This window comes from Paraglaciecola sp. QJM3NY_14 (genome assembly GCF_056173245.1).
Genome location: NZ_CM149664.1, coordinates 4325359 through 4383029 on the forward strand (window position 1 = coordinate 4325359; position 57671 = coordinate 4383029).

Genomic DNA, 57671 nt, shown 5'->3' on the forward strand with positions numbered 1-57671 from the left:
ATGCCTTGATTTATTCATTTACGCTTATCTGCCCATCCATCCGCCATCAACTAATAACACAGCACCATTGACGTAGTTGGCAGCTTCTGATGCTAAGAATACAGCAGGCCCTTTAAAGTCATCAGGGTTTCCCCAACGGCCTTGAGGGATACGCGCCAAGATAGACGCTGCACGCTCAGGATCGTTGCGCAAGCCTTCGGTATTATCCGTATCGATGTAACCCGGCGCGATAGCATTCACATTCACCCCTTGCCCTGCCCATTCATTTGACAAGGCCATCACCAACTGCCCTATTGCGCCTTTACTGGCTGCATATCCGGGAACGGTAATCCCACCTTGAAACGTTAATAGTGATGCTGTGAAAATTATTTTTCCTGTGTGACGAGACACCATATCTTTACCAATTTCACGACTCAAAATAAACTGGGCATTCAAGTTTACATCAATGACTTTGTCCCAAAGTTCATCAGCATGTTCAACCGCTGGGGCTCGCAATATAGTGCCGGCGTTGTTAACTAAAATATCAATGCTAGGAAAGTCTGCTTTCACTGTTTCAATAAAAGCATACAAGGCTTTTCGGTCAGAGAAGTCACATTGATATCCCTTAAAATTACGCCCTAACGCATTCACGTCCTTTTCTATTTCGGAACCGCTAGATTCTAAACTAGCTGAAACCCCTACAATATCAGCGCCAGCTTCAGCCAGCCCTAGAGCAATGCCTTTGCCGATACCACGTTTGCAACCCGTCACGAGTGCAACTTTTCCGCTCAAACTAAATTTATCTAGCATCTAAATTTATTCCTTCTCACCATCGTCAGTTACTTAGCTTCGTAACGTGTTGTTTTAACTGTATTACCATCTTTATCTTTTAGAATTGAGAGCCACTTAGCCTTAGCTCGAACATCGTCATAGGCAATCTTGTTAATGTCGGAAAAAAGAAAAGTCTCAATGTGCTTATCAGACGTAATTTCAACACCGATACAGTTTTCCCCCTCCAATGAGCGAATGGAAATGTTCTGTGCATTTTCCCCTTGCAATGCATCCTTCGGTTGCAACACATTTAAGAAGTAGGCGTTTCTACTTTTTTCAGGGTTTTCAATTAGTAACGTTTTTAAACTAATGCGACGAATATCATCGGGACGTTGCGGCGTCATGATCTCTTCCACCAGAGTTTCGTCGACTTTGGTGACGCGAGCTTCAGGGAAAACAGTAAACACATTCAACGCGCCGCTACCGTTAACAATTTCGAATTGATTCTCGCTGACTTCCTTGGCGTACCGCTCAGAGTGCATTCGCCACGTATAGGTGTGGGGGAGCTGACTTTCTAATTCGTCCAAGAAGATAAAGTAGCCACATTCACTATTGATAATATGCCTAGCATTGCGTGTGAGTGCCATTTCTGGGTAATACATACGACTTGATTCACCAACAACGTAGGTATAACCATTGTCGTTAGAAAACGCTTCAACCTGTGCAACAGCATCTTCAGGGACATCTCGCCAAACGTTATGTATGCCTTTGCAGTTCAAGTCGAATAGTTCAGGATCACTTAAGTCACCCTCTTGCCAAATTTTCTCGCCTACACAACCCGTGCCATCAACAGTAATTAAGTTATGTACTTCAGCTTTAGAGGTTCGGTTGTAGCCTTCATCAATGGCCAATGAAGCACCGTTATGAATCAATATGAAGTGATTAAAATCAACATGGTAGTGGGTCAAACTGCGGGTTTTCCAACCATTCTTGTTATCCAGCTCCCAACTGAGTTTCCACTGTTTGTGGCCACCAGCAGGACTTGATTTAAAGGACAAATGAGTGGCATCGGTGTCCCAGCTTGAGCGCATGACGACAAGACCAAGGTCAGGAAAGTACTTAGACAATGGCAGACGTTCAGGGGACTTAGGCTCTATTTCAGGGTTGTACCAAATCAGTTCTAAGAAGGCTTCTGGTAAAATTCCAGGGAATATTTTGCTTTGGTAGGCTTCTCTAAATAAGAATTTAGTACGCACCATCTCCCCCAACCATTGCGCCTGCTCATTACCGTATTCAGATGCAATTTTATAATAAGCAGAAATGGAGTGAGAACTTCTTCGGTCGTGCACATCCGCAAAATTAATATTCTCCTCCCAATTAGGTGCAGACTGATAAATGCGATAGTCGAACGAGTTTTTTAAGAAGCCAGCTTCAAAGTAATTTGGCCCACCGTCTTGGCGAATATAATCCGCCGCAGAAAGAAAAAAGTTGATGGCATAGCGCCAATATCCAGTTCCTTCGTAATTTGAGCCATCTTCCGGTAGGTACTCAAATACTTTCTCAAAATTGTCTTTTATTTCTAAAATCCATTTTTCAGCACCTTGATAGTCGCTGCGAATGGCATAGGCTGTCGTCAACAAGCCAGAATAGTTAATCCAGTTATGATTTTGCCAGTAATTCGTCGACCAGCAATGGCCTAAATTGTCTTGCCCATAATCGAATATTTTATTGCCTTGCAGGATCAGTTTATCCAGAAACTTAGTGCGCTCCTCTTCCGATAAGTGCTCTTTCAGCCAATCATAAGATAATCCCAAACCGTATAGCATCCACGACGCACTGAGGTCCACATCCACTAAAAAACCGAAACCCCATACGTCATAATCGACTGCGGTAAAAATCCATCGTTTGGCTTCTTGTAAGTAATGATCCTGCTCGGTTAATAAGTACGCAAGACTTAAGTTAGCCGCCGCCATTCCCATATAGGTAATACTGGTATGAGGATGCTCTTTTGATAGCACCTCATCTTCATAAAGTCGGCATTGCTCTAGCAAGCGAGTTAGGTGCTCTTTTCGAGTTGTCTTTAGCTCCATTTTTAACACATCGAGCTGGTCGTTTATCAATAAATAAGGCATGGTAAATCCCTGTTTTAAAATGTGAAATGTAAATTAGTGCCCACTCACCTTAGAGCTTAAAGCTATTCATTCTTTATCTTGGGTCGGTGGAATCGATGAGGGCTCAGAAGCTTTGCCTGCCTGAAGCATCAAGACACTAATTGCCCCTATCGTCAGTGCCAGTACTAATATGGTCACCCGGCCTTGCAGAGGATTAGGAATGAGCAGCATCAATGCGATGAAACCTGTCACAGCTAAACCAAATCGGCCAATCAAAATCAATTGACTTAAGTCGTTCCCCTCGCCCACTTCCTTTGCGAAATTAATAGGCGTTTTCATGTTTGTGATGAACCTGTCGACCATTTTGCGATGGGTGGATGTTTTGGCTGGTGCGAATAACGTTGAGATAAGAAAACCAAATGTTCCCGTTCCCAGCACACCAAAAAACTGCTGCTGAAAACTCCATTCAAAGCTGTCACTGTATTGCTCAGTAAAACCGATATAACTCAGTGGCACCTCAAAATAAGCGAAGCTCGAAAATGCTAAAGCACACGTGATAGAAAGTAGTGCAGCCCACCACGGGGTTTGGCGAATGAACATGCCGAGTAATAGCGGAATGGTAATGGGCATTGAGAGCAGCGTACCGACCTGAAGCATAATATCGAATATTCCAGAGCCGTCTTGCTGAGCAAAATACAGCGCGAGCAAAACAATTAACACGCCCATAAACCAGGTCAAGATGCGTCCATAGTGCAGTAACTCTAATTCCGCTTTCGGCTTGAATCGCAACAAGCGCGACATTTTGGGGTAAATGTCTTTTATCAGAATGGCAACATTGGTATTTAGGCCGGTGTCCATTGAGCTCATCGTTGCCGAAAGAATAGCCACCACAATCAAACCAACCAAGCCCACAGGCAATAAACTGATACTCGCAACAGCGTAACTCGCCTCAGCCGGCTTGCTGATGTCAAACGCCATCACCAACTCAGGAAATAACAGACGAGCAGTAATAGGCGGTAAGAACCAAATAAAACTTCCGAGCAACATGAGTACCGTACACAGAAGTGCGGCTTTGCGGGCCTCTCGCCCATCTTTTACAGAGAAGTAACGAGGTGCCGCATTCATTGAATTGAAAACGATGAATTGCTTTGCCATCATGGCGCTTGCCCAGCCCCAAGTGTAGGCACCTCCAAACAGCGTGGTTGAGTTAACCATACTGTATTGCTCAGTCAGGCCTTGGGCTTCGATCTCTTGAAATAAATTATCGACCCCACCGAGTGCATCTAAGCAAAGCCACGCGACGATCAAGGTTAAAGGTACGAGAATTAATCCCTGCAGGAAATCAGTTGCCATTACAGCCCAGCGCCCGCCTGTTGCAGAATAAAGTAGAACAACAACACCGCACACGACGATCACGTAATTAATGTCGTAGCCAAACACTGCAGAACAGAAAATGCCTAAGCCATAAAGCGCCATGGCTGAATATAAAATACGCACAGGGACTTCATAGTAAGCATAAAAATCACGAGTGGTTTCACCAAAGCGACCAGCAATCGCTTCAGGGAACGTAGTCACTCTCATCTGACGTAACCAAGGGCCCATGAAAAGAAAATTAACGAAAAAACCAAGGGCATTACCGATAAAAATAAACATAGCGGAAAAACCTGACTCGTATGCGATACCAGCGGCTCCGGTAAAAGTCCATGCACTGAATGCACTCATAAACGCACTGCTGCCAACAAGCCACCAAGTGCCTTTACTGCCCCCTTTAAAATAGTCATCCGTGTTAGAAGAGAATCGTTTAAAAACAAAACCAACGACAATAATTAGCAATAAATATCCTACGATTACTAAGTATTCAATATTAGAAATATCCACTTCTCTACCTCATATGAAGTAGCAAATGTCATACAAACATGAGCCACTGTAGATAAATATAAATCGATTTAGTAAATCGATTTAGTTGATAAAATTATCATACTCTTGCAGAATGTCAATATCGTCTCAATTCGCGTTTTTATAGAAATATACATGGCAAAAATAAAGTTAATCGATGTCGCCAATCTAGCTGGAGTATCAAAAAGCACAGTGTCTCAGTATTTAAATGGGCGCTTTGACTACATGTCGGAAAAAACCAAGGAGCGTATTAAGTTAGCGGTGGAGGAGCTAAATTATGTGCCCAACCCTATTGCAAGAAGCCTTAAGCTGGATAAAACAAAAACCATCGGTGTGGTCGTTAGAGACATAACCGGTTTTTATACCAGTCGTACAATAAGAGGGATTGACGACTACTGTAAAACAAGTGATTACAACGTATTGATATACAACACAGATGTTGATCCCGAAGTTGAAGCAAGATCCTTAGAAGCGTTATACCAACTGCGCGTTGACGGCATCGTTATCGCATCTTCCGGTGAAAATACTGATTTAATCAACAAATACATTGCCAACGGCCTTCCTATTGTGAATTTTCAACTTGAGCACGATGGAAGCGAAAAAAGTATTATCATTTCTGATTATCGAAAAGCGGCGTTTGAAGCCACTGAGTATTTGATTAAATTAGGTCATCAGCGTATTTGCTTTGTTACCCAAGATTTTAGCAACGTAAAATCCAGAAGGGATCGCTACTTAGGCTATATAGATGCGCTAAGTCATTATCGACTCCCCATTGATGAGCGGCTAGTACAATATTGGCACCGTGACTCGGGATTTAAAAATTCTCCGAAAACCGTATTAAATACAGTTAACCCACCCACGGCTTTTTTTACTCAGCACTTGCCCATTACGACAGAGCTGTTAGCCATATTAAACGAGGCAAATATATCGATACCTGATGATGTTTCACTACTCGGGTTTGATGACATACCGATGGCGGAATTCTTCAAGGTACCTATTACGGTTATCACGCAAAATCCCTATGAAATTGGCAGAGAAGCCACAAAGTTACTACTTAATAATATTAATAGCGACGTGTTGAATGCCCAGAAAGTCATGCTCCCCTGCTCGTTGATTGAGCGCCTATCTTGTAAAAGAATCTAGGGGTTACTTTGCAATTAAAGCACGTTCATACACACTTAAATTTGCACATCTAAGATCAACATTCTCCAATTATTCGTTCTAACCAATTCATATTTATGAAGGCGGGTGGAGCAGTCTGGAAATCATCACAATCATGCGTGTACGTGAGGAAAACCATAGCTAACCTCCTATATTTAACGGAGATATACCAATATTTTATGTGACTAAATTGGAGATATGTCCAAAGAAAATTGGTTGACTATTTGGTATAACAATAATTTGACATCTAACCTACCAATCAGTTAGATTTGCAACAGTTAATATCATTACATTAACAATTGTTCAACGATTCGCGCTCATTACGATTTAACATACATTGATGATGTCAGTTCTAGATACAGCGTAATCAAAGATGAGCGAAAGAGCATCTGGCATTAGTTCAGATAAAGCATCAATGACGCCCTGCCATCCCTCATTAATTCAAATATGTGTACTGGTAAACAATCGGAGAAAATAGCGATGAAAAAAATGAAAATGACTGCCCTACTGTTAGTGGCAGCTGCACTCAATGCGCCTTTGGCATTGCAGGCGCAGGAGCATCCAAATCTGATTATGACCAAATCTGGTATTGAAAAAGTCAGACAGAACTTAGGCAATGTGCCTTTATTTGATGCCTCAGTACAAAGTGTAAAGAATGAAGTGGACGCTGAAATTGCGTTAGGCATAGACACCCCCATCCCAAAAGACTTTTCCGGTGGTTACACTCATCAAAGACACAAGCTCAACTTTCTAACGGCGCAGAAAGCCGGCGCGCTGTATCAAATATTGCAGGAAGATAAATACGCGAAATATATTCGTGACATGTTATTTCAATACGAAGCTATGTATAAAGATTTGCCTGTTCATCCACAAGAACGCTCTTACGCTCGCGGCAAGCTATTTTGGCAATGTCTGAATGACAGTAACTGGCTGGTGTATATGGCTCAAGCTTATGATGCCATTTACGATACCCTTTCTGCACAAGAGCGAGACAAACTCGAAAATAATCTTTTTCGCCCCTTCGCAGATTTCATCTCGATTGAGAATCCGCAATTTTACAACCGAGTACACAACCACAGCACGTGGGGAAACGCAGCAGTAGGTATGATCGCTCTTGTGATGGACGATGAAGAACTACTAGACAGAGCGCTATACGGCATCGAAGACGACGGCCTTGAGTTGGGTGGCCGTGATAATGACGGCGGCTTTATTAAAGTGGCTGGTCAGAAAGCCGGTTTCTTAGCGAATTTGGAGGACCCCTTTTCACCCGACGGTTATTATACCGAAGGCCCCTATTATCAGCGCTACGCCATGTATCCTTTCCTCATTTTCGGTTTAGCCATGAATCATGTTAAACCTGAAATGAAGGTGTTTTCCCACAAAGATAACGTTCTGCTTAAAGGTGTCGACGCATTGCTAAATTTAACCGACGCTGATGGCGAGTTCTTCCCGCTTAATGACGGCCAAAAAGGCATGTCTTACTACACTCCAGCTTTGGTAACAGCAGTTGATATTGCCTATCAATACGGTGAACAAAATCCGCAATTATTAAGTATTGCTGAAAAGCAAAACCAAGTACTGCTAGACCAGTCTGGTTTGGCCGTCGCCATGGGGATTCGAGATGGAAAAGCCCAACCGTTTGTGAAAAATTCTATTAACCTCAGTGACGGCCAAGAAGGTGATCAAGGAGGCGTGAGTGTATTACGCTATGGCAATGAAGAGCTTACCTTAGTATTCAAATATGCCGCACAAGGGCTTAGTCACGGTCATTATGACAAACTTTCGTTTTCCCTTTATGAAAGTGGCGATGAAGTGCTGCAAGATTATGGCCTAGCGCGCTTTGTTAACATAGGTCAGAAAGGTGGCGGTAACTATTTAAAAGAAAATAAAACCTGGGCTAAAACAACCATTGCTCACAACACCTTGTCAATAAACGAAAAAATGCATTTCAGTGGTAAATACGAAATTGCCAGTGAGCATCACTCTGATCTCTATTTTTATGATGATACAAAGGATGATGTACAAGTTGTTAGTGCAACAGAGAGTAACGCTTATCCAGGTACAAAGATGCACCGTACTATGGCCATTATTAAAAATAAGGGTTTCGAAAAGCCGTTTTTACTGGATATTATGAAGGTTAAATCTGATAGCAAAAACCAGTACGACCTACCATATTATTATATGGGTCAGGTATTGAGCGACAATTTTGAGTATGACTCGCCTACCTCCTTAAACCCATTAGGTGACCAAAATGGTTATCAACATCTGTATTTAGAGGGAAAAGGCAAACCGTCTTCAAACACCACGCAGTTTTCTTGGTTAGGTGATGGTAAATACTACACTTTGACCTCAGCCACAGAGGAGTCTGACGAGTTGTTACTGACTCGGTTAGGAGCGAATGATCCGGATTTCAATTTACGTAGAGATGCCGCATTCATGCTGCGCAGGAAAGACAGCGGCAATACCACTTTTGCTTCAGTTGTTGAACCCCATGGCAGCTATAGCCCGGTGTCTGAGTTGTCGGTTAATTCCGATAGCAGTATTGCCGAGCTGAGCGTGGTGCATGATGATGACGCATATACCGCTGTATCGATTGAAAGCCTTAAAGGCGTTAAAAGCGTATTTATTCTAGCGAACAAAGACGCCACGAAAAGCAAACAACACAAACTTAAGGTGAACGGTAAGGTATTCAGCTGGACTGGACCCTATTTCTATACAGGGTCTTAATTATATACCTGCGTCTGATGAGTTAGTTTTTGCTTTTTAACGAGTCAAAAAAAGGGTGATTACCACTAACAGGCAATCACCCTTTTTCTTTTATTGGCCAAGCACAGCGAATGTATTAATGATTAAGCAAGATTAGTCATCTCGGCATGCTTCCTCAGGAAACTCAAATTCAATAGTGGTATGGGAAAGCTTGTATTCGCTTAAGCACTCTGCCACTTCACACTTAATCGCCACGAGTTGCTCGGGCTGCAGTAATTGCTTCAACACCAGATGCGCAGTTAACACGTGCTGTTCACCGTCTAATGACCAAAAATGCAGATGGTGTATACCGTCAACAAACGCTATTTGTTGTAATCTTTGTTTAATTTGCAGTTGTACCTGTTCATCGGGTGCGCCTTGTAAAAATAGCCCAAGGGTCAGGTTAATGTTGCGCACCACGTTATACAAAATGAATAAGGTAAACGCGATAGAAAGTAACGGATCCAGAATGGGCAAATTAACAAACATCAACACCACTGACACTATCAGCACCGCTACCCAACCCATAACATCTTCAATTAAGTGCCAATTTAGCACGCGCTCATTCAGCGTATTTCCTGCACTTAATTTGTAAGCAGCAAACCCATTTACGCCAACGCCTAGTAAGGCAAGTAAAAACATTCCCTCAGTGTGGGGCATTTCTGGGGCAAACAAGCGCGGTATGCTTTCAATCAGTACCCATATCGACCCGCACACCAGTACCACGCCGTTAAGCATGGCAGCCAACAATGACAGTCGCTTAAAGCCGTAGGAAAATCGAGCTGTCGCTTGTTTATTGCCCGCGCGCTGTAAAAACCAAGCGGTGCCAATGGACAGACTATCGCCTAAATCATGTACGGCATCCGCCATGATCGCGGTACTGTTGGTTAACCAGCCGCCAATGAACTCAATAATAGTAAAGGTGACATTGAGCAAAAATGCCCAGCCAATACGATCTGATGAAGGGTCGAAGTGATAGTGTCCGTGATGAGAGTGTCCGTGATGAGAGTGACCTTGATGAGAGTGTCCATGGTGAGCATGCCCATGTTCTGGATGTCCTTGCTCAGTATGAGTATGCGCATGCTGTGATTCTTTTACTTGAGTCATGATCTGAGTGATGGATCCAATTTCTAACGTTGCGATATAACTATCACAAATCTCATTGTCTTTCATTTCCTCTAGCAAAGTATGCAAAGTGTAAATGTTTAGCTTTATTGCGCTAGCACGCTTGCATAAATTGAACTTGAGCGTGCAAACTCTGTCTTTTAAACAGCCTTTATCCATTGAGAATACGCCGCTTTATGAAACACTACTTTTCCTTAATACTTGCTCCTCTGGCATTATTTGGATGCGCCACATTGATACCGCTAGAAGATGGCTTAACGCCATTCAAGGGGCAGCCTGTTAATCAGCTTTTTAGCGTGATTGGTTTCCCTGATGATATAGAATTGATTGATAATAAAATCATTCATACCTTTCACATTGAACGTAATCACATTGGTTTAGTGACCGAGACAGAGCAAGCAAACGGTTTAGAAGGCCAAGATCCCCTTATTGCCAAAGACATGATGCAGCCTTCACAAGTCAATGTTGAGTGTGCGTTAACCGTCATCACAGATAAGAAAAAAATCATTGAGCAGTGGCATTATAAAGAAGCTTATGAAGGGTGCACGCTGTACCGCGAAAAGCTAGCAAATTTCGAAAGTCGATAAACACTCATATCAATTCCACTACATTTTCGCTGAGTGGCCAAATATTTAATTGAGTTGGTCTCAAACCCACATAAAAAAGCCCTCTTGGCATACTGATGCCAAGAGGGCTTTTCGTTGTTTGGGGTGACTCTATGTCATCCAAACACAGGCAGATTAATCATTAAACTGCCTAACGATACTGCTCAGTGTTTCTTTTGCATCACCGAATATCATGCGTGTATTGGGTTTAAAGAATAACGGGTTATCAATCCCTGCAAAGCCCGACGCCATTCCACGCTTAAGTACAAATACGTTCTTGGCTAAATCAGCATTAATAACTGGCATGCCATATATAGGGCTGCCTTTCATTTCACGAGCGGCAGGGTTAACCACGTCGTTCGCACCGATAACCATAGCCACATCGAAGTTTTCAATGCGCTTATTGATATCGTCCATCTCGAACAGATGCTCATAAGAAACGTCAGCTTCAGCAAGAAGCACGTTCATGTGCCCAGGCATACGCCCAGCAACAGGGTGAATAGCGTAAGCTACTTCACAATCGTTTTCTTCAAGCTGAATTTGCAACTCTTTCATTACGTGTTGTGCTTGTGCAACCGCCATACCGTAGCCAGGAATAACCACTACTGACTGCGCTGCTTCTAACACATAGAAGGCATCGTCAGCAGAAAGAGGTTTCACTTCGCCTTCGATAACCATGTCTGATTTATGCACGGCCATGAAACCTGAGAACAGTACGTTACTCAACGAACGATTCATTGCTTTACACATAATGTTGGTCAAAATTATACCGCTTGCCCCGACCAGTGAACCCGCAACAATTAGGATATTGTTTTGCAGTGCAAAACCGGCTGCACAAGCCGCTAAACCTGAATAACTGTTAAGCAATGAGATAACCACTGGCATATCGGCGCCACCGATAGGCAAAACAAGCATGATGCCAAATAGCAGGGACAACGCTAAAGCAACATACAAAACCTCTGCTGACGATAAGGCAAAATCGGGTTGTGCAACAAAAGCGTATCCCGTGGCAACTATCGCCAAAACGATAATCACGTTAACAATGGCTTGGCCGCTAAACGTTACCGCACGGCCCGTGATACGCTCACTCAACTTGGCCCAAGCAACGATACTACCTGAGAATGTCACGCCACCAATCAGCAAAGCTAAAAAGGTAACGATTAAAATAAAGGCGGTTAACCCAGCGCCACTTTGAATGGTCGCCCAAGCAACAAATACACTGGCTAAGCCGCCTACACCGTTTAACAAAGACACCATTTCAGGCATGTCTGTCATGGCCACTAGACGCGCGGCAAAGAACCCAACAACACCACCAGCAAGCATGGCGATGGCAATCCATTGAAAATTCACAATATTATTATCAAGTAAGGTCACGACTATTGCTAATAACATAGCGACAGCAGAAACAAGGTTGCCCTTACGCGCGCTTGATGGGTGACCAAGAAGTTTTAAGCCGAATATGAATAAGGCTGCAGAAATTACATAAGTGAAATTGATCACTAAATCTATATTTGATGTCATATCTTGTTCCACCTACTGCTTTTTCTTGAACATGGCTAACATTCTATCGGTGACTAAATACCCACCCACAACGTTAATCGTCGCCAAAAATACGGCGAACGCACCCAAGTACATGGCATATTCACCCAAGGTTTCATCTCCAGCTAAGGCCAGAGCACCCACCACTGTGATCCCAGAAATCGCATTCGCCCCTGACATCAAGGGTGTATGCAAAGTAGCAGGCACTTTTTGAATTAATTCGAAGCCGACGAAAATCGACAGCAATAAAATAAATAGCAAATAAATGGCTTCCATTACGCTACCCCGTCTTTTGTAGTTTGTTTTTGAGACGCATAAAAATCACTGATCATGGTATTCACCACTTTTCCTTGATAAGTGATAATACAACCTGATTGCACTTCATCTTCGATATCCAAAGCGAAGCGGTTATCGTCTTTCGACCAAAACTCGCTAATCAAGTTATATAAGTTAGCGGCATACATCTGAGTAGCGTGTTTTGCTACGCCATTCGCCCATGCGCCTGTGCCGATAACATTCACACCATGAATATCAACTGTTTCCCCTGACACGCTGCCTTGCACGTTACCGCCAGTCTCAGCAGCCATATCGACAATCACACTGCCAGGGCGCATAGAGGCTATTGTTTCTTGGTTAATCAGTACTGGAGGTTTGCGTCCGAACAGTTGTGCTGTGGTGATCACAATATCTGAATCAGAAATACATTTGGCTTGCTCACGTTGTTGAATTTGCATTTGCTCAGGTGTCAGTGCTTGGGCATAACCTTGTCCGGTTTCGCCTGTTTCCCCCAAATCAATGTCCAAAAACTTAGCGCCTAACGACCGTACTTGCTCGGCTACCACGGTACGAGTATCGAATGCAGTTACACTTGCCCCTAAGCGTTTCGCGGTGGCGATTGCTTGTAATCCAGCGACACCAGCACCAATAATAAATACCTTAGCTGGCTTTAATGTACCCGCGGGCGTCATCATCATGGGCAGTACAGTCGGTAACGTATTTACGGCTTGCATGACCATCACATAGCCCGCCAAACTGGCCTGGGAGCTTAGCGCATCCATCTTTTGACAACGGCTAATACGCGGGATCATTTCCATGCTGATACTGGTTACACCCTTTTGGCATAGCGTATCCACGAACGTGGGCTCATTGAAAGGGTCCAAATAGCTCACCACAAGCGCGTCTTGCTTTAACAACGAGACTTCGTCTGCACTGAGCTTATGTAAACTCAGAACAATGTCACCTTTGCTCAACAACTCTGCGCGGCTGGCAGCAACACTCGCTCCCGCCTCTACGTATTCATTATCAGTAACATTAATGTGCTGACCTAAGCCAGATTCAATCAGCACATCAGCACCCAGTAATTTGTATGCCTTTACGTTAACAGGTAAAAGCGCACAGCGTTTTTCACCTGCTTTCATTTCAGCCGGAAATGCAATAATAGGCATAGGCCCTCCAAGTTTTGTTACAATTTGACTCACAACAGTGCACAAACTATGCACTGCTCGAGTGCAAGTTAATAATTCAGTTTAGTTATATAGAATATGTAAAAATCGTTATAAAAACGTAGACTTACATTAATTGCAGTGATGAATGTCAACTATTATTGATTAAGACGCTCAATAAATTCTGACTCAGGCGTGATGGCGCCGGGATACTGAATAACGATTGCAGCAGCCTTAGATGCTAGGCTCACAGCATGCTCTATCTCTTTACCTGCTAATCTGGCTCCAAGATAAACACCGTTAAACGAGTCCCCCGCTGAGGTGGTGTCGACAACATGCTCTACAGGTGCGATGGGGAGGTGGATAAGATTGCTGCCCAACTGACAGTAAACGCTATTAGCACCATTTTTTATGACTAATTCGTGAATGTCATAAGGCTGGCAAAACTCTAGAATTTCACTGAGTTGCGTTAGGTCATACAACTGAGCGAAGTCATCAATCCCGGGTAAAAGAATATCTGTCAGCTGATAAGCGTAATGAAATTGCTGTTGCGCTTCTTCTGGCGAGGCCCACAGTCTTGGGCGGTAGTTAGGATCAAAAGCCAATTTGACCCCATTCTCTTTTAATTTTTTAAGCATTGCCCAAAATGCGGGACGGTCATCTGGGTGTATCACAGCCAATGAAATGCCTGAGAAAAAAACCAAATCACTGTCGAGCATAGAATTAACCATTTCACTGTCGACGAAGCGCATAAGTTGGCGAGCGGCTGAGTTCTCTCGCCAATAGAGGAATGAACGCTCGCCATGTTCGTCGGTTTGCACCATGTACACCCCAGGGTTTTGTTCACTTTTGCGTGACAAGTACTGGGTGTTTAGAGATGCCTTCTCACAGTGCTGGAGTAATTTATCACTGACCACATCTTGGCCAATTGCGCTCATGAAGCATACATTTTGCTCCGCAAAACCACGCTTCTGATAAACCGCAGTATTATATGCATCCCCTGCAAATGACTGATGCATAACACCATCTTTACCTTCGCGCAGTTCCAACATGCACTCGCCTATCAACACAACTTTTTGCATAACACACCCTGGGTATAAGTGATTAATGAAGCGCTATGAACTTCATTAATATTGGTTAAACGAGTTACTTTTGACTTTTTAATGGCTCTACTTTCGGGATCAATACCCAAATCGCCAGCATCGCAATTACAGCCAGTGAAGCTCCGATAACGAAGGCCGGGGTATAGTTGCCGTCTGCCGTTAAAATCGGCACTAATGCAGTTAACCCCAAAGCACCTAATTTTGCTGCCATACCTGAAAAGCCAGATAAGGTACCCACCGCTTTTTTACCATAAAGGTCACTGGGTAGCGTTTGCACGTTACCTATTGCAGTTTGGAAGCCAAACAAAATAACAGCCATGATAATAACCGCAGTCGTTGGGCCGCCTGGGTCAGCCATAGCTAATAAAGCGGGCAACATGATCAGGCAACCTAATGTAATGGTGAGCTTGCGGGTTTTGTCCACGTTCCAACCCGCTTTGATGCGATTTTGCGCCAACAAACCACCAAACCACGCGCCAATCATAGCCCCTACATAAGGTACCCAACCGTAAATACCAATCGCTTTTACATCCATTTGGTACACTTCGTTCAAGTAAATAGGGATCCAAAAAACAAATAACCACCAGATGGGATCAATCGCAGCAGAGGCAATAATCACGCCCCAGCTTTGTTTGCGCGACAGCAACTCCTTTGTAGTTGGGTTGTACTCGTCTTCTTCACTGGTGGTATCTGACTCTACTGTGCGCTGACCGCTTAAAATGTAGGCACGCTCTTCTTCCGTGATCCATGGATGTGATTTGGGCGGAGCCTTTACCAGAATAATCCAAGGAACAAGCCACAGTAAGCCCACCAAACCGATCACCACAAAGACCATCTGCCAATTGAAGAACACGGTCAGATAGGCAATAAGAGGGATAGCTATGATGCCGCCTATAGCGGCGCCTGAATTAAAAATACCTTGGGCAAGCGCACGTTCTTTACTGGGGAACCAATCAGCATTACTTTTAGCGGCGCCTGGCCAGTTCCCTGCTTCTGCAACCCCAAGAATGGCGCGAAAAATACTGAAACTTAGTACGCCCTGAGCGAAGGCATGAGCAGCAGTTGCCAAAGACCACACGCCAATAGACAAAACGAAGCCTAATCGAGTACCTACCCAATCGAATATTTTACCGAATATCGCTTGGCCAAAGGCATAAGATAAAATGAATACAATCGAAATATTTGCGTATATCTGTTTACGTTCTAAATCTGATTTATCTGGAAAGAGATCTTGCACGATATCTGGCCAAAGTACGCTTAATGCAGAACGATCTATGTAGTTAATCACGGTTGCTAAGGCAACCAGAGACACTACCCACCAACGCAAATTTTTCATTTTCATATTTTTATACTCTTGTTTGCCTAACGTTATTATTAGGCTAAAAAACACATTAGGGCACTATAGCGTTTTGTTTCCGCTGATAATTGTTGTTACACCGCTGAGTGGAAATAGGTCTTTGATAATGGGTTCTGATGTCCCTTCAAATACGTTATCGGTTATCCAAGTTTTCGGCTCACCAACGGTAAGTTCAAAGATTACAGGAGCTGTATTAATAAACTTATTCGCCGTTATCTTATTCACCTGAGTACCGTGCAATACCAAACTCGCTTTACTTTTATTCCGCTTACCTTTGCCAATTTCATTAAATGTGTTGTTGTTTAGCACAACATGAGGGCCAAAGGTGCTTTCATCTGTTCCACCGCGATAAACCTTTGCTATCGCTCCATCAAGATCCGTTACCGTGGAATCCTCAATGGTGAGATATTCAACATTGTAAATACCCAGATCATCCGTCTCCTTGTCTAGGCGGAATAAGTCACCGGTAATATGAGAGAAATGGCTATTAGTCACTTGAATGTAGTCTGCAAAACTGCGATTGCCTACATCAAAAAAGTGATAGGAGTGGTTAATATTAAGGTTTTCGAAAGTGCTATTTTTTATCGCCACCCGGTAATTACGTTGCATAGGTAAACGGGTGGTGCGAATAAGCGTGTTCCCTGCCGCATCCGGGGCATTTTTAGCATCAACCCGCACACCGTCCAATGTTAAGTTGCCCATATTATTGATTTCAATGAGCGTCGAGCGTTGAGGATAAATCACCGCAGCAGCATTATCTTGTGCACGGATAGTAAGAGTTTTGTCCAACTTTAGAATTTTTGAAACCCTATACTCTCCACCTTGTAGAATTAAAACGTCACCTGACTGCGCGGAAGCGATCGCATCGAACAAGGTATTATCTCCTGGCGCCACAGGGATCGTTGTCCCTGAACCGAAGGCGACGTCTGGCTCCACTTTTGGATACCAACTCACTCCGACGTCATTTTTAGCAATCGGTTTTATATCAGAGCTCACACCAAACTTACGCTGTGCTTCATCTGCTGGATACAATAGGCCATTATCCGCCCGCTTCATGGTAATCTTGGCCTGCTTGAATCCTTCCTCAAGGGTCGCTTTGGTATCTTGGTTAAGCAAATTGCCTTCAAACGTAATGCCACTGATATCATCAAACACCGTTATTCCGTCAGTGCCCTGCTCACTCAGGATCAAGTTGTTTCTCACTAATGAGTTGACTGGCGTTGCCGAACGCTCTTTGTCACTGCCTGCGGCAAATTGAATATGCTTTACATCAACTAGAGTGTTGTTTTCGATCAGGGCATTGTCGACTTGATGGTAGCGATTAATTTTTGAATTCGGTACGCCGTTCATCACTGTTAAGCCACTGCCGAAGCGGTAGCCAGTTAGACCTTCAAGGTAGTTATTTCGAATAATTTGGTCACGATTGATAACTCGTATGCCCCCCGTATGGTCAACGCCATTACCGAAGAACACGTTATTTTCAACAATATTACCGTTACCGTGGCGTAAGGTTAACGTGCCTCGAGATTCGAAAAATACGTTGTTACGGATACTGTTTTTGCCCGACTTATTAGAGATGATTTCCACTTCGCCGTTACAGCGGTCAAAAAAGTTATTTTCGATGGTGGTAAAAGAATTCGTTAACGAATGATGACTGGTACCAATACGCAACGTTTCGCCACCATTAGAGCCTAGAATAGGACGCGGGCCGAAGTAATTATGGTCAATGCGATGATAGTTTTGCTGGCTAGACTCGCTAGTCAAACGCACTGCCATCGTCACACCTTTATTGCGCTTACCTACTAAGTGATTATGGTCAAACCGATTATGTCGGCCATATACCATCACCCAGCTGTCTTGTTCGAACTTCTCAGGATTACTGTAATTATCAATGACAACTTGGGTTACGCGACTGTGGTTAGCGAGCTTGCCTTTATTACGGCGAAACGCGATAACTTCACCAGTGGGTGTATAACCATCTTTAAACACTAGTCCACTGACCACAAGATGCTCACCGGCTAAACGCAAGTTTGACTGCCCAGAAAGAAATACTTTACCGGGTGTTTCGCCACGTAGGGTTATGGGATGCTCTTTGGTGCCTTTGGCATCGAGCAAAATTTCAAAGTTTTGCCATGTACCGTTAGCCAAAATGATGGCGTCACCAGGTTGAACGCTTTTTAGCGCGTCTTCATAGGCTTCAGGCGTTTTGACTAAAGTATCTGCTGCCAAGGCGTTTTGACACGCGATGAATACAATCGACAGCAGAGCCGGACGAGCCAAAGAAATAAAGTGAAAATTCGCGCGCATAAAATGAGTGCCCAATCCTGTTATGAAAATTAACGAACAATCTGATGCTTACCATCTTGATTGCTGCATGTCTGCCGCCTTAGCACAAATAGTAAGTGCGCTTTACATGTGCGGATGTAAAGCGCACTTTAAAAATGACAGCAGGGTCGAAAAAAATCGCCAAAGTACACAATAAATGTAGGGTACAGAGGGTTTGTGTAAATTGGCGATCTAACCCGTTATATGTTGCATACGTCTTTTTATTCTTTTGCTCGTGCATCACTTTAATATGCGCTGGCAATATTATCCGTATACCACACCTCCAATGTAACCAATAGTCGAATTAAATGTCAAACTAATATTAACCAATTTAACAAATATGTTATTACCAATAAAACCATCATTGGTAATAATGATAGTTAAGTATTTGCTACATAGTTGTTAAAATATGCTATACCTATTTCTAAAGCGCTTGCATAATCTGCAATTGTGGTAGAATGCCAGCAAGTAGTAGATAGATAAGAAACAGAGCGGGATGTCTAAAATGAAGAGTCGTCGATTATTCTGGAATATAGTCGAAAAAATAGAACAGCTTATTGAGTCCGGTTTATACCAGCCAGGAAGCCGCTTACCCCCAGAACGCGAGTTAGCAGAAACCTTCGACGTCAGCCGTCCTACCATTCGTGAAGCGATTATTGCTTTGGAAGTAAGGGAACGAGTTGAAGTAAAAACAGGCTCTGGTGTTTACGTGTTGGCCAGCAAACATGCTCCAAAGCCGTTGAATAACATTAGTGCCTTTGAGCTCACTCAAGCCCGTGCTTTAGTTGAGGGCGAAGCTGCAGCACTTGCAGCTACAACCATCACTGATGATGAATTACGTGATTTGAAAAGCACACTCGACGCAATGGAAAAAGAAGAAAACCCAGAACACGCTGATCGTGATTTTCATATGATTATTTCACGTGCGACACGTAATAATGCCATATTGCTTGCCGTTGAGAACTTGTGGCAAGTACGTGATACCAATGCCGAGGTCAAGGCAGCTTATAAAGGTGTTTGTAGCCAAAGTAGTTCAAAACGATTACACGAGCATACGGTCATATATCAAGCTCTTAAGAAGCGTGATAACCAAGCCGCTCGCGCTGCTATGCATCAGCATTTTAATCGATTGATAAACGCATTATTCGAAGCTAAAGAAGCGCAAGCGTTAGAAGAAGTGCGCCGTCAAACGATTGAGACCAGAGGCTTATATTCACTGTCGCACGTCATTAAACAAGCATAGGCGCACGTTAGCTTTAAGAGCCCTCGTTCATTGTGATGAATTCCAGCCAATAAAAAAGCCAACATACGTTGGCTTTTTTTACATAAACGATAAGTCGATTATGAGAACAACATACCACCGTTGATATCAACGTTAGTACCTGTCATATAAGATGCTTCGTCAGATGCCAAGAAGGCAACCAATTTAGCCACTTCTTCAGAGTTACCTTCACGTTGCAACGCTGTAGAGCCAGCAACTTTCTCACGCACTGCGTCAGGGGTGAAAGTATCGTGGAAGCCTGTGCTGATCATGCCTGGGCAAACGCCGTTAACACGAATGTCAGGACCAAGCTCTTTTGCTAGACCACGTGTAAATGTCATTACCGCGCCTTTAGAAGTAGCATAAATGGCTGCACCACCACCGCCGCCATCACGACCAGCTTGAGATGCTAATGTCACTATGCTGCTGCCTTTAGGCATGTGAGGTATACATGCGTGAGTCATCATGAAAAGTGACGTTAGGTTTAAGTCCATCACTTTATGGAAGTGGCTAAGACTCATGTCTGCTACTTTAACACGCTCAACCAATCCACCTGAAACATGCACTAGGCAATCGACTTTGCCAAATTTATCAACAGTGCTTTGCACACATGCATCAACATCTTGCTGTTGTGTCAAGTCAGCTTTGATTGCGACAGCACGAACACCAAGTTTTTCTATTTCTTCAACTGCACTCTGTGCGGTAGCTTCGCTGGCAAGATAAGTAATCACCACATCTGCACCACGGCCGGCCAATTCTAATGCACAAGCGCGGCCAATATCACGCCCACCACCTGCCACTATGGCTACTTTGCCTTTCATTGTCATAATATTCTCCACTGGGTTTTCAAATTAGTATATACATAAACTTTCAATCAGTTCCCCAAGGAGCACCGCACAGCCCGCCTAAGTACATTACCAATCCAAGTCTACAAAGCTAAACTAACTAATTACCGCACTCATTGTCAACCAATTAATTGACTTTGGCTTTACCAATTGTTGTTTTTTTAGCTTTTTTGTTAAAAAAGTTTATTCGTCGCTATTTTCTCACTGCTCAGTGTAGTGCCAATAAATGTGGCGGTTAGTGAGTATGAATACGTTCTTCGGTCATAAGCGAAGGAAGAAAAATCGGCGTATGCTTGAGACACTGCCCCGCAAACTAGCTTGACCAATTAGCTTTATCGTTTATTAGATTAACGCTATTGGTTATAGCGATAAATAAATGACATAGGGAGCGAAGCAAGGTCTGCAGAAATCATGTTTAAGAGCTTCAAAGCCTGTAGTTTCACTTTATTACTCACGCCATGCATATGATATAAAGCCGCATTGTTAGCGGCCATAGTTTGTATTTTAGTCACTCGAGCGATGCGCTGAGATTGGTAATTCAAAAGAGCATGATTTACTCGAGGTTCACTTAATAGCGCTTTAGCTAAACACGCCCCATCTTCAATCGCCATCGCAGCACCTTGTGCCACAAATGGCAACATGGGATGACAAGCATCGCCTAAAAGGGCAACCTGGCCGTCTACCCAGGTTTCTAATGGTGCGCTGCCGAATAAGCCCCATAAGAAGCAGTCATCCATTTTACTCAGAAGTTGCTGCACATCAGGATGCCAATTCGAAAACAAAGCGCGCAAGACTGTAATATCGCCATCAACGTTCCAGCGTTCATCGTTCCACTGTTCACGCTCTTGCACGGCAATAACGTTAATTTCATCGCCACCTCGCACATAGTAACTCACCACGTGCGCTCCTGGGCCAACCCATAAGTTTGCCTCAGGCTTCACTAGTGTCTTGGGTACGTTCTTAGTTTTTATAGTCCCCCGCCATGCCACTTGCCCAGTAAATTGGATTTCGGATTGGGGCAACATGCACTTTTTTATTGACGAGCGAATACCATCAGCACCAATTAATACATCGCAGTGCAATTCACCCCCATCGGCCAATTCAACGTTTACTCGCTGTGCATTGCTTGTATCAACATGCTGATAAGATATTACGCGTGCATTTAATATTATTTTTACGCCGCGCTCTAAAGCGCTTTGGTAAAGGATTTTGTGTAGGTCAGCGCGATGAATATGGACATAGGGGGCACCATATTTTTGCTCAATCGCAGCGCCTAATGGCATCTGTAAATACGTTTTTGCGGTTTGATAATGACGCATCGTGGCATTTTGCGGCAAAAAACCGAGTGCTATGATCTGATCCTGCAGACCTAACGCCGTTAGCGCGTGCATGGCATTAGGGCTTAGCTGTATACCCGCCCCAACTTCTTTTAATGCATCACTTTGCTCAAAAACATGTACGTCAAAACCTTGGAGGTTTAGCGCAAGTGCTGCGCTTAAACCGCCAATACCGCCACCAGCGATAATCACTTTTTTAGGCATAAAGCATGTTCACCATTTTATCGCACCATAAATTCGCCCATCGCACTGTAAATTCGCGAATAGTTTCACGGGTAGCTTCGCGGTGCTTAACCTGTGTGCAAAGTTTATCAGCATTAAGAGCATAAAACGCCTTACAATACCGCGTTTTAATGCGTTACACCTTGATGCTTTAGAACGCGCTTAGTATTTTTTCCAAATCGTTAAATGATTTCGCTGTCGCTGGCTACTTCTATTATCTAACTGAACATCACTCATAACGTCAGATTCCTTAAGCAATTCACAGTGCACTGCTAATATCTGCTTTAAATGTGTCTCGCTGGTTTGATTTTCACCGTTAGCTTTGAAGCCACCTAGCCATTTCTGCTTAGGGGTCAGCGTTTCTGACCACTGATACGCGCTAGAGAGCAGTAATATCCCACCTTGATTCAGGCGGTCTAACATTTGATTAATGAATAGTTGCGGATCGTAAAGTACATCAAGCACGCGATGAGCAACAATCAGATCGTAGCCATCAAAGTGCGCCTTCAAGTTATGCCCATCTCCTTGAGTAAAGTGCAGGTTGTCATAGCACGCGTTCAGATTGACGTCTTGCAAACCGACTTCTACAAATTGCCGCAGCTCCCCCTCACTAGGTAATGCATAACGTAGCTGACCACGCTTTTTCAGTTGCAAAGCATGCTGAATATGGCGCGCGGTAAAATCTATGCCATCCACCTGTTTGAATATATGACTCAACTCGAAACTTAAGCGCCCAGTGCCACAGCCAATATCTAACGCTTTAATATTGTTGCATGTTGCGCTGCTTAACAACGTTTGGCAGTGAGATAGCACCTGCTGAATATCGTGCTCTTCGTTACCACTGTTAACGCCATATTGATGATGCAGCATTCGACTGATATCAATTTGGCTTTCGTAGGGATTGACCGCGGTAATGGGAATATCGTCCTTGTTTGACTCAACGTACCTAAACCCAGCATGCTGGAAGAAGTGCCTTCGAAAGGCATAGCGCGAATCTCTTGTCGCCTCATTGCCGGTAGAAATCCAAGAGCCGCCTTTAATTAGATTATGCTGACCGTCAAATGTTGGAGTCGAAAAGTCATCGTAAAGAGGGTGCACCGCAAAGCCTTCAAAACCGTCTATCGGGCTTTCGGTCCATTGCCATACGTTCCCTATCACATCAAAAAAACCGCCTTGAGGGTACAAATCCACAGGACATGAGGACGCGAAATGCTCAAGATTGATATTACCTGGCGCAGTGTCCCAATAGGGTAAATCGCCCTCTACGGTATCTCTTAGTACTTGCCACTCGGCTTCGGTTGGCAGGCGCACGAAGCCTTGTGACGATTGTGTTCTCCAATTACAAAACGCTTTGGCTTCGAGGTAATTGACTTCAACCGGCCAGCTAGCTGGCAACGGGACCTCGTGGATAAGATTACGCTGGTAATAAGTCCCCTCACGAAACAACCAAAAACGTGGCATAGTCGCTTGGGTATAATTCAACCAAGCCCTGCCCTCTTCGGTCCATAATTCAGGTGTTTGATAACCACCGGCATCAACAAATTGCAAAAATTCTTGATTAGACACTAAGGTTTGGCTTGCCTGAAATGTATCCACTGAAACATCTGAAATTCCATATTCGTTATCCCAGCCATAGGTGTCATTGCTGCTAGGTTTACCTAATCGAATGTCTTGAGGTGGAACACTTATCAACCGATTTTTTTGGTTTTGCGGTTCAACAAATTCGAAATCAGGGCAAGCCGGCCATTGACCATTATCAGTCAGGTATTTTGTGTCGAGCATACGCAAAATGACCGAAGAGGTTTCAATGTGAATACCTTCATGCTCACACCCCATCAGAATAATCCATGCTGGTGAGTTCTGGGTGATTGGCAATGTCAGCGGCATGTCGTCGATAAACTGACTGACCATGGCTCTTACTTTATGTCGGTAGTCGCGTACAGCGCTGACTGTCGGCCACTGGTAATTATCAGGGGATAAATCGTCCCACGACATTTCATCCACACCCACCGCACACGTAGACTCTATATGCGTGTCGACTCGCTCGTCGATAAAATTCCCCAACATTAGTTTGTTAACGTAAAAAACCGCTGTGTGACCAAAATAAAATATAAGTGGATGGCGCAGAGACTCAGGCCTTAAATAGAATGCCGAGTCGTCATTAATCAAGTCAAACAGAGACTCATACAGTGCCCAATTTTGTAGGAAATAACGTTTCAATTCACTGCGCTTAACAGCAACATCGGTTCCACTGAGCAAGGGAGGTTTGTTCAGCCTAGGCAGTTGCTCTACTTCTGGTTCAGCGATTGTGTTTAGTCGTTGTGCATGCATATGATTAACTTCTTTAATTATGTGATCAATTTTGGCGAATAACGTCGCAAAAATTGTGTTTGTAGCCAGGTGCCTACTGATTCAAATTGCCCATAAAAGGCCTGTTGGCAATAATAATCCACTTGCTGAGCAAACCAGCTCTGCTGAGAAAATAGCGCCAATGCTCCTGATACCACCGACCCATCGCTCTTTTGACTATCATGCAAGGAAGGTGGAAATGCTCGGCTAGAAAAGGCCGGGGGTAATTCATCTTTACGCTGCCAACTCTGAATGGCTTGTAATACATTTAATAGGATAAAGATCATATTCAGATAGGGATCATAAGCAGAGCTCGTCGCCCCAACTCGATGCTCTACTCGCGCCGTCTTTTGCCAGTTATGGCTATAACTCAGTACCTGATTATTGGCTCCGTAGAATAACGGCTCTTGCCCCATAGGTTGGTTGTGCTTGCCCACCTTTTTATACAAGGCGATACTTCCCTGATGACCGCCAGACAACATAAACGGAGAACTCAATTCAGCATCAAGGCCGTAGTCGCTGCGCAGGGAGAGGCGTTTGAAGGCGTCCTCTTCGGGTAAAAATAACAAACAGCAGTGAAAACTATTGGTCAGCAGATGGTGTTGTATCCACTCACCTAAATTTGAATGCGGTATCAGGTTACTGCCTGTGTTATCGGCCACACTTACATTCATTTGAATTGCATTAGGAATATGAACAGAGCGAGTGTCCGTTGAAAATATTGCGCCAGAACCTGGTACATATCGCCCTTTGTCAGCTGCCCAAGCGACGGGCTTTAGCAAGACATTGCTGGCGCCAAAGCGCCGCATAATAGTCGGTAGCAATTGCATTGCACTGTCTAAATCTTGCGCCTCTTTGAGGGGAGATTGACCGTTAAACAAGGAAACGTATTCCCATTGCTGATGCCAAAATTCTGTTTTCAAGGCACCGTTGATGCCCAAATCCAGTAATGACTGGTTTACTCTCGCAAAGTCTAAAGAATGCTTCGCTGACGCGGTTTCATAGACCCCTTCTAGCTCCACATGCACCAAAGGCGTTAGCCCTAAGTCGGCAAAGCATTGCAACAATTGACGAAGCACTTGCTGGCTGACTTGCTGACTCTGAGATGATACTGCTACCTTTTGCACCGCGGCCCTTTCACTTTAGCTAATACCCTTTTCACAACGGTAATGATGAAAACTATGACTGGTCATTACGGTTAAGGACCGAAAAAGTTTGTCGTTAATTGCATTTTATTATCCGGCCCTGGCTTTGGCGGATTGTTTCTAGTGTGTACGATGATATTTGTATTGCTGGCGGTGTGAATAAATAAACAACCATCAGAACCACTTTTTCCACACCATAAAGCCGCCTAATAAGGCAACAAGCCCCAACATAGAGAAGGTTAAAACATTGAACGCATGCGGGTTATCAATACCGGGTAATCCGCCCACGTTCATGCCAAAAACGCCGGTCAGAAATGACAGAGGCAAGAAAATCGCCGTAACTAGCGACAAAACGTACATCACCATGCCTTGGCGATCGGCAATTCGGTTGCGTACTTCGTCTTGCAATACGATTGCACGTTCACGGGCGAGATCTAAATCTTCTACATAGCGCGTGGCTCTGTCGCTTAGCTCTCTTAACGTAAATGCTTGCTCGGAGGTTAAAAACTGGTTGCTGCGGTACAATGTATCCAGAGCGTCGCGTTGCGGTGCCAAGTAACGGCGTATTGAGGCGGCTTGTCGACGCACAGTGGACAAACGTTGACGCGCTTTGCTGTCCATAGATTCTGATGTTTCAAAATCGACTAGCTCTTCATCTAAAATATCAACCATTTCGCTTATATGGACGACCACTCGCTCAATCACTTCTAGCAGCAAATCACCAGCACTGGTTATTTTAGTACCTTGGTCAATATCATTTTTAACGTCTTGTACTGAATATAATTTTCTATCTTTACGCCTGGCTGAGACAATGCCTTTTTCGGTTAGCCACAAGCGCAACGACACCATGTCTTCTGGATCAGCATCAGGGTTAGTATTAATACCGCGTAAGTAAACAACTAAACCACTATCCATACTTAACGTTTTAGGCCGCGTCTCTAGGGCAATCAGGGAGTCAGCAACGTTTTTCGATAACCCTAGGTCATACATTGTTTGCTCTGCGTCAATCGAGTCCGACTGCAAATGCACCCAAAAAAAGCCCGGTTTATTCTGTGTCGCTTTCAGTCCTGCTAAATCGACAGGGCTGGCCGAGCCGTCCGTAAAATAATACGCCCATAAAAAGCTATCGCGTTGATTTGAGTTCTGTTCTTGCTGATGCTGCATGGTGTCGCTCCCACCGGACGATAAGTGTGGCGAATATAAAGCACCTTTTTGTGTATGCAAACTTGTTTTTTACCGTCTCAAGGTTTAAAAAATCTTAAAAGGTGTACACTAGACAGATTCGGTCGTCACTTCACAAACGACTAGTAACAGTGACTTCAAATCCTGTCAATAAGCTCCATTAATCGTGGGTTTGTTTCATTCACCCTCAGGGTTTAGGCTCAGTATACATTCATTGATTTTCAAGAGATCCACATGAAAATAGCTATTTTATCGCGTAACCAAAATCTATATTCCACCAAACGCCTCAAAGAAGCAGGTGAGAGCTTGGGCCATGAAGTCGATGTTATTGACACCCTTCATTGCTACATGGACATCAGCAGCAATCGCCCGGCCGTTCGCTTTAAAGGGGAAGCACTGCCCTATTACGACGCCATAATTCCGCGCATTGGTGCATCTGTGACGTTTTATGGAACAGCCGTGGTTCGTCAATTTGAAATGATGGGTACTTTTAGTATTAACGAGTCTGTGGCCATTAGCCGTTCTCGCGACAAATTGCGCTCGATGCAGCTATTGTCGCGCAAAGGTATTGGAATGCCACGTACAGGCTTCGCTCGTCAGCCTGACCGTATCGATGATTTGATAAAAAACGTAGGAGGCGCCCCAGTTGTTATTAAATTATTAGAAGGCACTCAAGGCATAGGCGTAGTGCTAGCCGATACGCAGAAAGCCGCAGAATCTATCATTGAAGCGTTCATGGGCTTGAACGCAAATATATTAGTGCAGGAATATATCAAAGAGGCCGGCGGAGCGGATATTCGCTGCTTAGTCGTAGGCGGTAAAGTTGTTGCTGCAATGAAGCGCCAAGCTGCGGCAGGGGAATTTCGTTCAAATTTACACCGAGGGGGCTCAGCCAGCTTAGTACGCCTCTCGCCACAAGAACGTAAAACGGCTATTGATGCAGCAAAAACCATGGGTCTTAACATGTGCGGTGTGGATATTCTTCGTTCAAACAATGGACCGGTCGTGATGGAAGTGAATTCATCCCCAGGCCTCGAAGGAATTGAAACGGCGACAGGCAAAGATGTTGCTAGCATGATCATCGAATTTATTGTAAAAAATGCCAAGCCAAATAATACCAAGACCCGAGGCAAAGGCTAGACGTCACGGTCCACCGTAGGCGCGCTTTGTTTAAAGCCTGCCAGTGCGCCCATCTTTTAAGAGATACAACGATGCATAGATATTTAAATAAACCCATAGTCGGCACCCTTGAGTTGTGTGACTTACCAGAACTGACGATCCAGTCGTTAAACGTTAGGGTTGATACAGGCGCTACGACCTCATCTCTGCACGTAGACAATATTGAAGAGTTTGAACGTGGTGGTAATACTTGGGTCAGCTTCGACATTCATCCGAATATCCACAATGTGGCTGACATTGTTCGCCGCGAAGCAAAAGTAGAAGCCATCAAGCGAGTCAAAAGCTCAACCGCCACCCTTGAAAAACGCTATACCATTAAAACTGAAATCCAAATGGCCGATTTAACATGGGACATTCAATTGACCCTCACAGATCGCTCTGAAATGACCTATTTGATGTTGCTCGGGCGCGAAGCAATGGCCGGAAAGTTCCTCGTTGATCCTTCACTTGAATATGAACTTAGCGCGGGTTCAGTGAATTAAATCAGTGTATTTATCGACATAGACGAAACAGCGTTTATGTTCATTAGTTGGCGCTATTTTGTATGAAAGTAACGCCAACCATAAGAAAAATTTACTTTCTTCGATTTGAAATTTTGCAAAATAGCGTTATCCCCTACCTTGCTACATTACCCAGAATATGAACTAACTTATTGATTTTTAAATTCTATTTAAACTAGCATTTGAGATGGCATTTATTCTGCTCCCGAGACAGCAAATCATTAACCATTGTTGTTGGAGTATCATGCGCAAGTCGTATATTTTTGGGTTATCACTTTTCTTGGTCATACTCTCAGGAACTGTTCACGCTAGAGAGCAAGGGTACGCCATTGACTTTCTAAATGGTGAAGGGAGCACGCAGGGGATCCGTTTGGCATACCGACCTTTCACGCATCAGGTGGCCGAAATACCTTGGCTGGGTAAGGTGGATTTATATTGGGAAGTCAGCGCCAATTTCTGGGAGTACGGAGAGCAAAATAGCCACCAAACAAATTACGCGATATCTCTGTCACCGGTAATATCGAAGCAATTTACTACGTTGTGGGACCAATACCCAGTAAAGTGGGAAGCAGGTATCGGCGTGAGTCTAGTGAAAGATAGAAAATTTGCCGGAAAAGACATTGGCTCTCACTACCAATTCGAAGATAGATTGGGGGTAAAAGTCGAATTTGGACAGAATAACACTTCGTCCTTGGCGCTACGATATATGCATTATTCTAACGGCGGTCTAGGGAGTAAGAATCCTGGAATGGACTTTTTGAACATCGCATACGCAAAATCATTCTGATGAGCAAACAACAATGTTAACTCATCAGATGGAAATAATAGATACGCCAAGGTGATGTAAACCGACCTTATTGAGAAGCGAATTGATCCCGTCCGTTGGTTTTAGCGAGATACAAACGCCGATCCGCCGTATCAATTAATTCTTGCAGGGTCTTTTTGCCACCGTCACTAGCTGCTATACCGATACTTCCTGTGACCACACCAAAGGGTGAACCTTTGTGTTTAATTCCCAGCTCACGCACACTCGTTAGCAGCTTTGTAGCCACCAGAATTGCACCTGCTATGCCGGTTTCAGGCAGTACAACTGCGAATTCCTCCCCACCGAACCGAGCAACGAAGTCCCCTGGGCGCTCTACAGACTGCTTTAATACCTTGGCCACCAAGCGCAAACAGTCATCACCGGCTAAATGGCCATAGTGATCATTGTAATACTTGAAAAAGTCGATATCGAACATCAACAGAGCGAAAAAACTTCCACTGCGTTGGCTCAACTTTTGTTGGCGCAACAGGTACTCATCGAAATAACGCCGATTACTGACTTGGGTTAATCCATCTTGGTAGGCCATACGACGCAGCTCATCCGTTAACTCTTTTAACGCGAGGTGCGACTTAATACGATGATTTAAGGTATTAGCGTTTACCGGCTTGGTTAAAAAATCAACGCCGCCTGCTTCCCAACATTTGTCTTCCGCATCTGAATCACCGTGCCCTGTCACAAATACGATAGGGATATCATGTGTTTCACTTTTTTCTTTTAACGTTTTACAGGCTTCTACGCCGTTGATGTCAGGCATATCCATATCCATTAACACCAAATCGGGGGCGTGCGTCATGCAAAACGCGATCGCTTCTCGCCCAGAGGTGACCGCAAAGACGTTGTATGTATCCGTTAATGTGTTCGATAAAACATGAATATTGATCGGTTCATCATCGACTATTAATATTCGCGCTTTTTCAGCGTTTTTAAGCATTTGACTCACTGTGAAGATAGACGTATGAAGAAATAGATTTAGTTGTTTACATGATTATAGTAAACCGACTGCACTATGCGATTGCAAGCATTACTAATTGATTTTATTGCGTATTTGCGGCGTAACTATATACTAAAGTTACATTGACATTAAAGTATTTATAACCATTAACCCAAGTAAGCATGATTAAAAGTGTAATCGCACATGTTGACGGCATTTAGCAGTAAAATTGGCCACCTTATAGGTGTGGTGGCGTAACATTACACTACGGAAAACAATAGTGAAAAACGCCCCTCTTGGCCTTTAGTTTAAATCTGAAGATTAAGACTCACAGCTTGGGCTGTTGATATTGAAATCCATCTAATGGGCAGCAAATATTGTAGTGGGTTCTTCACGCGTCGATTTGACATAAACGAGACCCACGAGTAACCTTTTATTACTTGAACATTCGTTCAAAAGATAAAGTACAATCCTTGTGCGGCTCAGGCAATACTTAATCAGCTATTTTATTTCGCTGAAAATCCATATGCGCTATCCATCAAGTTTGTCAGCGGGTCGAAAAGAGATTATCCGAACGAGAGGTAAGCATGGCTAATGTTTCAAAATTCAATAGGACAGACGTGCTTGAAAAAGCCACTCAGTTATTCTGGGAGAGGGGCTATGTAGGCACCTCGACCCGTGAATTGCAAAGTGCGCTTGATATGCGACCCGGCAGTATTTATGCCGCATTTGGCAGCAAAGCCGATTTATTCGCTAGCGTACTCAATCATTACGCACAAGCACTGACAGAACAAGTGAACACGCAAGTGATGAACAATGCGAACGCTCTACAAGCGTTCCAGCAACTGATCCACGACCTGGTGTTATGCCCAAATAGCACTAGACCGAGCGAAATGTGCATGCTGGCTAAAACGCTGGCAGAGCTCGATGAAAGCCATCGTGAAATATTGAGTTTGGTACGCACTTTACTCAATCAAGTCGAGGCCAAGTTTGCAGACGTGTTTACTAAAGCAAAAGAGCAAGGTCAATTACCAGCTAACACCGATGTCGTCGCAACGGCCAGAACTCTGCAGATAAGCATTATCGGTTGGCGTTCTTATCTCAAAGCGACAAGAGACACTCAAGTTGTGGAGCAGCAAATTGAGCAGCTTTTTCAGCAGCTCACCCATCCTATACACTGACATTGTATTTTGCCTTAGGCACTGAGTGACTCCAGCTCAGTGCAGGGCTTTGCGTTCGTTTAACGCTATATTCTTTCATTTTGTCTCTATTTTTTGTGCTTTAACGTCACTTTCACCCTCATTTACACTGCAACAGTCCACTATTGTCTAATAGCACTTACGGCCCATCCTTCGTAAAGTTTTACCTTGGCCAAAATAGTAATTATTGCTAATGGCAAACACTGTAGCGCGCAAGGTGCACTGCAAAACACAAAGCGAACACAAGTCGTCGTTCGCTCGAAATAGATAAAAGGGATGTTCCATGGACTCATTCGAAAATCAGTTGCAAACTTTCTACGATAAAGCGATCACGCTTGGCACCGAGTACGGCGGCCAACTTATATTAGCCATCGTTGTTTTAGTGGTTGGCCTGTGGGTAATAGGTAAAGTCAGTAATGCCGTTAGGCGCCACGCAGTTAAAGGGCTACCTGATGAAACTCTCGCCCAATTTTTGACTAATATATTTGAGGTCGTTCTCAAAGTACTTCTTGTCATTAGTGTGGCATCAATGGTGGGTATCGAAACCACTTCATTTGTGGCGATATTGGGTGCCGCAGGTTTGGCAGTCGGCTTCGCTCTGCAAGGCAGTTTATCTAACTTCGCAGGCGGCGTGATGATCCTCATCTTCCGTCCTTTCAAAGTAGCAGATTATGTTGGTGCGCAGGACGTTGAAGGGGTTATTTTAGATATCGGTATTTTTGTTACCACATTTGAAACGTTTGATAAGCGCATCATCATTGTACCAAATGGGCCTTTAGCCAATGGCAATATTACTAATTACACCGCTAGCAGCATAAGAGCAGTGGAAATATCTATCGGTATCTCATATTCAGACGATATCGCCAAAGGTAAAGAAGCGATGGAACAAGCCATCATGAACGACCCCCGCGTTCTCAAAGAAGAAGGCAATGTGGTCGCTGTGGTCGACTTAGGATCGAGTTCGGTTGACTTCTTAGTGCGTGCATTCGTTAAAACGGATGACTACTGGTCACTGTTTTTTGATATACGCCCGATGCTTAAATCTGCTGTAGAAGAAGTAGGCTTAACCATTCCATTCCCTCAGCGAGATGTGCATATCATTCAAGAAAACAGTTAACAGGTATTATTAGCCAAAAAGTTAGACTGGATGCTGAACAAAAACAGCACATAAAAAAGGGTTACACATTTGTGTAACCCTTTTTGTTTTGCTAAATAAAAAGGCCGCTAACGCCCTAGAAAGAAGGCGTAGCGACAACACACAAAACTATTTTGAAGGTAACATTGAAAGTAATGTTACTCACCGCAAATTAGGCAACCGCTTGTTCCAGTATTGCGCGACTTTCAGTCAGCGTAATTGCTTGGTTTTCGCCTAACGCTTTCATACCGTGAGCTTCAAGTTGTGACACAACAGCATCTACTGCCTGTGCTTTGTCACCATTGTGCTCGGTCAGTTGAGTAGCCACGTCCAAGCTGTGATAGAAGGCTTCGATAGCTGAAATGGTGCGTTCTGCTAGATCATCGGATTCAGTCAGACCAAACACATTTCTACCCATTTGCTCTAATTTCGCTTTTTTCGCACCCAATTGGTTACGCAATAATGATGGCTGAACAATGGCCAATGAACGTGCGTGATCTACGCCGTACAAAGCGGTCAACTCATGACCAATCATGTGTGTAGCCCAATCTTGAGCGACACCAGAGCCAATTAAACCGTTCAATGCTTGATTAGCTGACCACATTAAGTTGGCACGCCATGCATCGTCCTGTTTATCAAAATTATCGCCCAGAGTTTTCAAGGCTTTAAGCAATGCTTCAGCGTAGCCATCTTGTACCAGCGCTCCCGCATTGAAGGTCAGATATTGCTCACAAGTATGAACCCATGCATCGACTAAACCATTAACTAACTGGCGCTGAGGTAACGTCTTCATTACGTCTGGGTCCATTACCGCGAATTTTGGTTGAACTGCAGGTGCCATAAACGCAAGCTTCTCTTGGGTGGCAGCTTTACTGACAACGGAGCCTGAATTTGACTCAGACCCAGTAGCAGGCAAAGTCAGCACTGCACCTAAGGGTAACGCTGAGGTGACTTTATGCTTTCCTTGAAGAATATCCCAACCTTCGCCGTCATAAATTGCAGCCGCTGCGATATATTTAACTCCATCAATAACAGAGCCACCACCAACGCCGAGTACGAAATCAACGTTCTGTTCTTTAGCGATTGCAACGGCTTTATCAAGCACTTCAATTGTCGGGTTAGCACCCACCCCTGAAAACTCTAGCCAATCGTGCTCCTCAAGGGCTGAAACAACCTGATCGTATACGCCATTGTTTTTAATTGAGCCGCCACCATATACCACCAGCACTTTTTGCGCTTTCGGGATAAGTGCACCCAAAGACGCAATTTGTCCTTGACCGAATTGAATTTTTGTTGGGTTTACATAACTAAATTTCATCGTATTTTCCTCATCTTTGTGATTAATTTGGCTAACGTTCTCAGCCAATATCGGTGGCTCTCTCACCAGGCAGTAAATGTATAATATAGACAGAAAATCCAGTATAAAAGAGCAAATAACGCCAAAAGCTTGCCTAAAACTATCAAGTGGTATAATTTAAACTCTTAACGAGTTTAGAGAGAAAAATATGAGCATTTTGGTCGATGCGATCCACGTTTTCGCAGAAAAAGCCGGATTACTCAACCTTGAGGGGCACGTTGAAACAGCACTGTCTGGAGTGCGTTTCTTTCGCGCGAGTAAGGGGAGTCCGAGGCAACCACTGGTTTATCAGTCTGGCATTATCATAGTGGTGCAAGGTAGAAAAGTGATCCATTTTCCAGATCACCACATTCAATATGGTGCGGGCGACTACCTAGTACTCGGGGTGCCAATGCCATTGGAATGTGAAGCCTTTGTGGACAATGGTCTGCCTATCATGGGGTTATCTATAGATGTTAAGCCCGCGTTATTACATCAACTAGTTAATCATATGCAGCAGCACCAACGATATACCCAAAGCGAGCCATGTAGCCAAATAAGTTGCGCCCAAGCGGCTAAAGTAGACGCACCCTTGGAGCACACAATTCAGCGCTTACTGGCGGTACTGGCAAATCCTGTTGAAACTGATATTTTTGGGGCAGATGTGGTCAAAGAATTGGTATACAGAGTGTTATGTGGTCCACAAGGAAAGACCCTATTTGGTCTCGCTCAGCACGATGGCCACTACGCAAGAGTCGCAAGAGCGCTAGCGTCTTTACACGCTAATTACGCCAGTCCTATAACGGTAGAAACCCTAGCTGATGACGTCAACATGAGTGTATCGGCCTTTCACCGAGCGTTTAAACAAGTGACGTTTGAGTCACCTTTGCAATATTTAAAGAAAGTGCGTCTAGTCAAAGCAAAAGATTTGATCACTGCCAATGGCAGTCGCGCTAACGAAGCGGCATTTCAAGTCGGTTACACCAGCGCCTCTCAGTTTAGCCGCGAATTCAAACGCCATTTTAATCAGTCACCAAGTGAAGTATCAATGAGTGCCTAATGCAGCTGCATGGTAAACATTGACCCTAATGCTCGGCTTTGGGCACGATGCTTGCCTAGCAGAACTATCAAGTAACAGCCAATTTACTCGGTGAGCCAAGCCTACAGGGTGCCCCTGCGTCATATTAAAACAATCAGTGGGTGTCTGTGCATCAAGCAAAATGAGTCCATTTGGGTGAGATTTTTGCCAGCGCCACGCTGCCTGTACTTGAAGTTCAGTTGGCATGTGATAGCCAAAATGAGTCACATTATAGGGTGAAAAAAGAATAAATTGCTCGGAGAAATTCACTAGCGCCAGAGGTCTACTTTTAGGTGCCAACAACTCCATTTTCGCAAAAACACTTTTGGGCGTTTTAACGTCATTCAAGAGCGTATATCCCCATGTGGAATAACCCATCCATAGCACAGGTATAAACAGCAACCAACTGCACGATAAACTCACCCGATACTTCCTTACCATCAACAGAAAAGTGCATATCAGTACGCCTACTATGCCCATGGTGAGCAAAAACCCCCAAGGCTCAATTGAGTATTTAATGCTGAGTTTGCTGGTAAATGTTGCATCAAAAAGTCCTGCTAAACCAAAGGTTAATAGCGCCAGTGACAATAACAAAACAACCGAATAAACAAGACCATTTACGATTTTACTGCGCATAATCTGGGGTAAGTATGGCGCAGTGATTAACGCGAGCATAGGCAAGGCAGGCAAGATGTACACGCCACGTTTGCCTGGACTTATACTGAAAAAAATCAATAACAATACGACCCAACCCAGTATCAAAGTAATCCGCCAGTCCCCCTCTTTTATCGCCCTCACCCAAGGCGTGATAAGCCATGGAAAAAAGAGACATAAAGGTAACCAAAAAACTGGAATAACATTGGTTAGGTAATACCAAAATGGCTTTAAGTGGTGCCAAGAATCCGCGTAGCGGGTAACCGTTTGCTTGAATAGAATATTGTCTCGATAGGCATCGAAAAGCGGGTTCTGTTGAACATCTACCCAATAAAGCATGGGTAAGACCCATAGCCCGATGCACCCTAACATCACCACAGGCCCTAGCAGCCAATGCCATGTCCATCCCCTTACAGGGCTTGACCTATATGTTTGCTGACTAAACCGAAGCGCGGTAAATGGTATCAGCATGAGCAGTGGTAAAAACCCTACCCCCTTAGTAATAATCCCCAAGCCCATAAAGCACCACGCTAGAAAATACCAAGACCAGCTACCGTTGAGCAGCAAAAAACGTAATAAACCATAACACCCCATGGTAATAAAGCAGCAAACCAAAGCATCAATTTGAGCTGTTTTCGCTTGTAGGGTGAATTGCAATGTAGCAAGCAACAACAAACCTGCATACCAACCAATTTGCTCAGACCACAGCCTGCGACCAATATCGTAGGTCAGTAAAACCGTCACTATCCCAGCGATCGCACTGGGTAACAGGAAAGCCAGTTTCACCGAGCCTAACAGCGCGTAAAATAGGGCGATACACCACATGAATATCGGTGGTTTGTCTGGGTAAAGCTCACCGCCACGCATGGGGAAAAACCATTGACCTGAGTCGACCATCTCTTTGGCTATTAACGCAAAGCGTGGTTCGTCCGCAGGCCAGGGATCTCGCAAACCCAAGCCGACTAAGATCAAAGAACAGGAAATGGTCAGTAACCAAATAAGATTAAAAGTACGGTCCTGACCTGAAATGAAATTCTGCCGGCTAAATAACCTAGGGAAAGCACTTATCATACGGTTAATCTCTCAGCGAATAGCTTAAGCACGAACCGGCTCACTATCCGGTGAAGCCGCTTTTACTTGAATAAGTTTTGAGTGCTTGTATTGCTTATACAAACGCACACTTAACGCAGTTGATATGCAAAATAGCAGCACACTCAAGCCGATTTTCCAGATAGACAACACCACTATGCCCTTGCCCATTAAGGCGAAAATAGCCATTTGCGGAATATAACCAATTGCCGAGCCCATTAGAAAGTGACGTGCTTTTACGTCAGTCACACCAGCGAGTATATTCGTTAATAGATTATTGCCCGCGGGTAACAGCCTAATGACGATGGTTTTGGTCATTGGTTTGTCTTTTAAGAAATCGTTTACGCGAAAAATCCGCTGCGCATAACGGCGTTTGATAAACGGCCTAAGTAAAAAGCGAGAGATAAAAAAACACAGCGTGCAGCCAATTACTGCGCCCGCGACGGATAGCAGTGTGCCTTGCATAAAGCCAAAAGCGTAGCCGCCTAAAAATGCCATCACTTGACGGGGGCAACCAATCGCCATTGCACCAGCGCTGAAAATGATGAAATACCCTACACCTAATGCGCCATTGTTACGAATGGCTGAGTCAATCCATTGTCGATTAAAGCTGTCAAACAAGGGCAAGGTGCTGATTAGGCCGCCTAAAGTGGCGCAAACTAGTAGAAACAGTAATCCTTTTTGCAGTGCTTTCGAAGCAAACAGTGAGCATATTTTTTGGTACATCAACTAATCCAAATATTCTGGTACTTTGACCCTACGTTGTAGCCATAGTACTCCAAAGATATCGACGATCCCCACTTGAAGACGTCCCAGCATATTGTACTTCGATTCTCCGGCTTGACGGTCTCGATGATTTACTTCAATCACAATCACTTGGCCATGTATACGCTTCACTAAAGCCGGAATATAGCGGTGCATATGATCAAAGTACGGTAGTTTCATGAAGGTATGTTTGGGTATGATTTTCAAACCGCAGCCAGTATCAGGCGTGCCATCCCCTAATAGGCGAGCACGCACACCATTGGCCACTTTAGATTGGAACCTTTTCCATGGGGTGTCTTTGCGTTTGCGGCGATACCCCGCGACACAATAATCGGAGCCTTGAACAACACTTCGTGCCGCGCTTAATAACGTTGGAATATCGGCTGGATCATTCTGGCCATCTGCATCCATGGTCACGATAAGTTCACCACAGGCGGCTTTCACCCCACTCATAATGGCTGTACTTTGTCCCACACTAACTTTGTGTCTTACCGGTTGAATGCAATCAAAACCCGCATCAATGATTCTATACAATTCATTTATCGTGCGGTCATCACTTCCATCATCTACATAGACAATTTCGAATTCAGCCACACCGCCAAGTACATCGATAATTTCATGGATAAGTGGCGCAACATTTTGCGCCTCATTTTTTGCAGGAATAACAACAGACAATTCCATTTTACACTACCAAATATAAGCCGCCAAAGTAGAGTTCACGTCAGATGAAACGCTATCTCATCGATGGCAGTTCGGGCATGCCCAAATTAATCAATAACTAAGTCTATTGTTTAATTCTTAAGGAATTATTAACGCCATAAAATGCTTATGTGTAACGCCCCCGAAAATATTACGCAGCCACTTTTAAATAACGTTGAATTGTTTCACTGCCATTGTTGGCATGAATAGGTTTGAAAATAAAACCTGAAATACCATGGGCTTGGCAAGATTTCACTAATAATTGATCGGTAACAGAGGAAAGCATCACGATTGGCACATCAGAACCCAAGCGGCGAATTTCAGCTAAGGCTTGATCTCCATTGAGCTCATTCATCACCACATCCATGAAAATGAAATCAGGCGGGTTACTTTTTACCATTTCAACCGCGCCCTTACCATCATCTGCCTCAACGACATTGGTGTAGCCCAATTTATGTAAGAAGCGTGAAAGCGCTTTGCGGATCATGGCGCTGTCGTCCACCAGTAAGATACGACTGTCTTTGGCTAAGTCAACATCATGGGGGTTTTCGATCCCCACACTTTCTTCACGTTTAATACCGCCTTCGCGATAATCGACACTTCGTACCAATAAATTAAAATAATATCGCCCCACTCCCTCAATGGAAATAGGTACGGTGACCACTTGTTGAACACCTTTGAGGTACTTGTCCATCTGACTTAAATCTTCAACAAAATAAGGGCTGGAAAATCCATACTCTAAGCTATAACGACTATGTAAATCGGTAGAACGGCCGACTATGGTATTCCCCCATTCAGCCAAAGCGTTACGAAGATCGTCAGTCATTTCTTGGTGGTCATATTTCTCGTCGAACATACTCTGGCAAACGGAGTTTCCGATAGAGATAGCCGTTTCTGGATAATGATGCATCATGATTACCCCGTCTAAGTTCCCTGTTACCTCAGAACAAACGGCATATCCTTTGAAACGAAAATCTTCCACGCTATCCATGAAAGGCTCGCCAGCAGTACCCGTCAGGTTGGTCATAGCCTTCAGGCTAGCGAGAGATTCATTAATGAAGGGATAAAGGATTACCTTATAGATAGTGTCGACTGACATAGTACATCTCTTATTATTGTTATTTTTGATTGAGTGAACAGCAAACTACTAAAGCTGGGGGGAATTTGCAAGAATGTTAAATGCTTGAAAGATCATTGTTAAGCCAAGTACATGAGATACGTACGAAACAAGGCCGGATGAGGACCGTCTATCACACTAAATGTGTACAGTCCAGGGGGGATAAAGCGGCGCGCATCGGCTGATACACGCCATATTAAGGTTTTGAGGGTTATAGTTTAGTTTAGCTTGGCATCGCAGCTAACACCGCTTCAGGGCGTATAGGTAAATCTCTCACCCGAGCACCCACCGCATTAAATATCGCATTTGCAATTGCTGGTGCAACAGCAATTAGCCCAGGTTCACCTAAGCCCGTTGGAAACTCGGTATTCTGCACGAAACTAATATCCAGTTCAGGTAGGTTATTCATTCTAAGCGGTGAGTAGGTATTAAGGTTGGTATCCTTCACTTGGCCGTTTTCAAAAGCGGTTCCTTCGAACAGCGCTAAGCTCAATCCCCATAGCATAGAGCCTTGGGTCTGTGCCAGCGCCCCATCAGGGTGAACAACTGTGCCGCAATCAAGTATGCCAGTTAATTTATGCACTTTTACTGCACCTGATTCAACGTCAACCTCTACATGAGCAACACACGCTCCCCACGTGGGCATATCTCGCTCTTGCCCTGATGATATCGCTATCCCCATTCCTTGATTTTTAGGTAATGTCTGTCCCCAATTCGCCTTGCCACGAATATCTGTTAATACTTTGACTAAACGCTTTGCGCCACCAACAGATACGGGTGCTTCTCCGGCATTTTTTCCGCTGGCATCAAGCATAGATAAGCGAAAATCGATGGGATCCACATTTTGCTTGTGGGCTATTTCATCCATAAACGACTCTACCGCCCAACCTGTCCAGCCGGGACCTACCGCGCGCAGCCAGCCTGGCACAAAGGTTTTTTGTGCTAATGGGTTATTGATCGCACGTACTCGGTGATTTTTCAGGGTATACCAGTGATCAGCACCTGCAATTGAAAATGGGTCAAATTTGCCTTTTTTATCCACGCCTTCAGGCATGAACCCAGGCGCCATGGCAAGCGTCGGCCAGCCAGCAGCTGCGCCATGCTCAATACCGAGCAGTTTATCGTCGGCATCCCAGTATGCATTCATTTGTTGCACAGACGGTGAACGCACGCAGTCAAAACGTGTATCGTCTTCGCGGGTAAAAACCAATTTCACTGGTTTACCAAGCGCTTTTGCCGTAAGCGCCGCAGGAACCATATAATCCCCAGCAAGGCGACGACCGAATCCCCCTCCCAGGTAATACTGATGAATAATAACGTTGTCATCAGTATTACCAACGGCTTTTGCAACAACGGGTAAAAATAACGACTGCCACTGGTTACCACAATGCACATGGCAGATACCGTCTTTAAACTCTACTGCGGCGTTGACTGGTTCCATAGTAAAATGCAGCACAGAGGACGTTTTGTAAACTGACTCATGGGATGTCTTCGCATCTTTTGCGGCGCTAGCAATGTCCCCTTTATCCACCACCAGCGTGCCCGAGGTTTTATCTTTAGCTAATGCTTCCCCTTGACTGATGATGTCCTGCTCATTGACGTTTGCTGTCTCGCCGACATCATATTCAACCTTAATCGCATTGCCCGCTTTAACTGCACCGAAATAGGTGTCTGCTAGTACTGTTACCCAGCCCTGAACCGTATCGCTTGGGTCTTGGAGTATTTCATAGCCTTGATACCCTTTTACCGATTTAGCCAAACTGTCGTCGACACTCTTCACCTTGCTGCCGTGACGGGTCGGTGGAATGACCGGGCGCGCATAAACCATGCCTTCGAGTTCAATATCGATACCGTATTGTGCTGTGCCATTGGTTTTGGCTGGGATATCCAACGCCTGGCTGGATTTCGCAATTAACTGACGACTAGCAGGGCTCTTAGGTTTGAACTCTGCGAGTTCATCAGCACTAAAGGTACGCTCAATATTGCCATTTTTGACTACGTCGGCGAAACTTATCGACTTATCACCCGCCACGACTTGACTGTTTTTGGTTGTACAATCTTGCGGTTTAACGCCCAATAATGTCGCCCCCGCCTCGATGAGTACTGTACGCCCTGCTGCACCTGCTTGCGACATGGGAACATACGTTTGAAATACTGACCAAGAACCGCCGGTGACCATGTATCCCCATTTGGGATCCGTATCCACATGCTTAATTTCAACATTGTCCCAATCAGCCCCTAGCTCATCAGCGACGATACGGGCTATTGCTGTGCCAACATGCTGGCCCATTTCAGCTCGGGCAATATTCACCAGAATTTGGCCATCAGTGTTTATTTCAAACCATACTGTCGGGCTAAATGATTTCGCTGCTAATTGCTTTGAGGCTCCGCCAGTGGCGACTTCAAGGGCATTAATACTGGGTGCAAAGGCCATAAGTAAGCCGCTACCAACTGAGCCAATCAAAAAACTACGACGGCTATGCTCAACCTTATCTTTACGTAATCGGGTCATATTAGCTTACTCCCTGCGCTTCGCGTTTAGGGTTGTATATCTGCACCACGGAATCTGATTGTGACGCAACGTCTTGGATGGCTTCTTTGATGCGGGCGTAGGTCATGCAACGGCATAAGTTACCGCTCATGTAAGCCTCTATTTCTTCTTCACTGGGGTCAGCATTGGTCGCAAGTAAACCTGCGGCTTGCATGATTTGCCCAGATTGACAGTAACCACACTGAGGCACTTGATGCTCTACCCACGCTTTTTGCAGTGGGTGCTGGTCTTCCAAGCCTTCAATGGTACGTATTTCAGCATTAGCAATTGCACTAATGGGCAGTGAACAGGAACGAACGGGTGAACCGTTGAAATGCACAGTACATGCTCCGCACATCGCGATCCCGCAACCAAACTTGGTGCCTTTTAAGCCGAACTCGTCTCGTATAACCCAAAGCAAAGGCGTATCAGCCTCAGCATCGGTTGTGATTTTTTTTCCGTTTAATGAAAATTCAATCATGATGAATACCTGTTTGATTAATATTAATGTGTTGGTCCTACTACCCGGTATATCTTGTTTACGTCAATCTAAGCGCTTAGATCACGCCTCAAACGGGTAGTTAAAGTGTAGTGTAAGGTTGGGTCTCTTAACCAAGAAAGCATCGACAACCTATTAATATGCTGTGATGCGTTACAGCAACTCCATACATGATTGCCCAGTGGTAAATTACTTTCTGGAATTGGTATTAGTCTCGCTTAAGAAGATTTATCAATGAGTGTAAAAAAGCCACTTTAAAGTGGCTTTAATCCATTCAATTTAAGCACGTTAAGCGTTAAATTTTTCCGTCAAAATCTGCTGCACAGTGGCGCTCAGGCACTTGTGTTTCCGGCTCCCCCCAAGTGCGATTTACCATCAATCCACGTTTAACAGCCGGACGTTCAGCTATTTCATTCGCCCAGCGAACGAGATGAGTATATTCATGGGTTTGTAAAAACTCAGCCGCTTCGTAAACCACGTTACGTACTAGCGCACCATACCAAGGCCAAATTGCCATATCAGCGATCGTGTATTCATCGCCCGCAATAAACTTGTTGTGGGCTAATTGCTTATCAAGTACATCTAACTGACGTTTTACTTCCATCGCATAACGGTCAATGGGGTATTGATATTTTTCTGGAGCATAGGCATAGAAGTGTCCAAAGCCCCCACCTAAAAATGGCGCGCTGCCCATCTGCCAAAATAGCCAATTCATACATTCGGTGCGTCCCGCTGGATCTTTGGGTATGAACGCGCCGAATTTTTCCGCCAAATAAAGCAGAATAGAACCTGACTCAAATATTCTGGTCTCTGGGGTCGTAGTGGTATCAATTAATGCCGGGATCTTTGAATTTGGATTGATGTCTACGAAGCCACTGCCAAATTGATCGCCATCACCGATATTAACCGGATACGCATCGTACTCAGCGCCGCTGTGGCCTGCTTCAAGTAGCTCTTCAAACATGACCGTGACTTTCACACCGTTCGGCGTAGCCATCGAATGCAGCTGAAAAGGATGCTTGCCTCGAGGAAGCGTCTTATCAAAACGAGCGCCTGCACTAGGTCGATTAATATTGGCAAATTTCCCGCCATTCTCAGCGTCAAAAGACCATATTTTTGGAGGGGTATACGTAGGATCAGACATAATTTGAGTTTCCTCGGCTGTTTTGATGAGTCTCAATAGTTAATTGGGACTGACAGTGTAAAACCAAGCGTTAGCCTAATGGGTTTTTGTACCTTATGGAACAAAAGATGTAACAACATCTGAATTTAGGGCATAAAAAAACCCGCGAGAAGCGGGTTTAGAAGGACGATAGAAACACTAAGCGTTTGCAGGTTGCTCTGCCGCTTGCTCTTTAGTGATGGCATCACCTACGCGCAACTGTAAGTTTTGAATCGCCTTGTCCGTATTGTTCGACAAGTGAACCAAACGATTAAGCTGACCAAGTGACATAAGGACTGCATACGCTGCCCCTAGGAAACCACTTTTATGTAGCTCAACCACTTGCTCTTCACTAAGATCTTGCAGACGTTTTTCGCTCACACTGAACATGCCAGTAATATTGCGCTTTTCGCCATTAGCGTAGTTAACTAATAATTCGATTGGATCGAGTAAATCTAGCTCAACCAATTTTTTAATGAAACGTTGTGTTGCCATTTCGCTGTTTGCTAATTCAGAAAGCAACTGCTGGCGGTTTTCTAAAAACGGGCTCGGCTCGCCTTCAGCGGTGAAAACTGGCTCACCGTCGTCTGTAATAAGTGCGCTGTTTTCGTCGAAGAATACGCCTAACTTCTCACCATCAGGACGCACGTCAAACGGATAACGTTGAATATTCATAGGCAGACAATGTACTTGCCATTTACCTTCATGAACGAAAAGGTTTGAGCCTTTTTCAGTTCCCAACATAGCCACAGAATGGAAGTTCTCAGAATTTGGATCTTTTACAAAAACAACCGGCATTACGCTAGCTAGTTGAGCGTATTCACGGATTGATGCCGCAGCAATATGGGCTTCTTTTGCATAGCCGAAGTCGTGCTGAAGGTTGATTTTTAGATCTTTATGTTTCTCTTTATCAAGAGGGATGTAGCTGATTGTCATAGAGGATATCTCTTACTTTAATGTTCAAAACTGGTTGCTTTTAATAGCCAATTAGCAAACCGACTGATTCGGTAAATTCTGCTATACAGGTACAAAAAAAATGGCTCAAGGCCATTATATATGCAGTCCCTAATGCTAATGTCACAACAGCAAGTATCTTTAATTTATTGAGTGATGTCACGAATGTAAATGAAATATAGTTAAATTGTTCATACACTTGTCAAAGCCGCTACAAAAGCAGGCAACATGCTCTTTATCTTGCTGAAACAAGGCGCCACAGATGATGAAGCGCCTCGAATAAGCTTAAGCTATCACATCTGCGGCGGGACTAACATCTTTACGTACACTGCTAATATATTCCTGCAATTTAGCCTCTGCTTCATCACCGAATAATATTTCACAGGCCTCACGTAAGCCCGGCGCATTAAGAATATCTTCTTGTCGCACCACCAAAGAAATTTTCGAACGTCGACGCAGAAAATCTTCAAGTTTAGTGACCATTTCACGCTGGGCAGCGTGCTCTATTTCAACCCGTAAATACTCTGAGTTTTCAATCAGTAGCTCTGCCTTATGTGGATTCTCCCGAATCGCTTCAAGCATGTTGATGGCGTTTCGCCCATAACGGCGCCAAAAGCGCGACGTTAGCGGCTCAGAAGAAGTTGCAGGTGTTAAAGCATCAAAGTTCATTAACTTGGCACGGTGAAAAAATTCATCGCGCACAGTATCATCTGGCTCGCCATACCATTTGAAATCGGCATAGGGCAGATCGATACCAAACTCTTTTACAATGCCGGCTACTTCATCGCCCACATTGATGCAATCAGTGAGTTTGCCACCGAAAATAGACATGTATTTGTGCTGAGCGTTTTGGTCAATCGCATGTTTGCGTGACAATTGTACCCAATCAGCTTTTCCGCCAGAGCCTTTAATCGCTAATGGACGCACACCACAACGCTCGGCAATAACATCATCTTTGGTCAATGGCTTATCAAGCGCTAGAAGCTTATTAACGTTGTCGAGTACAAATTGGCGGTCAGCCTCTGTGACATGTGCATAAGGGTTGTCTACCTGCGTATCCGTGGTACCTATACAGGTCTTTGGCCCCATAGGGATAACGAAAAACAAGCGCCCATCATCGGCAAAGAAGGTAAGTACCTTGTTGCTGTCGGTTACTTTATCCACTATTAAGTGAATACCTTTTGAGAAGACATGATGATGATCCGTCTTTTCTTCATTCAATTCATTTAACGGGTCAACGAACGGCCCTGCTGCGTTGATTAGGACCTTAGACGTTATCTCAAACTCTTCGCCAGTGATGCCATCTTTTGCTTTTGTTACCCACATATCATTTTCGCGAGTTGACCCAAGTGACTCAACATAGTTTGCCGCAATACATCCATAACTCATACTTGAGCGAATAAAATTGAATACAAAACGTGCATCATTGTCTTGCAGATAGGCATCAGAGTATTCAAAGCCACCGGTGACATTTTGGGTATTGATCACGTTTTCTAGCGACTTGATTTTACCGCCCGTGAGGTAGTTAGGCATTTTAGTAAACAGTCGGCCCATTACCCAGTACAGTAAGGTGCCCATGTATATGAAGGCAGGTGGAAAACGAAAGCCTTTTTGAATACTGGTCAAGAAACGGATTTCTTTCACTGTAGACGGGTAACTGCGCATTAAATGATTACGACTTTTACATAACTTGTTGACCAAACCATATTCGTAACTTTCAAGATATTTAATGCCACCCCAGGCTAAATTTGAAGAGTTAGAACTGGTAAAGCCCGCGAAATCACCTTTATCAATCAACGCGACCTTCACACCTTTAGCAGCGAGTGCCGCCGCGGCCACGGCGCCATTAATGCCGCCGCCAATGATCAATGTGTCAAATGTCCCTTTCGGCAATTTACGGATGTTACTCTTTCTCAGGTTGTTCATTTCTCTTCCGATAATTAAATTTAATTTATGCGTTATTTTGCTGCTTCGAGGCCGTCGTTACTGCCCCAGGCTAATTTTGCTCGTTGTCCTAATACAAAACGATTAATGAACAATGCGAAGCTGATGCATGACACTAAAGTGATTGGCATAAGATGGATGTAGTGCAACGTCGTATACACAGGCGAGAAATCGAAAGTCAGTGAGCCGTAAAGCAATACGCCGAATATCACAGCGGCAATGCCCGCTCTAGCATCAACATCTTTGAACACCAATCCAACTACGAATATTGACAATATTGGCATGCTTAATAAACCATTTAACTGTTGCAACAAGTTAATGATACTGTCGGCTTGCTGGTAAATAGGTACCAGTACCAAGGACAATATTGTCAACATAGCCGTTACCCAGCCACTTAAGCGCACTACGTTAGGGTTATCGTTAACGTATGCCTCATGAATATCACATACGTATAAAGCCGTCGCTGAGTTCAATAAACTGTTGTAGGTTGAAAGTACGGCCGCAGCCATCGCCGCTGCAAACACACCAGTTAGCCACAATGGCATAACATCGCCAACGATACGACCGTATGCAGCATCACCGATATCGCCATACAGTTTGAACGACACAATACCTGGTAGAACGATAATTGCCGGAACAATAAGGATACGAATTGCAGCTGCTGCGAACACACCTTTTTGCGCCTCTTTGACATTAGGTGCAGCCATAGCGCGCTGGGTAATTGTTTGGTTGGTGCCCCAGTAATACATTTGGATGAATATCATGCCGGTAAGCAGTGTTGGCCAAGGTAACGGTGAGTCAGGGCCGCCCACTAGAGTTAAACGCTCTGCAGGAATGCCTGTAAAGTCGAAGTCGATAGCAGCAAGAGATAAGAACACCACTAACACTGCCATGGTCAGTAATAATACACCTGAATAAGTATCAGACACTGCTACCGCACGTAAACCGCCGAAAATAGCGTACACAGCCCCCAGCGCAGCAAACGCAATAGCGATATACATGAGTGGAATATCAACATTGAACATGGTTTGCATAAACAGCGAGCCAGAATAAATGACCGCTGGCATGTATATCAACGCATTACCTAGAAAAAACAACATCCCAATCACTGCACGTATATGTTTGTTTTTATATCGTTTTTCCAACAGTTCTGTGGTCGTTGTACAATTGTATTTGTAATAAATGGGGATAAACACTTTAGCCAAAATAATCAAACCAATAACCGCGGCAAATTCCCACCATGCAAGCAAAGCCATTTGGTTACCGTTCATGCCAACAAGTTGGTCGGTACTCAAGTTAGTTAAAGTGATAGAGCCCGCAACAAACATCCACGTTAAACCACCACCAGCTAGAAAGTACTCCTTATTTTGGCTTTGCTGGTTATGTCCATGTCCACGGCACTTCAAATACGTTAACAAGCCAATTATGCCCGTAACCAGTGCGAATACTGCCGCTTGAACCATATTTTCTGACATCTGATATTTCCTCTGTAATCATGCTGTGTGTACATTGATTACTATTTATGTGCTTGATAATCCGCTGTATACCACCCAGAAATGTGGTAAACACGAAACAAATTTTAAGGGTTAAGACGCCACTCTGTCTTTTGCTACTTCGATTTTAAGTTGAGTGATCTTATTGTGGGTATTACGTTCATTGTGCTTTCGAAGTAACAGATTTAACTGATAAATCGACAGCAACATGGCATGAATAGCGATTAGGTAACCGCTGTCATTTAGTACCGTTATTCTCTCAGCGGCTAGACTATGCAGTTTGTCCTCATCGATTGTGCACAAACCTGCGATATTCTGTGTATTACCATCTTCAAAAACCAATTGCAGATCAATGGCTCTTATCAAACCTAACGACTCTGCTTCTTGCATAAAGCGATTGGTGTCTATGTCCTGTTTAATGCCTGCTTCTAATAAATTTTTCGCTTTAGTGAGATGCAATGATGCTCTACCGGCACTATCGAATATCGCTTCACCCGCTTCAGTAGAGAAAGCGTCACTGCCCTCCAATATCCCTATGGTGTAGCTATTTTCTACCTTGGGAGATTGCATTAAATAAAACGGAAACGTTTGTAAACTGATGGGTTGATAAATCGCATTCCAACGCCCCTCATCAACAAACAAATTTTGCATCGGCTCAAAACTGCTAAGTGCTGTTAACACCCAACTGCCATCTTGCTGATTACGTGAAAAAAACAGCGGAAAATTAGTGGCAGCCTTGCCTACCTCAGGCACCCGAAGACGCATAATTTGCTGGCTGGCGGCAAACTGCGCTAGGCTATTTTCTTTAAGCTTTAAATCTTTGTGTACGGTATTACTTAATTCGACAAGTGTGCTCATGGTTATCTCATACTTTGGGTGCTTAACCACCGCTCTATGTATTCTCTGTGTGGAGGAAGCGTTTGCAACAACTGCTGAGTAAGCTGCTGATTACGATGAATAATTTTCTGCGCGTTCCCTTGCTCATTATATAAATGAGGTTGACGACTAAAATCTGGCTTGAAGCCCATGCCATACAGTACATATTGATAACTGGCAGCGGGGAATAACTCTATAGCAGCGTCAAAATCGGCCGTAATCGGTCCTCGAAACTTCCATAGGGCTAAATCTTCTTGCAATGACTCTGGTATAGAATCGGGATCGGTATGCGCCTGCCAATAAGGTTCAGGGCGCTTAGTTAGCATGTAGTGCAATTTAAGAAAGTCGATAATTCGCGACCAACGATAGGCCATTTGTTGATTAAATCGCTTTTCGATTATTGGGGTCAGACGGGTATCAGGCGGGATGTTATCGGCAATAAACCGAGCCGATATTTCAACTAACATAATGGCAGTGGCCTCTAAAGGCTCAACGAAACCCGCGGCCATGCCCACAGCTACGCAATTTTTCTTCCATACTTGCGCCCGATGTCCAGATTTAAAACTAATTTTACGTACTGGAATATCGTCAGATCTTGGGCCTAGATAACGGCGCAAATTTGTTTCAGCTTCATCATCTGATAAATACTGGCTAGAATACACATGACCCACGCCACGCCTATGCGTTAAGCCAATGTCCCATATCCATCCCGCATTTTGCCCTGTTGCTATGGTATGGCTGGCAATCGGGCTGGTCGGGTCTTCGTATGGCATATGCAAAGCTAATGCTGAGTCGTTAAATAAGACTTTATCCGCTGAAATGAAGGGGACATCTAATGCTTGGCCTAAGAGTAAAGAAGCAAAGCCAGTACAATCTACGAATAAATCACCGTCGATCTGCTTATGGTTAGTCAACGTAATTGAGCCAATAGCGCCATCTTCGGTTAAATTGACCTTATCAACTGTGCCTATGATTTGAGTCACATTTAAGGCGTTTTTACAGTGTTCTTTAAGTACTTCAGCAAACTCCCCCGCATCAAGGTGATACGCGTAATTACACTGCCCCTTGTATTCGGCCTCAGCCATTGAACGCGGCGCTAAACCGGCTTCGCAAACATGATGTTGAAAGTTGGATTCTACGGCATAATTTTCGATGTTTTCTACATATGGAGCAAGATCTATTCGGCCGTAACCAAGAGGAACAGTAAAAGGATGATAGTAAAAATCTCCACTACCGTGGACCCAATCCACAAATTTCCCCCCTTGCTTAAACCCAGCATGACAGCGAGCAAAAACCTCGCTTTCTTTTAACCCTATTTGCTGCAGGGTATTCTTCATGGTGGGCCAAGTGCCCTCGCCGACTCCCACTGTGGGAATATCAGAAGATTCAACTAATAGGATCTGTAACCCGTTGTTATCATCTGTTCTATGCTGCGCAGCAACAATAGCAGCCGTTAACCAGCCTGCTGTGCCGCCACCAACGATGACAATTTTCTTAACAGCCTTTGACATGAATGAATTAATCCGCGTAGTAACGAGTGTGGAGCATTGCGTGTTGCACTCCAGCATTGCTTCAATCTAAGTAAGGGTTTAATACTTAGATCGCCATTAAATAACCTACCTAATAAAGCCTGACATCCTTTATGAGGTAATTTATTTAACGTGTTATTTTATAGGAAAAATGGCCCGCTTAATACTGGCGAGCCATGATGTTGTTATCAGATAAGCGCATCACGTATCCACGTGTTGCGCTTATTTTCAGCAAACTTAGAAACTAGCGCGTACACCAACGGCATATCGTGTTCCAGTATCTTGAATTTGTGTTATCTGATTTGCAAAGCGACCGTGCTTAACCGTTTCTTCACCAGTTAAGTTAATTCCTTCAAAGAACACTGTTACGTTCTCGTTGATATCATAACTTGCACTCGCATCCCACTGACCATAGGTATCAACAAACTCAGGTTCTCCTGTACCAGCAGCCAGAGTTTGTAAGAACGCTTCACGGTTATTGAAAGCAATACGGGCTTGCCAAGCGTCTTGCTCGTAGAACAGGATCAAGTTTTGTGAGTCACCAAGACCTTCTAGTGCGAAAGTTTGAGAAACACTGGTATCAATAGCTGCATTACTGTTAACAACCGTGGCATTAGCTGTGAAACCAAAGCCATTGTCCCAAACATGAGTAATGGCTACTTCGAAGCCATTGACTTCAGCTGTCTCGCCATTTTGTGGACGGCTCACTAAGAAGTCTTCAGATATACCTTGAAGCTCATCGGCAACAACGGCACCTGGAGGAAGATCGTCCGCGGCACAGTTTCCACAAATATTACCTAGCGTGTTAGCTCGATCGCCTAGTACAAACGTTTCATCCCCACGTAAAGTGACAATAAAGTCATCGACTTCTTTATTGAAATAAGCAAACGTTAATGAACTCGCATCAGCAAAGTACCATTCAAAAGACAGATCCCAGTTTTCAGACTTAAATGGTTTCAGTGCGGGGTTACCACCGGAAGCCGTTAAGTTTTGTAAACGAGGTTCGCCGATAGTCGTAGCAGGAGACAATTGAGACAAGGTAGGGCGAGTCAAAGAATCATATATAGAGAAACGCAATACCATATCGTCTTGCACATCTAGCTTGAAGTTAACGCTAGGTAGTAAGTTTGCGTAGCTGCCACCTTTTGTAATGGGTGACGTGGCTTCACTGAACACATTCGCGAACAAAGTGGTATCACTGGTCGCAATCACGTCAGCTAAAATACGCTCAACACCGTCAACGGATGTTGTGGTTTCACTGTAACGAGCACCTACGTTTACCGTCCAAGGCATATCAGCCAAATCGCCTTGAAATACGAAATCCATATACAAACTGGTAACTTCTTCGCTAATAATTGAGAAATCATCAAGACGCTCAGGAGCCCAAGCATTGTTTGCAGCAATAATTGCTGCAGTAGTACCTGGCGCTAGGCCTGCACTTGCATCATTCGAAGCTTGCATCTCGGTGTTAGATGCTAAGACATCAAAAAAGCCTGCGGCATCATAGGTGTACCAAGTGTCCGTTACGCCGCTAAAGAAATTATTAGCCGTATAAGGTGTTAACGTTCCCGCAGGAACCGGTACCCGGTAACCACCAAACAAACCAAACATTTGGCCTAGTTCATTAGTTTGAGAATAGTTTTGAATAGATTTTTCACGGTCTTGATAATAAGCACCAAACGTCATGCGGGTGAACGTATCACTATCAGGCGTATAGACAAAGTCAGCTTTTAGTTCGGTGATTTCATCTTTGTCATTATCGCCACTCTTACCATATACGTGAGCACGACCTAGATCAGATGATGGCAGTCCGGCTGAAGAAATGCCGTCATGCTGAGTCAAAAAGCTACCATTTTCTAGGGTAGTTTGATAATTATTTACGATACCGATAACGGTGAAAAAAGTATCGCCGTTAGACGTATCATTCTCTGCAGTAGAAGTAGATACATCAAAATTGGCTTTAAGATTGTCACGAATATCCCACTCAACATTTAGACCAAATGCTTCGATTGATACATCGCGACTGTTGCCGGTACTTTCGACGAAATCAGTTGCTGCATTTCCGCCTACTTGATCAATATAAGTCGCTGTACGAGTAGCTTCGTCAAATTCAACTGCGCCAACACGCGTTGGTTCATACCAAGCGGCTAAATCATGTTGCAAAGAGTCAACTTCGAATTCAGATAAGAAGCCGTCAAAGGTAATAGATACTTCTTCTGTTGGCGCGTATTGCAACACCAGTGAAGCATTAGTCCGTGTACGTTCTTGGACATCAGAAATATGATCAACGTTACGCGGAATATAAATATTACTGGCTAATACATCACCTGCAGTATTAGAAACCGTAATCCCTGGACGCCAGCCACTGGTGCCGATTGAGTTAATATCGACATCACGTTTTTGGTGAGATAAGGCTAGTAACACACCCATTTTGTCATCAGAAAAAGTATTGCTTACGAGGAAAGATGCACTTGGAGATGTTTTTTCATTTAAATCTTCGTAAGTCCCCTTAAGTGAGCCAGCCATTCTAAAACCATCATAATCAAATGGCCTTGCAGTACTAACGTTGATCGTTGCACCAATGCCCCCTTCTTGAAGTGTCGCATTTGTACTTTTATAAACATTAGCGCCAGTAATGATTTCAGCTGCTAGCACATCAAAACTGAACTCACGGCCCGGGTTTTCAGTCGCAAGTTGACGGCCATTAACCAATACATTGTTAAATTGAGGGCCGAAACCACGAACTGTAACGAACTGCCCTTCACCGCCACTACGGTCAATTGAAACCCCCGTAATACGCTGTAAAGATTCAGCCACGTTCAAATCTGGGAATTTACCCAAATCTTCGGCTGCGATGCCATCAGATACGATTAATGATTCTTTTTTATCTGACATGGCGCGTTTTAAGCTGCTGACAATGCCGCGAACCTGAATCACTTCAAGGTTACTATCGTCGCTTGCTTCTTGTGCTGATGCTTGCATAGCTAAACCAGCAACAGTAGGTACTAATAGGGCGGTTTTTACTGCCGACCAGATGTATGATTTTTTCATGGGATGTGCCCCGTTTGTGTCCTGTTAATATGATGTGTTCTTTGTTTTTTTGGCGCTTTGCAAGTTTACCGTTCCACTCAAACTACTCGCATAACTATAGGATCATGCCACTCAGCTTTCCTACTGATATGTATGTTAAATAGTATTAATACAATTTGTCAACATATGTGCAACATGGTTAAGGTGTAAAATACTATTTATCGTAAAAAATAAAAATGGTTGAAAAGCAGCTATAAACTTGTTGTTTTTCATCTGGTTGAGGAAAAATAAAGACGACATTAATGTACTCAATCAAAAACAATCTTTAACAGCATAGTCACTAATTATTAGAACGCTTTTGGCTTGAGTTAATTAAAAGTAAAATTTACGTGATCCTTGAATTTAGTGTGCTCTGACGCTGACTATGCACATTAAAAATATCAAACAAGCTTCACGGAATGTTACCGAAAGTTAAATAATACTATTTATATGCTTTTAAAACCGAGTAAAATGTCCTATTCACTTTATTCTGAACAAATTTACTTTATTTAAGGACCCTATATGACGCAACATGCAGCACAATTCATTGCCCTTCATGGGCAAAAGAGCAGCCTAGTTTTAGACGTCGGGTATGAAACACCACAAATAATTTACTGGCGCGCTAAGCTGTCAGAACAATCCACTGGCGATATGATGCGCGCGCTTCGCTTACGTCAAGAAGCGCCAGTCTCCCCAATCGTTGAACTTGACCTATGCATCACACCTACATCTGGCCAAGGCTTTACTGGGTTACCAGGGCTAAGTTTGCATGGCGGCAGCGACCAGTGGGCTGCGAACCCTAAGTTAAAGAAAGTGACACAGAATAATGAATACAGCGTCACGCTTACCAGCATAGATGCCGCTCGCGGTGTTGAAGTCGTTGTCACCATAAAACTAGACCAAGACACAGATGTACTGACATTTGATACCGCTTTAAATAACATCACTGAGCAAACCATCACGCTTGACTGGTGCGCAGCAGCCACTATTCCAACCCCAGCGGACTTTGATCAAATTATCGGCTTTGAAGGCCATTGGGCGGGTGAGTTTCAACAACACTCGCTGGATAAATTCTTTGGCTCATACGTGCGCGAAAATCGTCGTGGCAAAACCTCACACGACAGCTATCCAGCCCTATTGTTGCACCCTAAAACCACCAATCAAGCTCAAGGTGAAGCCTATGGTTTTCATTTAGGTTGGAGTGGCAATCACAAAATCGTCGCTGAAAAAATGGCTGATGGTCGCTCTTATGTGCAGATGGGCGAGTTGTTATTTCCAGGTGAAATAGTGTTAAGTAAAAATCACAGTTACCAGACGCCGACTCTGTTTGCCAGTTACACAGACCAAGGCTTATCAGCTTTATCTCAGCAGTTTCATCAATATGTGCGCACGCATATCATTCGCCAAAGCGTGCACGACAAACCTCGACCGGTGCATTACAACACTTGGGAAGGCATCTACTTCAACCACGACGTAGACACACTGAAAGACTTGGCCGAAAGAGCCGCAGAAATGGGCGCCGAGCGTTTTGTATTAGATGATGGTTGGTTTATTGGCCGTAACGATGACACAGCAGGGTTAGGAGACTGGTACGTGGACAAAGCGTTTTACCCAGAAGGGTTAACGCCTGTTATTGATCATGTCAAAGCCCAAGGCTTAGAATTTGGCTTGTGGTTCGAGCCAGAAATGGTCAACCCAGATAGTGACCTATACCGCCAGCACCCTGAGTGGGTGTTAGGCAACGAAGTCGCCAAGCAGATAGACTGCCGTAATCAATTGGTGCTCGATTTATCTCGCCCAGAAGTATTCGAATATTTGTTCGAGCGTTTAGACTCTTTGTTATCAGAATACGATATTAGCTACGTAAAATGGGACATGAATCGTGATTTGAACCATCAAGGCAACCATAGCGGTAAGCCTGGTGGCCATAATCAAATACATGCGGTCTATCGCTTATTGGATAAAATTCGTGAAGCCCATCCGCAAGTGGAAGTTGAAAGCTGTGCATCGGGTGGCGGTCGTGCTGACTATGGCGTACTGGCGCGCACTGACCGCGTATGGACTTCAGATTCTAACGACGCACTTGAGCGTCTCAAAATTCAAAATGGTTTCTCGTATTTCTTGCCTTCAGAGCTAATGGGCTCACACGTAGGCCCAAGAGAGTGTCACATTACCCACCGCACTGTTTCAATGGAAATGCGCGCTTCAGTGACCTTGTTCGGCCACATGGGCATGGAAATGGATTTACGTGAGCTAACAGATGCCGAGAAAGTCGAGCTCAAAGCTATGACCGACTTATACAAACAACATCGTGCATTAGTGCACAGCGGCGATTTGTTCCGCTTAGAGCTTCCGGCCTATATGAATGGGCTAGGTATCGTTGCCAAAGACAAGTCACAAGCACTGTTCTCGTACAGTTTGGTGGCATGCAGCTCGGCCACCTTACCCGATCAATATAAGTTTGCAGGTTTAGACAAGAACGGCCAATACAAGCTCGATATCATTTGGCCAATAAAGAACACTGACAAATGGCCAAAATCTGGTCTGTTTGGTTTCGCTAATCACCTTGGTGCTGTTGATGGTCACGTCTTTAGTGGTGAATTATTGATGCAATTGGGTATGCAAATGCCATTGTTGACGCCGCAAAGCAGTTTGTTGTTCCATCTTACAAAAGTGTAACGCATTAGATTTGTGCCGCGCTTGCTGATTTGGCTAGCGCGGTTTCCATTTCCTTCTGACTCTAACTTCCTCTACGCTAGTATGCTATTTTTCCAATTTAGTAAATTCGCTCTGCTATTTTCACGCTGAGATATACACGCCCACGTATTACCTCATGCTTTACATTACCCTAGCTTCCTTTATACCATCACTGAATACGCTGAAGTGTATAAAGCGTATCAGGGGATATGCCTAGCGGGTAAATCGCCTGCGCGAGTAAGTGCAAAAGCAATAAAAACACACTAAATAAAAATTCAAACAAAGGAACGACATGAACACCTTACATAGAACTGCATTATTTATTGCCTGCACACTGGCTTTTTCGAGCCCGGTGAGCGCAGCCTATCAGGCGTCAGAAAAGGCAACTCAGCTAGCCCAAGACACCATTCTGATAGATTCGCATATAGATGTGCCCTATCGCGTCAGTGAAAAATGGGTCGATGTTACACAGGCCACTGATGGCGGCGACTTTGACTATCCACGAGCAAAAGCAGGTGGTTTAAATGCACCTTTTATGTCTATTTATGTGCCCGCCAGCCTTGATGATTCTGATGAGTCCACTGCGCTTGCCCATAAACTGATTGATTATGTAGAGGCGATTGTCGGGCGTGCACCGGATAAATTTGCGATTGCGAAAAGCGTTGCGGATGTAAGAGAGCAGTTTAAACAAGGTTTGATTTCACTGCCCATGGGGATGGAGAATGGCTCTCCTATTCAAGGTAACTTGGATAATCTTAAAACATTTCATGAGCGCGGTATTCGCTATATCACCCTCGCTCATTCCCAAAGCAACCATATTGCTGACTCATCTTACGATATCCGACGTAAATGGAAGGGCTTGAGCCCTTTTGGTAAAACCTTGGTCGAAGAAATGAATAACATAGGCGTAATGGTAGATATTTCGCACGTATCTGATAAAGCATTCTATCAAGCTATCGAAGTGAGCAAGGTGCCTGTTATCGCTTCTCACTCTTCATTACGTAAGTTCACCCCAGGCTTCGAACGTAATATGGACGATGACATGATCAAAGCCCTAGGTGATAACGGCGGTGTCATTCAAATCAACTTTGGCTCTACTTTTGTCAGTAAAATTTCACAAAACTGGCGTAATCAGATGACGGCTAAGCGTAAAGCGCTTGTGGAAAAAGAAGGTAAAGACAGTCCATTAGTCACTGCTTTTGATGAAGAATACACGGCTAAAAACCCGTTCCCGTTCGCCAACGTGGATACCGTGCTAGATCACATTGACCACGTAGTCGAACTTATCGGCATTGACCATGTGGGTATTGGTTCAGATTATGACGGTGTAGGTGACTCATTGCCAGAAGGCTTGAAGGACGTGTCTACCTATCCCAATTTGGTACAAGGTTTAATGGATCGAGATTACTCACAAGCGGATATCAAGAAAATACTAAGTGGTAATTTCTTACGTGTTTGGCAAGCAGTGGAAACTTACGCAGAACAGCATTAATTAACTTACGCATAATAAAAAGCCCGTTTACGACTCGCTGAACGGGCTTTGTAATGAATTAGCTTTTATTCAATCCAATATTGTCTGACTAAATACCCTAACCCTACTTGGCGTTTTTGCCGCGGTAAAAGCGAATTCCTGTTGCCCAGCGATCAGCGAACCCTGGCCATGCCTCGCTAAGTTTACCGTCACTATCTTTCATCTGAGTAGCATTGTCGCGCGTGGGTAAGTAGGCGCATTTGCTCTGGTCATTTTTCACGAAACAATCTAAAAATGCCAAACTCATGTGTTCATTGATGCGGTTAAGCTGCTCGTTGTCCCAACTAGGCTCAATGTAATGGCCTAGGTCAGCGTCAGTTTCATATGCCACTTTAGGTGCTGGATGTGGCGCAATGTTATGCCGTGCATTTTCAAACAC

The 57671-nt window shown here is 44.1% G+C and carries 43 protein-coding genes (1 of these 43 running past the window's edge); 12 read left to right on the top strand and 31 right to left on the bottom strand.

Annotated features, from left to right (window positions below; all coding sequences use genetic code 11):
• Positions 1 to 24 precede the first annotated feature (24 nt).
• The 3 genes from AC0VYA_RS18440 to AC0VYA_RS18450 form a co-directional block, all read right to left on the bottom strand.
• A complete protein-coding gene (locus AC0VYA_RS18440) occupies positions 25 to 789 on the bottom strand; it encodes a 2,5-didehydro-3-deoxy-L-galactonate 5-reductase (RefSeq protein WP_475489243.1) in 765 nt (254 codons plus the stop codon).
• 29 nt (positions 790 to 818) lie between these two features.
• Complete coding sequence (locus tag AC0VYA_RS18445; protein WP_475489244.1) at positions 819 to 2882, bottom strand: DUF4962 domain-containing protein; 2064 nt, start codon at positions 2880 to 2882, stop codon at positions 819 to 821.
• A gap of 66 nt (positions 2883 to 2948) precedes the next feature.
• Positions 2949 to 4739 (bottom strand): sodium:solute symporter family transporter, encoded by a 1791-nt coding sequence (locus AC0VYA_RS18450; RefSeq protein WP_475489245.1) that lies wholly within the window; start codon positions 4737 to 4739, stop codon positions 2949 to 2951.
• 153 nt (positions 4740 to 4892) lie between these two features.
• Between AC0VYA_RS18450 and AC0VYA_RS18455 the strand changes: the two genes are divergently transcribed.
• Together AC0VYA_RS18455 and AC0VYA_RS18460 are read left to right on the top strand one after the other, a co-directional pair.
• Positions 4893 to 5900 carry a LacI family DNA-binding transcriptional regulator gene (locus AC0VYA_RS18455; protein WP_475489246.1) on the top strand — a complete coding sequence of 336 codons (1008 nt, stop codon included), beginning with the start codon at positions 4893 to 4895 and terminating at the stop codon, positions 5898 to 5900.
• A 498-nt stretch (positions 5901 to 6398) separates the two neighbouring features.
• Positions 6399 to 8645, top strand: coding sequence for an alginate lyase family protein (locus AC0VYA_RS18460; protein WP_475489247.1), 2247 nt, complete (start codon positions 6399 to 6401; stop codon positions 8643 to 8645).
• Positions 8646 to 8777: 132 nt separating this feature from the next.
• On the opposite strand, the gene AC0VYA_RS18465 is transcribed toward AC0VYA_RS18460, so the two are convergent.
• Positions 8778 to 9770: a cation diffusion facilitator family transporter gene (locus AC0VYA_RS18465; RefSeq protein ID WP_475491095.1), complete on the bottom strand. Its 993-nt coding sequence runs from the start codon at positions 9768 to 9770 to the stop codon at positions 8778 to 8780.
• A 194-nt stretch (positions 9771 to 9964) separates the two neighbouring features.
• On the opposite strand from AC0VYA_RS18465, the gene AC0VYA_RS18470 reads away from it, so the two are divergent.
• On the top strand, positions 9965 to 10375 hold the full coding sequence (locus tag AC0VYA_RS18470) for a hypothetical protein (RefSeq protein ID WP_475489248.1): 411 nt from the start codon (positions 9965 to 9967) through the stop codon (positions 10373 to 10375).
• A 153-nt stretch (positions 10376 to 10528) separates the two neighbouring features.
• Here AC0VYA_RS18470 and AC0VYA_RS18475 read toward each other — a convergent pair whose 3' ends face one another.
• The 6 genes from AC0VYA_RS18475 to AC0VYA_RS18500 all read right to left on the bottom strand — a co-directional run bounded on the left by AC0VYA_RS18475 (position 10529) and on the right by AC0VYA_RS18500 (position 18141).
• On the bottom strand, positions 10529 to 11914 hold the full coding sequence (locus tag AC0VYA_RS18475; protein ID WP_006991068.1) for an NAD(P)(+) transhydrogenase (Re/Si-specific) subunit beta: 1386 nt from the start codon (positions 11912 to 11914) through the stop codon (positions 10529 to 10531).
• A gap of 12 nt (positions 11915 to 11926) precedes the next feature.
• A complete protein-coding gene (locus AC0VYA_RS18480) occupies positions 11927 to 12208 on the bottom strand; it encodes an NAD(P) transhydrogenase subunit alpha part 2 (protein WP_006991067.1) in 282 nt (93 codons plus the stop codon).
• A complete protein-coding gene (locus tag AC0VYA_RS18485; protein ID WP_475489249.1) occupies positions 12208 to 13377 on the bottom strand; it encodes an NAD(P) transhydrogenase subunit alpha in 1170 nt (389 codons plus the stop codon). The genes AC0VYA_RS18480 and AC0VYA_RS18485 overlap by 1 nt, the downstream gene beginning before the upstream one ends.
• Before the next feature lie 155 nt (positions 13378 to 13532).
• Positions 13533 to 14456 (bottom strand): sugar kinase, encoded by a 924-nt coding sequence (locus AC0VYA_RS18490; protein WP_011576382.1) that lies wholly within the window; start codon positions 14454 to 14456, stop codon positions 13533 to 13535.
• Between the two features lie 64 nt (positions 14457 to 14520).
• On the bottom strand, positions 14521 to 15819 hold the full coding sequence (locus tag AC0VYA_RS18495; RefSeq protein WP_011576383.1) for an MFS transporter: 1299 nt from the start codon (positions 15817 to 15819) through the stop codon (positions 14521 to 14523).
• Between the two features lie 57 nt (positions 15820 to 15876).
• Positions 15877 to 18141, bottom strand: a complete 2265-nt coding sequence (locus tag AC0VYA_RS18500) for a chondroitinase-B domain-containing protein (protein ID WP_475489250.1) — start codon at positions 18139 to 18141, stop codon at positions 15877 to 15879.
• Positions 18142 to 18664: 523 nt separating this feature from the next.
• Here AC0VYA_RS18500 and AC0VYA_RS18505 point away from each other — a divergent pair.
• Positions 18665 to 19402, top strand: a complete 738-nt coding sequence (locus AC0VYA_RS18505) for a FadR/GntR family transcriptional regulator (protein WP_011576385.1) — start codon at positions 18665 to 18667, stop codon at positions 19400 to 19402.
• Positions 19403 to 19500: 98 nt separating this feature from the next.
• On the opposite strand, the gene AC0VYA_RS18510 is transcribed toward AC0VYA_RS18505, so the two are convergent.
• From AC0VYA_RS18510 to AC0VYA_RS18530, 5 genes are all read right to left on the bottom strand, one after another.
• Positions 19501 to 20247, bottom strand: coding sequence for an SDR family NAD(P)-dependent oxidoreductase (locus AC0VYA_RS18510; RefSeq protein ID WP_006991060.1), 747 nt, complete (start codon positions 20245 to 20247; stop codon positions 19501 to 19503).
• Between the two features lie 371 nt (positions 20248 to 20618).
• Entirely contained in the window at positions 20619 to 21806 is a 1188-nt protein-coding gene (locus AC0VYA_RS18515) for an FAD-dependent monooxygenase (RefSeq protein WP_475489251.1), read from the bottom strand.
• Between the two features lie 180 nt (positions 21807 to 21986).
• Positions 21987 to 24155, bottom strand: a complete 2169-nt coding sequence (gene ovoA, locus AC0VYA_RS18520; protein WP_475489252.1) for a 5-histidylcysteine sulfoxide synthase — start codon at positions 24153 to 24155, stop codon at positions 21987 to 21989.
• Positions 24156 to 24172: 17 nt separating this feature from the next.
• Complete coding sequence (locus AC0VYA_RS18525; protein ID WP_475489253.1) at positions 24173 to 25300, bottom strand: hypothetical protein; 1128 nt, start codon at positions 25298 to 25300, stop codon at positions 24173 to 24175.
• 192 nt (positions 25301 to 25492) lie between these two features.
• Positions 25493 to 26482 (bottom strand): zinc transporter ZntB, encoded by a 990-nt coding sequence (locus AC0VYA_RS18530; RefSeq protein WP_475489254.1) that lies wholly within the window; start codon positions 26480 to 26482, stop codon positions 25493 to 25495.
• A 252-nt stretch (positions 26483 to 26734) separates the two neighbouring features.
• On the opposite strand from AC0VYA_RS18530, the gene rimK reads away from it, so the two are divergent.
• The 3 genes from rimK (at position 26735) to AC0VYA_RS18545 (ending at position 28966) form a co-directional block, all read left to right on the top strand.
• Positions 26735 to 27640: a 30S ribosomal protein S6--L-glutamate ligase gene (gene rimK, locus AC0VYA_RS18535; RefSeq protein WP_011576390.1), complete on the top strand. Its 906-nt coding sequence runs from the start codon at positions 26735 to 26737 to the stop codon at positions 27638 to 27640.
• A gap of 71 nt (positions 27641 to 27711) precedes the next feature.
• Positions 27712 to 28161 carry a putative ATP-dependent zinc protease gene (locus AC0VYA_RS18540; RefSeq protein WP_473476132.1) on the top strand — a complete coding sequence of 150 codons (450 nt, stop codon included), beginning with the start codon at positions 27712 to 27714 and terminating at the stop codon, positions 28159 to 28161.
• Positions 28162 to 28423: 262 nt separating this feature from the next.
• Positions 28424 to 28966 carry an acyloxyacyl hydrolase gene (locus tag AC0VYA_RS18545; protein WP_011576392.1) on the top strand — a complete coding sequence of 181 codons (543 nt, stop codon included), beginning with the start codon at positions 28424 to 28426 and terminating at the stop codon, positions 28964 to 28966.
• A gap of 67 nt (positions 28967 to 29033) precedes the next feature.
• Here AC0VYA_RS18545 and AC0VYA_RS18550 read toward each other — a convergent pair whose 3' ends face one another.
• Entirely contained in the window at positions 29034 to 29936 is a 903-nt protein-coding gene (locus AC0VYA_RS18550; RefSeq protein WP_011576393.1) for a GGDEF domain-containing response regulator, read from the bottom strand.
• 587 nt (positions 29937 to 30523) lie between these two features.
• Between AC0VYA_RS18550 and AC0VYA_RS18555 the strand changes: the two genes are divergently transcribed.
• Both AC0VYA_RS18555 and AC0VYA_RS18560 read left to right on the top strand, forming a co-directional pair.
• Positions 30524 to 31117 (top strand): TetR/AcrR family transcriptional regulator, encoded by a 594-nt coding sequence (locus AC0VYA_RS18555; protein WP_475489255.1) that lies wholly within the window; start codon positions 30524 to 30526, stop codon positions 31115 to 31117.
• Between the two features lie 301 nt (positions 31118 to 31418).
• Positions 31419 to 32252 (top strand): mechanosensitive ion channel family protein, encoded by an 834-nt coding sequence (locus AC0VYA_RS18560; protein WP_011576395.1) that lies wholly within the window; start codon positions 31419 to 31421, stop codon positions 32250 to 32252.
• Between the two features lie 190 nt (positions 32253 to 32442).
• Here the strand turns inward: AC0VYA_RS18560 and AC0VYA_RS18565 are convergent, their stop codons facing one another.
• Positions 32443 to 33588, bottom strand: coding sequence for an iron-containing alcohol dehydrogenase (locus AC0VYA_RS18565; RefSeq protein WP_475489256.1), 1146 nt, complete (start codon positions 33586 to 33588; stop codon positions 32443 to 32445).
• A 187-nt stretch (positions 33589 to 33775) separates the two neighbouring features.
• Here AC0VYA_RS18565 and AC0VYA_RS18570 point away from each other — a divergent pair, with 187 nt between their 5' ends.
• Complete coding sequence (locus AC0VYA_RS18570) at positions 33776 to 34666, top strand: AraC family transcriptional regulator N-terminal domain-containing protein (RefSeq protein WP_473476142.1); 891 nt, start codon at positions 33776 to 33778, stop codon at positions 34664 to 34666.
• Here the strand turns inward: AC0VYA_RS18570 and AC0VYA_RS18575 are convergent.
• The 13 genes from AC0VYA_RS18575 to AC0VYA_RS18635 all read right to left on the bottom strand — a co-directional run bounded on the left by AC0VYA_RS18575 (position 34652) and on the right by AC0VYA_RS18635 (position 53046).
• Positions 34652 to 36409 (bottom strand): glycosyltransferase family 39 protein, encoded by a 1758-nt coding sequence (locus AC0VYA_RS18575; RefSeq protein WP_473476144.1) that lies wholly within the window; start codon positions 36407 to 36409, stop codon positions 34652 to 34654. The genes AC0VYA_RS18570 and AC0VYA_RS18575 overlap by 15 nt on opposite strands.
• A 24-nt stretch (positions 36410 to 36433) precedes the next feature.
• Positions 36434 to 37153: a VTT domain-containing protein gene (locus tag AC0VYA_RS18580; RefSeq protein ID WP_473476146.1), complete on the bottom strand. Its 720-nt coding sequence runs from the start codon at positions 37151 to 37153 to the stop codon at positions 36434 to 36436.
• A 3-nt stretch (positions 37154 to 37156) separates the two neighbouring features.
• Positions 37157 to 37873, bottom strand: a complete 717-nt coding sequence (locus tag AC0VYA_RS18585; RefSeq protein ID WP_473476148.1) for a glycosyltransferase — start codon at positions 37871 to 37873, stop codon at positions 37157 to 37159.
• Between the two features lie 169 nt (positions 37874 to 38042).
• Positions 38043 to 38990 (bottom strand): response regulator, encoded by a 948-nt coding sequence (locus tag AC0VYA_RS18590; protein ID WP_475489257.1) that lies wholly within the window; start codon positions 38988 to 38990, stop codon positions 38043 to 38045.
• Between the two features lie 241 nt (positions 38991 to 39231).
• Complete coding sequence (locus AC0VYA_RS18595) at positions 39232 to 41520, bottom strand: xanthine dehydrogenase family protein molybdopterin-binding subunit (RefSeq protein WP_475489258.1); 2289 nt, start codon at positions 41518 to 41520, stop codon at positions 39232 to 39234.
• 1 nt (position 41521) lies between these two features.
• Positions 41522 to 42019, bottom strand: a complete 498-nt coding sequence (locus AC0VYA_RS18600; protein ID WP_473476156.1) for a 2Fe-2S iron-sulfur cluster-binding protein — start codon at positions 42017 to 42019, stop codon at positions 41522 to 41524.
• Between the two features lie 313 nt (positions 42020 to 42332).
• On the bottom strand, positions 42333 to 43181 hold the full coding sequence (gene yghU, locus AC0VYA_RS18605) for a glutathione-dependent disulfide-bond oxidoreductase (protein WP_475489259.1): 849 nt from the start codon (positions 43179 to 43181) through the stop codon (positions 42333 to 42335).
• 177 nt (positions 43182 to 43358) lie between these two features.
• Entirely contained in the window at positions 43359 to 44135 is a 777-nt protein-coding gene (locus tag AC0VYA_RS18610) for a SapC family protein (RefSeq protein WP_011576405.1), read from the bottom strand.
• 303 nt (positions 44136 to 44438) lie between these two features.
• Entirely contained in the window at positions 44439 to 46079 is a 1641-nt protein-coding gene (locus AC0VYA_RS18615; protein ID WP_011576406.1) for a glycerol-3-phosphate dehydrogenase/oxidase, read from the bottom strand.
• A 32-nt stretch (positions 46080 to 46111) separates the two neighbouring features.
• Positions 46112 to 47572: an SLC5 family protein gene (locus AC0VYA_RS18620; RefSeq protein WP_011576407.1), complete on the bottom strand. Its 1461-nt coding sequence runs from the start codon at positions 47570 to 47572 to the stop codon at positions 46112 to 46114.
• 111 nt (positions 47573 to 47683) lie between these two features.
• Complete coding sequence (locus AC0VYA_RS18625; protein WP_475489260.1) at positions 47684 to 48448, bottom strand: SapC family protein; 765 nt, start codon at positions 48446 to 48448, stop codon at positions 47684 to 47686.
• Positions 48449 to 48450: 2 nt separating this feature from the next.
• On the bottom strand, positions 48451 to 49977 hold the full coding sequence (locus AC0VYA_RS18630) for a tryptophan halogenase family protein (protein WP_475489261.1): 1527 nt from the start codon (positions 49975 to 49977) through the stop codon (positions 48451 to 48453).
• A 255-nt stretch (positions 49978 to 50232) separates the two neighbouring features.
• Positions 50233 to 53046, bottom strand: coding sequence for a TonB-dependent receptor (locus AC0VYA_RS18635; protein WP_475489262.1), 2814 nt, complete (start codon positions 53044 to 53046; stop codon positions 50233 to 50235).
• Positions 53047 to 53586: 540 nt separating this feature from the next.
• On the opposite strand from AC0VYA_RS18635, the gene AC0VYA_RS18640 reads away from it, so the two are divergent.
• Together AC0VYA_RS18640 and AC0VYA_RS18645 are read left to right on the top strand one after the other, a co-directional pair.
• Positions 53587 to 55743, top strand: a complete 2157-nt coding sequence (locus AC0VYA_RS18640) for an alpha-galactosidase (RefSeq protein ID WP_475489263.1) — start codon at positions 53587 to 53589, stop codon at positions 55741 to 55743.
• Positions 55744 to 56053: 310 nt separating this feature from the next.
• Positions 56054 to 57253: a dipeptidase gene (locus AC0VYA_RS18645; protein ID WP_475489264.1), complete on the top strand. Its 1200-nt coding sequence runs from the start codon at positions 56054 to 56056 to the stop codon at positions 57251 to 57253.
• Positions 57254 to 57356: 103 nt separating this feature from the next.
• On the opposite strand, the gene AC0VYA_RS18650 is transcribed toward AC0VYA_RS18645, so the two are convergent.
• Positions 57357 to 57671 carry the 3' end of an alpha/beta hydrolase family protein gene (locus tag AC0VYA_RS18650; RefSeq protein ID WP_475489265.1) on the bottom strand. It continues 978 nt past the right edge of the window, so the window shows 315 of its 1293 coding nt (coding positions 979-1293); its start codon lies off the right edge, out of view — the gene reads right to left on this strand; its stop codon occupies positions 57357 to 57359.

Coding starts and splice junctions, on each gene's coding strand:
- AC0VYA_RS18440 (WP_475489243.1), bottom strand. CDS start 789: ATGCTAGATAAATTTAGTTTGAGCGGAAAAGTTGCACTCGTGACGGGT.
- AC0VYA_RS18445 (WP_475489244.1), bottom strand. CDS start 2,882: ATGCCTTATTTATTGATAAACGACCAGCTCGATGTGTTAAAAATGGAG.
- AC0VYA_RS18455 (WP_475489246.1), top strand. CDS start 4,893: ATGGCAAAAATAAAGTTAATCGATGTCGCCAATCTAGCTGGAGTATCA.
- AC0VYA_RS18460 (WP_475489247.1), top strand. CDS start 6,399: ATGAAAAAAATGAAAATGACTGCCCTACTGTTAGTGGCAGCTGCACTC.
- AC0VYA_RS18465 (WP_475491095.1), bottom strand. CDS start 9,770: ATGACTCAAGTAAAAGAATCACAGCATGCGCATACTCATACTGAGCAA.
- AC0VYA_RS18470 (WP_475489248.1), top strand. CDS start 9,965: ATGAAACACTACTTTTCCTTAATACTTGCTCCTCTGGCATTATTTGGA.
- AC0VYA_RS18475 (WP_006991068.1), bottom strand. CDS start 11,914: ATGACATCAAATATAGATTTAGTGATCAATTTCACTTATGTAATTTCT.
- AC0VYA_RS18480 (WP_006991067.1), bottom strand. CDS start 12,208: ATGGAAGCCATTTATTTGCTATTTATTTTATTGCTGTCGATTTTCGTC.
- AC0VYA_RS18485 (WP_475489249.1), bottom strand. CDS start 13,377: ATGCCTATTATTGCATTTCCGGCTGAAATGAAAGCAGGTGAAAAACGC.
- AC0VYA_RS18490 (WP_011576382.1), bottom strand. CDS start 14,456: ATGCAAAAAGTTGTGTTGATAGGCGAGTGCATGTTGGAACTGCGCGAA.
- AC0VYA_RS18495 (WP_011576383.1), bottom strand. CDS start 15,819: ATGAAAATGAAAAATTTGCGTTGGTGGGTAGTGTCTCTGGTTGCCTTA.
- AC0VYA_RS18500 (WP_475489250.1), bottom strand. CDS start 18,141: ATGCGCGCGAATTTTCACTTTATTTCTTTGGCTCGTCCGGCTCTGCTG.
- AC0VYA_RS18505 (WP_011576385.1), top strand. CDS start 18,665: ATGAAGAGTCGTCGATTATTCTGGAATATAGTCGAAAAAATAGAACAG.
- AC0VYA_RS18510 (WP_006991060.1), bottom strand. CDS start 20,247: ATGACAATGAAAGGCAAAGTAGCCATAGTGGCAGGTGGTGGGCGTGAT.
- AC0VYA_RS18515 (WP_475489251.1), bottom strand. CDS start 21,806: ATGCCTAAAAAAGTGATTATCGCTGGTGGCGGTATTGGCGGTTTAAGC.
- ovoA (WP_475489252.1), bottom strand. CDS start 24,155: ATGCATGCACAACGACTAAACACAATCGCTGAACCAGAAGTAGAGCAA.
- AC0VYA_RS18530 (WP_475489254.1), bottom strand. CDS start 26,482: ATGCAGCATCAGCAAGAACAGAACTCAAATCAACGCGATAGCTTTTTA.
- rimK (WP_011576390.1), top strand. CDS start 26,735: ATGAAAATAGCTATTTTATCGCGTAACCAAAATCTATATTCCACCAAA.
- AC0VYA_RS18540 (WP_473476132.1), top strand. CDS start 27,712: ATGCATAGATATTTAAATAAACCCATAGTCGGCACCCTTGAGTTGTGT.
- AC0VYA_RS18545 (WP_011576392.1), top strand. CDS start 28,424: ATGCGCAAGTCGTATATTTTTGGGTTATCACTTTTCTTGGTCATACTC.
- AC0VYA_RS18550 (WP_011576393.1), bottom strand. CDS start 29,936: ATGCTTAAAAACGCTGAAAAAGCGCGAATATTAATAGTCGATGATGAA.
- AC0VYA_RS18555 (WP_475489255.1), top strand. CDS start 30,524: ATGGCTAATGTTTCAAAATTCAATAGGACAGACGTGCTTGAAAAAGCC.
- AC0VYA_RS18560 (WP_011576395.1), top strand. CDS start 31,419: ATGGACTCATTCGAAAATCAGTTGCAAACTTTCTACGATAAAGCGATC.
- AC0VYA_RS18565 (WP_475489256.1), bottom strand. CDS start 33,588: ATGAAATTTAGTTATGTAAACCCAACAAAAATTCAATTCGGTCAAGGA.
- AC0VYA_RS18570 (WP_473476142.1), top strand. CDS start 33,776: ATGAGCATTTTGGTCGATGCGATCCACGTTTTCGCAGAAAAAGCCGGA.
- AC0VYA_RS18575 (WP_473476144.1), bottom strand. CDS start 36,409: ATGATAAGTGCTTTCCCTAGGTTATTTAGCCGGCAGAATTTCATTTCA.
- AC0VYA_RS18580 (WP_473476146.1), bottom strand. CDS start 37,153: ATGTACCAAAAAATATGCTCACTGTTTGCTTCGAAAGCACTGCAAAAA.
- AC0VYA_RS18585 (WP_473476148.1), bottom strand. CDS start 37,873: ATGGAATTGTCTGTTGTTATTCCTGCAAAAAATGAGGCGCAAAATGTT.
- AC0VYA_RS18590 (WP_475489257.1), bottom strand. CDS start 38,990: ATGTCAGTCGACACTATCTATAAGGTAATCCTTTATCCCTTCATTAAT.
- AC0VYA_RS18595 (WP_475489258.1), bottom strand. CDS start 41,520: ATGACCCGATTACGTAAAGATAAGGTTGAGCATAGCCGTCGTAGTTTT.
- AC0VYA_RS18600 (WP_473476156.1), bottom strand. CDS start 42,019: ATGATTGAATTTTCATTAAACGGAAAAAAAATCACAACCGATGCTGAG.
- yghU (WP_475489259.1), bottom strand. CDS start 43,181: ATGTCTGATCCTACGTATACCCCTCCAAAAATATGGTCTTTTGACGCT.
- AC0VYA_RS18610 (WP_011576405.1), bottom strand. CDS start 44,135: ATGACAATCAGCTACATCCCTCTTGATAAAGAGAAACATAAAGATCTA.
- AC0VYA_RS18615 (WP_011576406.1), bottom strand. CDS start 46,079: ATGAACAACCTGAGAAAGAGTAACATCCGTAAATTGCCGAAAGGGACA.
- AC0VYA_RS18620 (WP_011576407.1), bottom strand. CDS start 47,572: ATGTCAGAAAATATGGTTCAAGCGGCAGTATTCGCACTGGTTACGGGC.
- AC0VYA_RS18625 (WP_475489260.1), bottom strand. CDS start 48,448: ATGAGCACACTTGTCGAATTAAGTAATACCGTACACAAAGATTTAAAG.
- AC0VYA_RS18630 (WP_475489261.1), bottom strand. CDS start 49,977: ATGTCAAAGGCTGTTAAGAAAATTGTCATCGTTGGTGGCGGCACAGCA.
- AC0VYA_RS18635 (WP_475489262.1), bottom strand. CDS start 53,046: ATGAAAAAATCATACATCTGGTCGGCAGTAAAAACCGCCCTATTAGTA.
- AC0VYA_RS18640 (WP_475489263.1), top strand. CDS start 53,587: ATGACGCAACATGCAGCACAATTCATTGCCCTTCATGGGCAAAAGAGC.
- AC0VYA_RS18645 (WP_475489264.1), top strand. CDS start 56,054: ATGAACACCTTACATAGAACTGCATTATTTATTGCCTGCACACTGGCT.